This is a genomic window from Dysgonomonas sp. GY617, assembly GCF_015233815.1.
GTDB lineage: Bacteria > Bacteroidota > Bacteroidia > Bacteroidales > Dysgonomonadaceae > Dysgonomonas_A.
This window is the reverse complement of sequence record NZ_JADCLR010000024.1, coordinates 57,672-115,342: the sequence shown is the minus strand read 5'-3', so window position 1 is coordinate 115,342 and position 57,671 is coordinate 57,672. Positions and strand designations below refer to the sequence as shown.

General features: G+C 38.3%; 51 protein-coding genes and 3 pseudogenes (2 of these 54 cut by a window edge). 26 read left to right on the top strand and 28 right to left on the bottom strand.

Annotated elements, in window-relative coordinates; all coding sequences use genetic code 11:
* The 4 genes from IR022_RS14685 to IR022_RS14670 form a co-directional block, all read left to right on the top strand.
* Positions 1–721: the final stretch of an HSP90 family protein gene (locus tag IR022_RS14685; protein WP_050709748.1), read on the top strand. 1,085 nt of this gene lie to the left of the window's left edge; only the last 721 of its 1,806 coding nucleotides appear in the window; its start codon lies off the left edge, out of view; the stop codon is at positions 719–721.
* Positions 722–982: 261 nt separating this feature from the next.
* On the top strand, positions 983–3,241 hold the full coding sequence (locus IR022_RS14680; protein WP_194204291.1) for a beta-N-acetylhexosaminidase: 2,259 nt from the start codon (positions 983–985) through the stop codon (positions 3,239–3,241).
* A 77-nt stretch (positions 3,242–3,318) separates the two neighbouring features.
* Positions 3,319–5,538, top strand: coding sequence for a DUF4838 domain-containing protein (locus IR022_RS14675; protein ID WP_194204290.1), 2,220 nt, complete (start codon positions 3,319–3,321; stop codon positions 5,536–5,538).
* Positions 5,539–5,805: 267 nt separating this feature from the next.
* Positions 5,806–7,137 (top strand): glycoside hydrolase family 28 protein, encoded by a 1,332-nt coding sequence (locus IR022_RS14670; protein ID WP_194204289.1) that lies wholly within the window; start codon positions 5,806–5,808, stop codon positions 7,135–7,137.
* Between the two features lie 110 nt (positions 7,138–7,247).
* Here the strand turns inward: IR022_RS14670 and IR022_RS14665 are convergent, their stop codons facing one another.
* Positions 7,248–9,416, bottom strand: a complete 2,169-nt coding sequence (locus tag IR022_RS14665) for a polysaccharide lyase 8 family protein (RefSeq protein ID WP_194204288.1) — start codon at positions 9,414–9,416, stop codon at positions 7,248–7,250.
* Positions 9,417–9,751: 335 nt separating this feature from the next.
* Here IR022_RS14665 and dnaK point away from each other — a divergent pair, with 335 nt between their 5' ends.
* The 10 genes and pseudogenes from dnaK to IR022_RS14615 all read left to right on the top strand — a co-directional run bounded on the left by dnaK (position 9,752) and on the right by IR022_RS14615 (position 16,834).
* Positions 9,752–11,659, top strand: a complete 1,908-nt coding sequence (gene dnaK, locus IR022_RS14660; RefSeq protein ID WP_050709817.1) for a molecular chaperone DnaK — start codon at positions 9,752–9,754, stop codon at positions 11,657–11,659.
* Between the two features lie 218 nt (positions 11,660–11,877).
* Positions 11,878–12,450 (top strand): helix-turn-helix domain-containing protein, encoded by a 573-nt coding sequence (locus IR022_RS14655; protein ID WP_194204287.1) that lies wholly within the window; start codon positions 11,878–11,880, stop codon positions 12,448–12,450.
* Positions 12,451–12,456: 6 nt separating this feature from the next.
* On the top strand, positions 12,457–13,716 hold the full coding sequence (locus IR022_RS14650; RefSeq protein ID WP_194204286.1) for a site-specific integrase: 1,260 nt from the start codon (positions 12,457–12,459) through the stop codon (positions 13,714–13,716).
* On the top strand, positions 13,713–14,426 hold the full coding sequence (locus IR022_RS14645) for a mobilization protein (protein ID WP_194204285.1): 714 nt from the start codon (positions 13,713–13,715) through the stop codon (positions 14,424–14,426). Before IR022_RS14650 ends, IR022_RS14645 begins: the two co-directional genes overlap by 4 nt.
* A 38-nt stretch (positions 14,427–14,464) precedes the next feature.
* A complete protein-coding gene (locus IR022_RS14640; RefSeq protein ID WP_194204284.1) occupies positions 14,465–14,911 on the top strand; it encodes an ATP-binding protein in 447 nt (148 codons plus the stop codon).
* Between the two features lie 96 nt (positions 14,912–15,007).
* Positions 15,008–15,244, top strand: a complete 237-nt coding sequence (locus IR022_RS14635; RefSeq protein ID WP_194204283.1) for a hypothetical protein — start codon at positions 15,008–15,010, stop codon at positions 15,242–15,244.
* Between the two features lie 82 nt (positions 15,245–15,326).
* Entirely contained in the window at positions 15,327–15,743 is a 417-nt protein-coding gene (locus IR022_RS14630; protein ID WP_194204282.1) for a helix-turn-helix domain-containing protein, read from the top strand.
* Between the two features lie 180 nt (positions 15,744–15,923).
* Entirely contained in the window at positions 15,924–16,277 is a 354-nt protein-coding gene (locus IR022_RS14625; protein WP_194204281.1) for a helix-turn-helix domain-containing protein, read from the top strand.
* Positions 16,278–16,340: 63 nt separating this feature from the next.
* Positions 16,341–16,613 (top strand): annotated as a pseudogene (locus IR022_RS14620) (tyrosine-type recombinase/integrase); the annotation flags it as partial.
* Positions 16,610–16,834 (top strand): hypothetical protein, encoded by a 225-nt coding sequence (locus tag IR022_RS14615; protein WP_194204280.1) that lies wholly within the window; start codon positions 16,610–16,612, stop codon positions 16,832–16,834. The pseudogene IR022_RS14620 and the gene IR022_RS14615, both read left to right, overlap by 4 nt.
* Positions 16,835–17,039: 205 nt before the next feature.
* Here the strand turns inward: IR022_RS14615 and IR022_RS14610 are convergent, their stop codons facing one another.
* A complete protein-coding gene (locus IR022_RS14610) occupies positions 17,040–17,183 on the bottom strand; it encodes a hypothetical protein (RefSeq protein ID WP_242053273.1) in 144 nt (47 codons plus the stop codon).
* Positions 17,184–17,646: 463 nt separating this feature from the next.
* Here IR022_RS14610 and IR022_RS14605 point away from each other — a divergent pair, with 463 nt between their 5' ends.
* From IR022_RS14605 to IR022_RS14585, 5 genes and pseudogenes are all read left to right on the top strand, one after another.
* Positions 17,647–17,883 carry a hypothetical protein gene (locus tag IR022_RS14605; RefSeq protein WP_194204279.1) on the top strand — a complete coding sequence of 79 codons (237 nt, stop codon included), beginning with the start codon at positions 17,647–17,649 and terminating at the stop codon, positions 17,881–17,883.
* Between the two features lie 18 nt (positions 17,884–17,901).
* Positions 17,902–18,897: a fusion protein gene (locus IR022_RS14600; protein ID WP_194204278.1), complete on the top strand. Its 996-nt coding sequence runs from the start codon at positions 17,902–17,904 to the stop codon at positions 18,895–18,897.
* 48 nt (positions 18,898–18,945) lie between these two features.
* A complete protein-coding gene (locus tag IR022_RS14595) occupies positions 18,946–19,359 on the top strand; it encodes a PcfK-like family protein (protein WP_194204277.1) in 414 nt (137 codons plus the stop codon).
* Positions 19,360–19,370: 11 nt separating this feature from the next.
* Positions 19,371–20,665: pseudogene (locus tag IR022_RS20275) on the top strand (PcfJ domain-containing protein).
* A gap of 171 nt (positions 20,666–20,836) precedes the next feature.
* Positions 20,837–21,016 (top strand): NADH-quinone oxidoreductase subunit F, encoded by a 180-nt coding sequence (locus tag IR022_RS14585; RefSeq protein ID WP_194204276.1) that lies wholly within the window; start codon positions 20,837–20,839, stop codon positions 21,014–21,016.
* A gap of 177 nt (positions 21,017–21,193) precedes the next feature.
* Here the strand turns inward: IR022_RS14585 and IR022_RS14580 are convergent, their stop codons facing one another.
* The 23 genes and pseudogenes from IR022_RS14580 to IR022_RS14475 form a co-directional block, all read right to left on the bottom strand.
* Positions 21,194–21,592, bottom strand: coding sequence for a hypothetical protein (locus tag IR022_RS14580; protein ID WP_194204275.1), 399 nt, complete (start codon positions 21,590–21,592; stop codon positions 21,194–21,196).
* A gap of 295 nt (positions 21,593–21,887) precedes the next feature.
* On the bottom strand, positions 21,888–22,340 hold the full coding sequence (locus tag IR022_RS14575) for a PH domain-containing protein (RefSeq protein WP_194204274.1): 453 nt from the start codon (positions 22,338–22,340) through the stop codon (positions 21,888–21,890).
* A 3-nt stretch (positions 22,341–22,343) separates the two neighbouring features.
* On the bottom strand, positions 22,344–23,030 hold the full coding sequence (locus IR022_RS14570) for a M23 family metallopeptidase (protein ID WP_194204273.1): 687 nt from the start codon (positions 23,028–23,030) through the stop codon (positions 22,344–22,346).
* Between the two features lie 170 nt (positions 23,031–23,200).
* Positions 23,201–23,656, bottom strand: coding sequence for a DUF3872 domain-containing protein (locus IR022_RS14565; protein ID WP_194204272.1), 456 nt, complete (start codon positions 23,654–23,656; stop codon positions 23,201–23,203).
* A 13-nt stretch (positions 23,657–23,669) separates the two neighbouring features.
* The gene (locus tag IR022_RS14560; RefSeq protein WP_194204271.1) at positions 23,670–24,251 is read right to left on the bottom strand and encodes a conjugal transfer protein TraO; all 582 of its coding nucleotides are present in this window, start codon (positions 24,249–24,251) and stop codon (positions 23,670–23,672) included.
* 40 nt (positions 24,252–24,291) lie between these two features.
* A complete protein-coding gene (traN, locus tag IR022_RS14555) occupies positions 24,292–25,242 on the bottom strand; it encodes a conjugative transposon protein TraN (protein WP_194204270.1) in 951 nt (316 codons plus the stop codon).
* A 67-nt stretch (positions 25,243–25,309) separates the two neighbouring features.
* Positions 25,310–26,692, bottom strand: a complete 1,383-nt coding sequence (traM, locus tag IR022_RS14550) for a conjugative transposon protein TraM (protein WP_194204269.1) — start codon at positions 26,690–26,692, stop codon at positions 25,310–25,312.
* A complete protein-coding gene (locus IR022_RS14545) occupies positions 26,692–26,961 on the bottom strand; it encodes a TraL conjugative transposon family protein (RefSeq protein WP_194204268.1) in 270 nt (89 codons plus the stop codon). The genes traM and IR022_RS14545 overlap by 1 nt, the downstream gene beginning before the upstream one ends.
* Positions 26,962–26,969: 8 nt before the next feature.
* Positions 26,970–27,593: a conjugative transposon protein TraK gene (gene traK, locus IR022_RS14540; RefSeq protein WP_194204267.1), complete on the bottom strand. Its 624-nt coding sequence runs from the start codon at positions 27,591–27,593 to the stop codon at positions 26,970–26,972.
* A 38-nt stretch (positions 27,594–27,631) separates the two neighbouring features.
* Positions 27,632–28,630 carry a conjugative transposon protein TraJ gene (gene traJ / locus IR022_RS14535; protein ID WP_194204266.1) on the bottom strand — a complete coding sequence of 333 codons (999 nt, stop codon included), beginning with the start codon at positions 28,628–28,630 and terminating at the stop codon, positions 27,632–27,634.
* 2 nt (positions 28,631–28,632) lie between these two features.
* The gene (locus IR022_RS14530) at positions 28,633–29,253 is read right to left on the bottom strand and encodes a DUF4141 domain-containing protein (RefSeq protein ID WP_194204265.1); all 621 of its coding nucleotides are present in this window, start codon (positions 29,251–29,253) and stop codon (positions 28,633–28,635) included.
* A 124-nt stretch (positions 29,254–29,377) separates the two neighbouring features.
* Entirely contained in the window at positions 29,378–29,704 is a 327-nt protein-coding gene (locus IR022_RS14525) for a DUF3876 domain-containing protein (RefSeq protein ID WP_194204264.1), read from the bottom strand.
* Between the two features lie 14 nt (positions 29,705–29,718).
* Positions 29,719–30,297 (bottom strand): annotated as a pseudogene (locus tag IR022_RS14520) (TraG family conjugative transposon ATPase); the annotation flags it as partial.
* 109 nt (positions 30,298–30,406) lie between these two features.
* The gene (gene ltrA, locus IR022_RS14515; RefSeq protein WP_194204263.1) at positions 30,407–32,218 is read right to left on the bottom strand and encodes a group II intron reverse transcriptase/maturase; all 1,812 of its coding nucleotides are present in this window, start codon (positions 32,216–32,218) and stop codon (positions 30,407–30,409) included.
* Positions 32,219–32,841: 623 nt separating this feature from the next.
* Positions 32,842–34,722: a TraG family conjugative transposon ATPase gene (locus tag IR022_RS14510; RefSeq protein ID WP_317174081.1), complete on the bottom strand. Its 1,881-nt coding sequence runs from the start codon at positions 34,720–34,722 to the stop codon at positions 32,842–32,844.
* Positions 34,715–35,050, bottom strand: coding sequence for a DUF4133 domain-containing protein (locus IR022_RS14505; protein ID WP_194204296.1), 336 nt, complete (start codon positions 35,048–35,050; stop codon positions 34,715–34,717). The genes IR022_RS14510 and IR022_RS14505 overlap by 8 nt, the downstream gene beginning before the upstream one ends.
* Before the next feature lie 22 nt (positions 35,051–35,072).
* Positions 35,073–35,375, bottom strand: coding sequence for a DUF4134 domain-containing protein (locus IR022_RS14500; RefSeq protein ID WP_194204262.1), 303 nt, complete (start codon positions 35,373–35,375; stop codon positions 35,073–35,075).
* Between the two features lie 170 nt (positions 35,376–35,545).
* The gene (locus IR022_RS14495) at positions 35,546–36,142 is read right to left on the bottom strand and encodes a hypothetical protein (RefSeq protein ID WP_317174080.1); all 597 of its coding nucleotides are present in this window, start codon (positions 36,140–36,142) and stop codon (positions 35,546–35,548) included.
* Complete coding sequence (locus IR022_RS20070; protein ID WP_242053277.1) at positions 36,129–36,317, bottom strand: hypothetical protein; 189 nt, start codon at positions 36,315–36,317, stop codon at positions 36,129–36,131. Before IR022_RS20070 ends, IR022_RS14495 begins: the two co-directional genes overlap by 14 nt.
* Entirely contained in the window at positions 36,292–36,597 is a 306-nt protein-coding gene (locus tag IR022_RS14490; protein WP_194204260.1) for a DUF3408 domain-containing protein, read from the bottom strand. Before IR022_RS14490 ends, IR022_RS20070 begins: the two co-directional genes overlap by 26 nt.
* 17 nt (positions 36,598–36,614) lie before the next feature.
* Positions 36,615–37,070, bottom strand: coding sequence for a DUF3408 domain-containing protein (locus tag IR022_RS14485; protein ID WP_194204259.1), 456 nt, complete (start codon positions 37,068–37,070; stop codon positions 36,615–36,617).
* Positions 37,071–37,076: 6 nt separating this feature from the next.
* Positions 37,077–37,832, bottom strand: coding sequence for a ParA family protein (locus IR022_RS14480; protein WP_194204258.1), 756 nt, complete (start codon positions 37,830–37,832; stop codon positions 37,077–37,079).
* 227 nt (positions 37,833–38,059) lie between these two features.
* Positions 38,060–38,236 (bottom strand): hypothetical protein, encoded by a 177-nt coding sequence (locus tag IR022_RS14475; protein WP_194204257.1) that lies wholly within the window; start codon positions 38,234–38,236, stop codon positions 38,060–38,062.
* Positions 38,237–38,626: 390 nt separating this feature from the next.
* On the opposite strand from IR022_RS14475, the gene mobA reads away from it, so the two are divergent.
* The 3 genes from mobA to mobC are packed head-to-tail and all read left to right on the top strand — an operon-like array spanning position 38,627 to position 42,351.
* A complete protein-coding gene (mobA, locus tag IR022_RS14470; RefSeq protein WP_194204256.1) occupies positions 38,627–39,058 on the top strand; it encodes a conjugal transfer protein MobA in 432 nt (143 codons plus the stop codon).
* A 2-nt stretch (positions 39,059–39,060) separates the two neighbouring features.
* Positions 39,061–40,314, top strand: coding sequence for a conjugal transfer protein MobB (gene mobB / locus IR022_RS14465; protein ID WP_194204255.1), 1,254 nt, complete (start codon positions 39,061–39,063; stop codon positions 40,312–40,314).
* Positions 40,315–40,347: 33 nt separating this feature from the next.
* On the top strand, positions 40,348–42,351 hold the full coding sequence (gene mobC / locus IR022_RS14460) for a conjugal transfer protein MobC (RefSeq protein WP_194204254.1): 2,004 nt from the start codon (positions 40,348–40,350) through the stop codon (positions 42,349–42,351).
* Between the two features lie 87 nt (positions 42,352–42,438).
* Here the strand turns inward: mobC and IR022_RS14455 are convergent, their stop codons facing one another.
* From IR022_RS14455 to IR022_RS14445, 3 genes are all read right to left on the bottom strand, one after another.
* Complete coding sequence (locus tag IR022_RS14455) at positions 42,439–44,973, bottom strand: DEAD/DEAH box helicase family protein (RefSeq protein ID WP_194204253.1); 2,535 nt, start codon at positions 44,971–44,973, stop codon at positions 42,439–42,441.
* A gap of 597 nt (positions 44,974–45,570) precedes the next feature.
* On the bottom strand, positions 45,571–46,218 hold the full coding sequence (locus tag IR022_RS14450; protein WP_194204252.1) for a hypothetical protein: 648 nt from the start codon (positions 46,216–46,218) through the stop codon (positions 45,571–45,573).
* Entirely contained in the window at positions 46,215–49,289 is a 3,075-nt protein-coding gene (locus IR022_RS14445) for a class I SAM-dependent DNA methyltransferase (RefSeq protein WP_194204251.1), read from the bottom strand. The genes IR022_RS14450 and IR022_RS14445 overlap by 4 nt, the downstream gene beginning before the upstream one ends.
* A gap of 302 nt (positions 49,290–49,591) precedes the next feature.
* Here IR022_RS14445 and IR022_RS14440 point away from each other — a divergent pair, with 302 nt between their 5' ends.
* From IR022_RS14440 to IR022_RS14425, 4 genes are all read left to right on the top strand, one after another.
* Positions 49,592–51,142 carry a DUF3945 domain-containing protein gene (locus IR022_RS14440; protein WP_194204250.1) on the top strand — a complete coding sequence of 517 codons (1,551 nt, stop codon included), beginning with the start codon at positions 49,592–49,594 and terminating at the stop codon, positions 51,140–51,142.
* A gap of 51 nt (positions 51,143–51,193) precedes the next feature.
* On the top strand, positions 51,194–53,302 hold the full coding sequence (locus IR022_RS14435) for a type IA DNA topoisomerase (RefSeq protein ID WP_194204249.1): 2,109 nt from the start codon (positions 51,194–51,196) through the stop codon (positions 53,300–53,302).
* 183 nt (positions 53,303–53,485) lie between these two features.
* The gene (locus IR022_RS14430; protein ID WP_194204248.1) at positions 53,486–53,929 is read left to right on the top strand and encodes a DUF1896 family protein; all 444 of its coding nucleotides are present in this window, start codon (positions 53,486–53,488) and stop codon (positions 53,927–53,929) included.
* Positions 53,919–57,671 carry the 5' portion of an N-6 DNA methylase gene (locus IR022_RS14425; protein ID WP_194204247.1) on the top strand. It continues 1,869 nt past the right edge of the window, so the window shows 3,753 of its 5,622 coding nt (coding positions 1–3,753); the start codon lies at positions 53,919–53,921; the stop codon falls past the right edge of the window. The genes IR022_RS14430 and IR022_RS14425 overlap by 11 nt, the downstream gene beginning before the upstream one ends.

The following is a 57,671-nucleotide window of genomic DNA, read 5'->3' as shown; positions in this document are numbered from 1 at the left end:
ATTGAAAATGTTTATAGACTATATTCCATTCGAAACGAACAAAGGTCATATGACATTTTTGTCTATTAAAACATACAATGACATAGTTTACTATACCCCATCGTTGGACGATTTTCGCCAAATACGTCGTATCGCAGGTTCACAAGGAAAAACTGTGATCAACGCTGCATATTCGTTTGAAGTAGATTTGATTCAAAAAATAAAAATCTCTTTTCCCGATATTCGTTTAGAAAAAATTACACCGCAGGATATATTAGACACCCTTTCAGATGTAGTAATATCTGATGACGAGAGATATCAACAATTCGAGAAACGAGCAAATGATTTGCTTAAAAATCAATACTGCAAAGCTCAACTAAAACAATTCGATCCAATAGATACTCCTGCTATATATGTAGCAAATGATGAAGCAATGAGCAATAAGAATATCCAGAATTTATCGAATTCGGGTAATCCTTTTGCTGCTACATTACACAACTTCATCAAGAAGGAGGATAATATGCCAACCTTGTGCTTCAACAAAGACAATGAGATTGTACAAAATCTAATTGCCATTGAAGACGAAACATTATTCAACTCAGTAGTACATATTATGTATGTACAAGCTCTTATGTTGGGAGGTTATCCGGTTAATAAAAAGGAAATGACCGTCTTTAATGATGCCCTTTACCAGCTATTAATAATGGGTATGAGCAACTTTATCGGCAAATTCGATTTGTAAAGTCTCAGTCCTTTTATTACTGATGCTCTGAAAAATAATATAACAATAAATCTGTTCGCGAAAGAACTTTTATTAAGAAACACCATAATCTCCACCCTAATATGCAGAGTGGAGATTACAAGGTCGCAGACCTTTTTATTACTTTAGTTAGGCATAATAACTAGAGACAGTTATATTCATAAAATATCGCATTAAATATTTGACGCTACTTATATATAACAACAATCTAATAACCAATCGTTATACACAAAACAAAACCTTATGAGTAATACCAACCGTCTATTTAGTACACTTTGTTTATTACTTCTGGGATTTTCCTTTATCGGGAATGCTCAGAATAAAACCAACCCTATCCAAATTATACCTCAACCAAATAAAGTTGAAGTAGGCAAAGGTTCATTCCAATGGAATAAAAAGACAACTATTGTAGTCACCAATGACAATGAAGAAATTAAAGAACTTGCCGACTATTTAGCACAAGTATTAAGCAATGTAACCCATGCGAAAGTAGAGGTAAAAAAGGGGAATATTAATTCTTCTAATTCATTGATTCTTAATTTAGGAAAAGGCGAGAATAAAGAATCGTATCAATTAGATGTAAACAAGAACAAAATTATCATAGAAGCTCCTCAACCCGCAGGAATATTCTATGGAATACAAAGTTTATTACAGATGATTCCAATAGAAGGAGGTCAATTTGCATTACAATCGGTTAAGATTGCCGATAGCCCTCGTTTTGCATATAGAGGAATGCATCTTGATGTTTCAAGACATTTCTTCACAAAAGATGAAGTAAAGAAATACATTGACTTACTAGCCATGTACAAGTTCAATTACTTCCATTGGCATTTGACCGATGGCACAGGTTGGCGTATTGAGATAAAAAAATATCCATTATTGACTCAAAAAACAGCATTTCGAGCCCAAGCAACTTGGACAGAATTCGGGAAGGAAGGCAAAAAATTTGTAGATGAAGGCACACCCAATGCCTATGGCGGATATTACACACAAGATGACGTAAGAGAAGTAGTAGCATATGCTGCATCTAAATTCATAACCACTATTCCGGAAATAGAAATGCCTGGGCACTCCGAAGAAGTATTTGTTGCCTACCCTCAACTATCATGCTCTGGAGTACCTTATGTGGATAGTGATTTCTGTATAGGGAATGAAGAAACCTTTTCGTTTTTAGAAGATGTTTTAGATGAAGTAATATCATTATTCCCATCAAAAGAAATACATATAGGAGGAGATGAAGCAAGTAAAAAAGCTTGGAAAACCTGTCCTAAATGTCAAAAAAGAATGGTTGATAATAACTTGAAAGATGTAGATGAATTACAAAGTTATTTTATCAAACGCATATCAAATCACCTGACTTTGAGAGAACGTAATCTGGTTGGTTGGGATGAAATAATTGATGGAGGATTAGCAGCTGACGCAACAGTGATGGTATGGCGAGGTAAATCGAAAGGTAATGTTGCAGCACAACATGGCAACCGTGTGATTATGACTCCTGGTAGCCATTGTTATTTTGACAATTACCAAGGCAACCCTATGACTGAGCCCGAAGCAATAGGCGGATACTTACCTTTACGAAAGGTGTACTCTTTTGAGGTTGTCTCCCCTACCGATTCGCTCGCACATCTTTATTGGGGTGGACAAGCAAATCTCTGGGCTGAACATATTCCTACTTTCCAACATATAGAATACATGGCATTTCCTAGAGCAATAGCTTTAGCTGAAGCACTGTGGTCGAAGCCTGAAAATAGAAATTGGGACGATTTCAAATCTCGATTAAAAAATCAATTTCCAAGACTTGATAAGCTGAATGTGAATTACTACAAACCAGGATTCGAATTAGAAATGGAGGAAAAAGTAGACACTATACAGAAAACAGTCGAAATAAGATTCGAAAATGAGCAAAACAGCCCTCTTATCCGATACACTCTTGATGGAACAACTCCAACAAACGAATCTGCTATTTATACTGAGCCTTTTACTGTTGACAGAATGGTAAATATAAATGCTGCTATTATGGTAAATGGACAGCCTCAAGAACCAACATTCAAAAGAAAATCGGGTTATCATTTAGGTATAGGCAAAAAGGTAATCTACAACACAAAATGGCAATCGTATCCTGCAGGAGGAGAAACTGCCCTTGTAGATGGTTATAGTGGAAGCTTTACCTATAGCGACGATCATTGGCAAGGTTTCACCTCAGATATGGATGTAACGGTGGATATAGGTAGTGTTATGCCGTTAAACTCACTCAGCACTAATTTTATGCAACTCATTGGCCCCGGAGTTTTCTTACCTCAATACGTGGAAGTATCTCTTTCTTCTGATGGTGTAAACTTTGAGAAAGCTTTCAGAGTAGACAATGATCTACCTAAAGATTACAGCCGACTATTTATAAGAGATTTCTCAGGAAGTTTAGGTAATAAAGAAGCTCGCTATATCAGAGTTTTTGCCAAACATACCGAAGGGTTCTTGTTTCTTGATGAGCTGATTATTAACTAAGGTCTCAGACCTTTCGTTATAGCATTAAATATTTTGCACTATGTAAACAATATATAAATAACCTAATATCTAATACTATGAATCTGAAAAGTAAAGTTTTTCTGATTTTTCTGAGCTTTATTCCTTTTTGCATTATGGCTCAATTACCCATTGTAAAAGACGGTAAGACTCAGGCTCGTATTGTGGTCAATCAGGCAGATAGTACTGACTTACAAGCTGCCAACCTGATGCAAGATTTTGTAAAACGAATATCAGGTACGGAAATGTCTATTGTCTCGAATAACTCTAAACTTAAAAAAGGAGACATTCTTATAGGGAACTTTCAACTACCTCTTAAAGGCTTTGAACAATCTGCGATAAAAGAAGACGGCTTCTTTCTATCAACCGAAGACGGATATATACGTATAATAGCCGGAGAAGGAAAAGGTACGATTTATGGAGTAGTAACCCTATTGGAGGATTATTTAGGAGTTCGTTATTATGCTGAGAACCTACCTATGTTTGCTACCTCTAAAAATATAGTGATCCCCGAGATTATAAATAAAGTAGACAATCCCTCTTTTCGTTATCGCCAAACACAAGCATACAGCATTAAAGACCCCATATATAAATTATGGCACAGATTGGAAGAACCCAAAGAGGTTTTCGCCGGAAACCTTTGGGTACATACTTTCAATAGCATCTTACCTGCTGCTAAATATAGCAAATCCAATCCCGAATACTATGCTTTTATAAATGGTGAACGTCGCCCCGGAACTGCAAGTCAGTGGTGTCTGACCAATCCCGAAGTATTCGAAATAGTTTCCGTTCAAATAGATTCTATATTCAAGGCTAATCCTGATAAAAAGATTATCTCGGTCAGTCAAAATGATAGCCAAAATCACTGCCAATGCGATAACTGTAAAGCCATAGACGAAAGAGAAAGCAGCCCATCGGGCACTTTAATTTACTTCATCAATAAGCTAGCAGAACGTTTTCCTGATAAAGAGTTTTCAACATTAGCTTATCTTTATTCGGTAGCACCACCTAAGTATATAAAGCCATTGCCCAATGTAAATATTATGCTTTGTGATATAGATTGCTATCGGGAGGTTACCCTTACAGAAAACCCATCGGGACAAACTTTTGTGAGAGATATGCAGGGATGGTCTAAAATTTCCAATAATATCTTCGTTTGGGATTATGGTATCAATTTCGACAATTATGTTTCTCCATTTCCCAACTTTCATATATTGAAACCAAATATGAACCTCTTCAAAAAGAACAATGCAACTATGCACTTTTCTCAAATTGGAGGAGTTAAAGGCACTGATTTTTCGGAGCTCCGTTCCTATTTAGTAGCTAAACTTTTATGGAATACAGAAGCAGACACAGAAACAATAATTAAATCTTTTCTAAATGATTATTATGGAGAAGCCGCTGCACCTTATCTATATCAATACATCAAGTTACGCGAAGGAGCATTAATCGGAAGTAATAAACCTCTTTGGATTTACGATACTCCTATTACTCATAAGAATGGTATGTTAAATACACCGATGATGAAAAGGTATCAGATTCTTTTTGATGAAGCAGAAAAAGCAGTAGCAGATAGCCCTGAATTTCTTAATAGAGTTAGAGAAGCTCGTCTACCAATTCAATATGCCGAATTAGAAATAGCACGTACAGAGCCTATCGAAAATATAGAAGAACTTAAAAGCAAGCTAAATGCATTTAGAAAGACAGCGAAAGAGCTCAACGTAATATACCTCAACGAACGTAATAATACAATTGAGGATTATTGCGATCTTTATGAACAACGTAACTTACCCAAAGAAAAAAAGAGTTTAGCTCACAATGCAAAAATAACCTTTATAACTCCCCCATCGCCTCCTTATGATAAAATTGGAGATACTGCTCTAACCGATGGATTATATGGTGGTGCAACCTTTAACGAAAGTTGGGTGGGCTGGATTAGCAAAGATGCCGAATTTATTATAGATCTAGGACAAGTAAAGGAAATAGAAACCATAGAGTTTGACTTTCTCCATCAATTAGGCGCTTGGATATTACTACCTAAAAGCGTTACTTGCAAAACCTCTATTGACAACAAAGAGTTTGTATTGATGGGACATAAAGACATTCCCGAAGATCGAGATACAGAGGTTAAATTCGTAAATGTACCTATCAAATCTGATCAGAAGATAAAAGCACGTTATATACAAGTCAAGATAGAATCGCTTGGACTCTGCCCTCCCTGGCACTATGGAGTTGGATTTCCTGCATGGTTCTTCGTAGATGAAGTATCAGTGTATTGAAGTACAAATCTTCAAGAATCAAGAGTGGGCTGCTTATTTTATAAGCAGCCCACTCTCTATTTATAGGATAGCAGATATCATAGCACATTGATCACTTTCAATAGTCTTTTTACAAAAAACAATAGTGAAGCTACAAAAGTTAATTGATATGTTTGTAATTATAAAGACCTTGCAGTTGTAAGCAGATTTAATATTTCAGCGAACATAACAGCTATAAAACCTACTATAACTTGAAAACAGATCATTAAATACCTTCATTTACTAACTATGGAAAGAAATAATTTAAAGCTATTAGCATTTATATTTGCAATAATCTTTCATGTCCATGCACTTGCACAGAAACAAGATTTATTTCCCGATGGAACACCAATTCCTGACTGGTTTCGACAAGTTGAAGAAACAGATGTAAGGACATTGGGTAAAAAGTTTCCGATAACCGATTACGGAGTAGTTAATGACAGTACTATAATACAGACGCAGAAAATACAAGCAGTCATTGACAAAGCCTCCCAATCAGGAGGAGGTGTAGTAATTATACCTAAAGGAACTTTCTCAAGTGGCTCTCTTTTTTTCAAGCCTAATACGCATCTTCACCTAGTAGAGGGAGCAACACTAAAAGGCAGCGACGACATCAGTAATTTTGCAATTGTCAATACCCGTATGGAAGGGCAGACATTAAAATATTTTGCAGCGCTTGTTAATGCCGATAAAGTTGATGGATTTACAATATCAGGTAAAGGCACTATCAACGGAAATGGGTTACGTTATTGGGAATCCTTCTGGTTGAGAAGAGAGGTAAACCCTAAGTGCACAAATATGGATGAATTACGTCCCCGATTAGTATATATATCCAATAGTAAAGATGTTCAGCTTTCGGGAGTGAGATTGATAAACTCCCCTTTCTGGACTACGCATATCTACAAATGTGAAAACGTAAAGCTTCTAAACCTTTATATATTTTCTCCTTCCGAACCTGTAAAAGCTCCCAGCACAGATGCAGTTGACTTAGATGTATGCACAAATGTACTTATCAAGAACTGCTATATGTCGGTTAATGATGATGCAGTCGCTTTGAAAGGCGGCAAAGGTCCTCTAGCTGATAAAGACGAAAACAATGGCAGTAACAGAAACATTATTATTGAAGATTGCGTTTACGGATTTTGCCACGGAGCATTAACTCTAGGCAGCGAATCTATTCACAATCATAATATAATACTGAGACGAACTCGCGTAGATAATGCAAAGCGTTTGCTTTGGCTGAAAATGAGACCTGATACTCCTCAAAATTATGAGTACATTCTGGTTGAAGATATTACAGGAAATGCATCTAACTTCTTATTTATTCAACCTTGGACACAATTCTTCGATCTAAAAGGGCAAACAAATATACCCCTATCCTATTCTAGTAATGTTACTATGCGTAATATTAACTTTAAATGCAGTACCCTATTCAATGTAAGCAACTCGGATCAATATGAGTTATCAAACTTTACATTCGAAAACCTGAATATTGAAGCTACAAAAGATACAATTCACACCGACTATATAAAGGATTTTACTCTGAAAAATGTAATAATTAACGGGGAGAAAAAATATTAAGTTTACATAATTAGCTCCATATTAAGACATAGCTATTTTATAAAAAAACCACAGCTTTCGAGAGCGGCGGTTTTATGAGTATCACAAAATCTTATTTCGCTTATACTTCCTTATAAAGAAACCTCCAAATCAACAGAAGTTCCTCTTTTATCTCCTTGAGGAAGATTTACTAGGTACTTTTTCTTATTGATCTCGATCTTCATAGATTCCAATTGTTGAGTCGGATCTGAGATCGTTATTTTCAGTTTCTTTCCATTCTGCTTAATAAGAAACAATCCTGTATCACTACTTTTAAGATGAATATTTTTTGATATTTTCACATCGGCAGGGATATACGAGGCTACAAAACCTATACTTTCTTTAGCTAGCCATACTGCTTGAATCTCCTTCGTGTTATGAACAATCTTGATATCTTCTATATTAAACTGTTTTACTTCTTCTTCCGATTTTGCTGGTAGAATCAGATATTGATATGCCTCATTCCTAGGATTAATACCATGATCAATCCATAAAGAAACAACATCTTTATTTTCCACCATATCTTTAGGATACATGTTCATGATGTCACTCCATTTTCCGGTGCGAGATTCAACCAAAGCTTTCCCTTTAGATGGTTCTAAAATAATATATCCTTTTTTGCCACTAAAGAAGCGAATATCATTCTGCGGAGAAAATTCAGAAGAATTAATTTTCTCCCAAGCATTATTTTTCAATTGAAGTAAGTCACCTTTTTTCACTTGTTGTTCTATCGATGTAGTCACTACACAACCACTATCTGCAGAAATGCCAGCCCCCAGACAAAGAAGATAATCATCTGTAAATATCCATGCCTTGCGAGCTGTAATACCATCACGGTAAAAATCCATGCCAGTCAATCCAAACTGCCCATCGTTAACATTACCTACAAAATTGCTACTATTGTTATAACCTCCCCACGAAAGTTGTTTTAGAGGAGTATTGGTTTCATAACTAGTTATACCTGGTAGTTTTCGCCAATCCCAACAAGGGTAGATATCCAAATATTCATCGCCATCTACATAGGTGTAAGTCGCCCCGTCTGCCAGATAATAACCTTTAAGATTATCTCCATTTCCAGCCTCAGCACCTATTACTCTATCCGATGACATTTTAACAGAAGCCATCCACAAAGGGCGACGCTGAATAGTCATATCTGACATCCAGAAATGATACAGACCCGTTAAAGATGCGGGGGCATCTCTGGTCTCAAAATTATCTCTGATTAATTCTTTATATCGATTCTCGTTTACAGTATCAACTTCGGACAGCATAACCGACGAAAATCCAACACTAAATGCTTTATGAATCTGAGCTTTTCTGAAAAACTGTCTTCCTAAAGCATTAATATCCATGTAGCCATTCCAAAGGATGCGGCTATATCCATTGTTAATCAAATTACTAAGAATATTCAATTGTGACTGATCAAAGGCGATAGAAGTACCTCCAAACATCTGAGCCCAAAAGCTCATACTAGAAACATAAGCAGCTCCATAATTTCCAAACTGTTGTTGCGCTCCATGTTGATGAAAACTATTATCTAATTTTATTCCTTCGCTCTCTCCAATTCTGATCTCAGAAGCAATTGTATCTCTAGCCGATTTCACCAAATCCAGATTATTTTCCAACAATCCTCTGACCAAGACATTGCCTGCAAGCCAGACTTTATTTTGCCCTGTCATTCTAAACTTAGCTTCACTCATTATCACTAAAGCATCTTGTTTTTCTTGTGGACTCAGTTTTTCTTCAAATAATATTAAGGCTCCTCCCAAAGTTTTGGGTACACCTATTTGATTATGCCACCAATTGGGGCTCACCAATTTCTTATCAATCCAATATTTCAGTGATTTATGAATGGCATTCTCAACCTCTTTCGATTCAAAATATCCCGAAGAAGGAAGTCGGTATGCCTTAGCTAAAATAAGTATGCGCTCAACATGCAGTTTAGGCAACCACCCCGAACGGTTTTGACTTTCATAATCTACATCTTTCCATGAGCCGTCTAATTGCAAAGTACTTAACAATAGGGAAACATCATCAGGAGCAATACGGTAGCGATCCATCAATTCGACAACCATCTGATCCGAAACTGCCGATTCTTTGGGAAATACAATCAGTCTGTTGACTAATTGCTGCTCTCTTTCATTTTCTGACAAGAGCAAGCTAATATAGTTCTGCTTAATAGTTTCGATCTCATCTGCATATGAATAAGCAGGTGTGACTATAAGCAAGAACAGAAAAACTCTAAATAAGGTCTTTTTCACAATAGTATAGGTTTAATAGGTTAAGGATAACTCAAATCTCTCTGAACTACGAAAATATGAAAAATTTAAAGAATTAATCACATTCACCAATATTTCTGTGCTCTTTATCTTACAGATAATGTTAAAACCACTATTATTATGATTTACAACTATAAGCCCCTATTGTCATTATACTTACCTTTATAAACACGAGAAAGACGGGTTGGAAATAATTCTGTCACTTTGTCATATTTTGTTTTTTCGTATTTTTTGGCACAAGATTTGATTATTCTCTAGTGTCGTAGCAAAACGACAGATTAGACTAAAAAAATAACAAATAAATATATAATCAAGAAATGGGAAAAATAATAGGAATCGACTTAGGTACCACAAACTCTTGTGTTGCCGTATTAGAGGGTAACGAGCCAATCGTTATCGCAAACAACGAAGGAAAAAGAACTACACCTTCTATTGTTGCTTTTATTGAAGGTGGCGAACGTAAAGTAGGGGATCCTGCAAAACGTCAGGCTATCACAAACCCTGAAAAAACAGTTTCGTCAATCAAACGATTTATGGGTGAAACTTGGGATCAGGTTTCAAGCGAAATCGGACGTGTACCATATAAAGTAGTAAAAGGTGATAATAATACTCCACGTGTGGATATTGATGGTCGTCTTTATACTCCACAAGAAATTTCGGCTATGATACTTCAAAAAATGAAGAAAACAGCTGAAGATTATTTAGGACAAGAAGTAACAGGAGCTGTTATTACAGTACCTGCTTATTTCAACGACTCACAACGTCAAGCAACTAAAGAAGCCGGAGAAATCGCAGGTTTGAAAGTTGAGCGTATTGTGAACGAACCTACTGCAGCAGCGCTTGCTTATGGTTTGGACAAAAAACACTTGGATATGAAGATTGCAGTGTTCGACCTTGGAGGTGGTACATTCGATATTTCAATCCTTGAATTAGGTGATGGCGTTTTCGAAGTAAAATCTACAAACGGTGATACTCACCTAGGTGGAGACGACTTTGACCAAGTAATCATCGACTGGTTAGCAGAAGAATTCTTAAGAGAAGAAGGTCTTGACTTACGTAAAGATGCAATGGCTCTTCAACGTTTGAAAGAGGCTGCAGAGAAAGCTAAAATTGAACTTTCTAGCGCAACTTCAACAGAGATCAATTTACCATATATTATGCCTGTTAATGGAATGCCAAAACACTTGGTTAAAACATTAACTCGTGCTAAATTCGAGCAATTAGCAGATTCATTAATTCGTGCTTGTATCGAGCCTTGCCGTAACTCTCTAAGAGATGCAGGTCTTACTGCTGGAGACATTGATGAAGTAATTCTTGTAGGTGGATCAACTCGTATTCCTGCAATTCAAGCAGAGGTTGAGAAATTCTTCGGAAAAACTCCTTCTAAGGGTGTAAATCCTGATGAGGTTGTAGCAGTAGGTGCAGCTATTCAAGGTGCTGTATTGACTGGAGATATTAAAGATGTGTTGTTGCTTGATGTTACTCCACTTTCTTTAGGTATCGAAACTATGGGTGGTGTAATGACTAAATTGATTGAGTCTAACACAACAATACCAACTCGTAAGAGTGAAACATTCTCAACTGCGAGCGACAATCAACCATCAGTACAAATCAATGTATTGCAAGGTGAACGTCCAATGGCTAAAGACAATAAACAAATTGGAGTATTCAATTTGGATGGTTTACCACCTGCACAACGTGGTGTACCTCAAATCGAAGTAACTTTTGATATTGATGCTAATGGTATTCTGAAAGTATCTGCTAAAGATAAAGCAACAGGAAAAGAGCAATCTATCCGCATCGAAGCTTCTTCAGGATTAAGTGACGCTGAAATCCAAAGGATGAAAGACGAAGCTGCTGCTAATGCTGAAGCTGACCAAAAAGAAAAAGAAAAGATTGACAAGCTTAATCAAGCAGACTCTTTAATCTTCCAAACAGAAAAACAATTATCTGAACTGGGTGACAAGATTCCTGCTGACAAAAAAGCCCCAATCGAAGCAGCTTTAACTAAAGTAAAAGATGCTCATAAGGCTCAGGATATTCCAGCTCTTGATGCAGCAATGGAAGAATTGAATACTTTGTTCCAGGCATTAAGCCAAGAAATGTATAATGCTACAGGTGGAGCAGCAGATCCTAATCAACAAGCTAATCCTAATCAAGGAGGTGCACAACAACCAAACAACGATGGTGATGTAACTGATGTTGATTTTGAAGAAGTGAAGTAAAAGTCGATTAAAATCGATAATCAAAATAAGAAAACTGCAGTAAAATAGATACTTACTGCAGTTTTTCTTTTTATAAAGTTCTCAATTTTGATTGTTTTTAATTAATTATTATCATATATTTGTACCATATTTGTTCCGCGCGTTAATCGGCGATAATGTGCATCTTATTCATGCTTATTATGTCTTAATCATATTTAATTAGCAATAAAGTAAATGATATGGGAATTAGCAAACTGAAAATACCGAAGATTTGCGAATACTGCGAGAAGTCTTTTGAAGCGAAGACTGTAACCACTCGCTTTTGCAGTCCAGCTTGTGGAAATAAATCAGGTAAAGATAGGAAACAACAAGTAAAAAATACTGAACGAAAGCAAACGATATTGGAACAGTCGGCAAGTAAAATTGCAATACTGCAAACACGTCCTTTCCTTTCTATCTCGGAAGCAACAATGATGTTTGGGATTTCCAAAGATACTATCCGCCGTCTTATCAAAACTGGTAAAATTCCTGCGTTCAATTTAGGTACTCGCCTTACTCGTGTGAGCCGTCAACATATGGAAGCTATGTTTACTGCTATACCTCTGCCTGAAAAGCCTAAAGAGCAACCTGTAAAACTACAATATGAAACAAGTGAATGTTATACGATTGCTGAAGTGTCTGAGAAATTCGAGGTTTCACTTTCAACAGTCAGCAACACAATCCGTCGAAATAGTATTCCTAAACGGCAAGTCGGAAAATTTGTGTATGTTCCTAAAGAGCTAATTGATAAAATATTTTCGGATAGTAAATAATACCACATGAAAGAACTATCTAACACCAAAGTAACCGTGAGGCTTCGCAAAGTTGAAGACCGAAAGGAGTGGTATGTTTATATCGAAAGCTATCCTGTGCTTGTGCCAGGCAAAAAAGCACCTCAACGTATTAGAGAATACCTTAATCGTATTGTTACTACTGTGGAATGGGATAAAAAACGAACAGCTCGCACCGAAACTGATGGAACGAAAACCTATAAACTCAAACGTGATGATAATGGAATAATCGTTTGCCGAAGTGAAAAAGATCGTGAAATTATGCTTTATGCTGATGGTGTTCGTAAACTTCGACAACGAGAATATGACAATGCTGATTTATATAGCGATACAGAAAGCGCACAAGCCGAGCAAAAAGAACGTTTGCAGCAGAATTTCATAAAATATTTCAATAAAGTGGCAGCCAAACGTCATGCGAACAATTCAACATCTATTCAAACTAATTGGCAGCGTACCAGCGAATTTTTGAAACAATTTACAGAAGGCACATTGCTGTTTTCTCAAATCGACAACCACTTTGCCGAAGAATTTAAACGATTCTTATTATCTGCACCATGTGGGGGCAATCGAAGTGGAACTATCTCGCACAATACGGCAGCAACCTATTTTTCCATTTTTAAAGCTGCACTAAAACAAGCTTTTGTTGATGGTTATTTGACTGTAGATTTATCTGCTAAAATCAAAGGTATTCAGGAGCAAGAATCGAGAAGAGAATATTTGACTGTTGAAGAATTAAATACGCTTGCAGCGACACCTTGCGAACGGGATGTACTTAAACGGGCGGCTCTTTTCTCGGCACTCACAGGTCTACGACATTGCGATATTCAAAAACTTCGGTGGAAAGAAATTAGCATGGACAGCAAGCAAGCCAAATTGCATTTCACACAAAAGAAAACCAAAGGAGTTGAATATACACCTATTTCGCAGCAGGCTTTACAACTTTGCAGAGAACCCCGAAAACCTGAACAATTTGTATTTGAAGATCTTCCTGATCCGGCATGGATATCCAAGCCTTTAAAACGATGGGTAGAAACCGCTGGAATCACAAAGAAGATCACATTTCATTGCTTTCGTCATACGTATGCTACCCTTCAACTAAGCAGTGGCACAGATATTTACACCGTTAGTAAAATGCTTGGTCATACCAATGTGAAAACTACACAGATTTATGCAAAAGTGGTGGATGAGAAAAAAAGCAAAGCGGCACAAGCTATTCAATTGAATATCATTAAAGACACAGAAATATGAAACACAACCCACTGGAACAAATTATTCTCTATGTGCTTGTTGCGTGTGTAGCTACGACAATCGCAACATTGGCGCGAATATCTGCTATGTCATTGGGTGTTGACAGTTTTACGGCTTTCATTGTATTTGTTGTAGTATTAAGCATTGAGGTTGTAGTATATCTAAGTATTCATGTGATTTTACAAGGATTGATGTTGCCTTGGATTGAAAAACTTTTACTAAAAATCCCATACTTCAAAAACAAGTCAAAATTAGAACTTTCTGTTAAATCCTCATCTGAGACAATCACAGAACAACTTTCTCCACCTACTTTAGATGAAATTCGGAACGAACAGCAGCAAAACAAAACTAAGCGACAAGACGAAAAATTGAATATCGCTTTAGGCTATACCCGAAAAGCATTTGCTTTGTATGTTGCTGATCAGCATATCGAATTGCTCTGCAATAATGTAAAAGTATATGCCAATAAATTGGATTTGGAAAACCTGCAACCGATAAAAACTAATAAAGAATTAGCACAAATTGAAATTTTGCATTTCGGGTGGAATATTTGGAACCACTTCAAGGTTGGAAAACAAATTGAAGTCGCTCGTTTTCTGAAAACCGTATTTCCTGATATTCTTAGAGAAACCGAAGTTGATAGTATTAAAAGTCATTTGAAAGATGATGAATTAAAGGGACTAATAAAAATAAAAGAAAGTCTTATATAGCTTTAGAATAAAATACTTTTAACAACTTTAAATTATCGATGAATAAACAACATTTTATACAGAAATTATGTAAAGAAAACTCTACCTTTAATTCGTTAAAACAAGCTGATATGGTTGCCAATTTACTTAATACTGTTTCAAGCGATATTTATTCAGAAAGTCAACGATTTGTCTTTGAGTTAATTCAAAATGCAGATGATGCCGCAAAAGATGTAAACAATGTTATTCACTTTGACTTTCTACCAACTTGCTTAATTGTTTCTCACAACGGAAAACCTTTTGATGAGAATGATATAATTTCTCTGACAGGTGCGGGAGCAAGTACCAAACGAGCAAATCCAACAAAAACAGGTTACAAAGGAATTGGTTTCAAATCTGTTTTTGGAAAGTCAGAACGAGTTACAATCTTTTCGGACAGTTTTCAGTTTCGCTTTGATAAATCAGTTCATAAAATAAAACTTCCTTGGCAGATAATTCCCATTTAGACAGAGTTAAAAGATTTAGAAACTAAGATTCAAAATAGTTTAGTAACAAATAAGTATGCTGTTTCAACAATCATTGAAACCAAGAAGCCAGATACTTTGCTGACAGATTTGAATGAACTACTGAATAATGGGCAAATACTTTTATTTCTAAGACGAGTTTCAAAAATTTCTGTATCAAGCAATGGAAAGATAATTTCTTCCATTGAGAAAAAAGGAATCAGCCAGGACACTTCATTCAATGAAGTTACTTTGTATAAAGACGGAAAAGAAATTAGTTCATGGCTTACCAAGACATTTGAAAAGATTCCGATATATATTGCAGCTTTCCTTTAAAATATTGTGCCGTCAAATAAAGTATTACCCAAATAAAAATTGTATTTTTGTAGTTAGTAATATCATATACAATAGTTAAACTATGGAAGCAGCAGTAAAAAAAAGCAATCATGGAGCTAACGTTCGCCGTTGGAGAGAATGGCGCAATATCAATCAAGATGTACTTGCGGAACAGATAGGTGTATCGCAGGCTACACTTTCCAGTTATGAGAAAAAGGAAAAATTGGAACAGGAAATATTGGACAAGATTGCTAAAGCTTTAGAGATTCCGGTAGAAGCTATTACAGAAGTTGAACAAGGGACTTCAATCAATATTTTTTCTGGAACTTTTACTGATTTTAAAGACAATGCTGCCATTTTCAATTCATATCCAACATTCAACCTTATTGATAAAGTTGTAGAGTTATATGATGAAAAGATTGCTTTATACGAAAGGATGTTAAAAGAGAAAGACGAAGCTATTTCTTTAATGCATGATGTACTGAAAGATAAGATATAAGAAACATTCTAGTAAGATATACCAAAAGAAGCGCTATTCAGGGCTTCTTTTTTATTGATAGCAACGCTAACAATTACAATCGAATACCATTCTTAGTGTTTTCAACGTGTTTCTTCAGTGTTCTGAAACACAGCTGAAACACTTTTTTCATTTGCACCATAACCATTAAAAACAATTGTTATGAGTACGAATGAAATTACTTTTGAAAATCTGCCCAAGGCAGTAGCCCAATTAGCTAACGAAATAGCCGAAATCAAATCTTTAGTAGAAAAAGGACAAACAGCTGTCGTTTCTAAAAAACGAGTACCAATAGGCATTGATGAAGCTTGTCAAATAATAGGTAAAGCTAAACCAACCATTTATACACTTGTACGTAAACGACAACTCCCCTGTTATAAGAACGGCAAGAAACTATACTTCTTTGAAGATGAGTTGTTGGAATGGATTTCGAAAGGTAAAAAGAAAACCATGCAGGAAATAGAATCCGAAGTAGAAACCAATTTCAAAAAACGTACCAAAGATTTCGAATATTGAACCAGTTTGAGCTGCTAGCCAACTTTTAGCAATTGGATGAGCACCATAATTTCAGTAGCTACGGATCAGATCTGGTTTGAAGTTCATGAGATAGGCTTTACTTTAGGAATCAAGGAGAATCTCAGCTACGATACAGCCCGACACTCGTTCGGAACGCTTATGTTATCAGCTGGTATTCCGATTGAGAGTATTAGCAAAATGATGAGACATACCAATATTTCGAGTACACAAATCTACTCGAAAGTGACTGATGATAAAATCTCGGAAAATATGGACAAACTGATGGAACGAAGAAAAGCTATTAGTAATAAAGCAACTCAACTGATAGAGCTATGAAAAATACAAAAATAAAGATAAGTAATAATGGAGCAATACATGTTCCAAGAAATGTTAGAATGAATATTACAAACATTGCCGAATTTTTTGAAATCCTCTATCAAGCCACAAAGAAGAATATTCGTTCTATTGAGAAATTAAGTATTTGTGCTGGAGATCAGTCGATGAGTGGAACGACCCAAAACTATAAAAAACTGACTATTGATAATTTAATACAATAAGTACTATTGCTTTTAGGATGCCAGCCAAAGCGAATATTTTTCGTAAGTGGATCATTGATAGATCTAGCAGATCTGAAGCAACAACAATGTCTCTATTATTGACGCAAAATACAATACTTAACTAATGTAGGACGTAAACCATAAAAAAACAGGCTCTGTGTTCATTCCGAAGCCTGTTTCTAGTTGTAGCCGTATGAACATTATTTCAACTCTTGGATATAGGTTCTATCCAATATTCAAGCCCTTTACTTCTATGCCGTTCACATAGCTTGTTCACTTTATGGACAAACAGTCCAAACTGCGTCATCATCGCCTCGAATGTTCGGGCTTCAATATACATTATCTCCATAGTAATTTACTTTTTTTGTTTATACTATGATTACGGGGATAGCAAATACAAGTCATTAAAATACAGCATACATAATTAATTTACAGACTGATAGCTTTAGGCTGTACTTGTCTATACCCAAAACGTGTTTTTTACTCTTTAGATAGCTTCAAGAAAGAGTAAACGGTATTTTTCCTGCCTGTTTCATAATTTCTTCCCCATTGAGCGAAATGACATCGGAGCCTAATGAGTATTCGATTTCAGTCGCAAAGGTATTTCCGTGTTCTTCACTCTGCCGCAAGGTCAAGCCCTAAAGGGTTTGGCGAAAAATCTTCCTTTTTCCCTTCTTTGGTTCTATCCGGGCGAGCGTATTTATTCGTCAAAACCTTGCACAGCTAAACACTACCCTTTTTTAAGCTTCTGAAACTCGAATACTCCTCACCGGCTCCGATACGGCATAGCGTTAAAAAAAAGGTCAGAAATTATGAAACAAACGGCAGAAAAAAATAAGAAACAACGATCCTCCTACCTTCCAATTAGCATAGGTTGGGTTTTGAAAATAGTCTTAATTATCGTGGGTTACTCCTTATGGGGAGCAGGGTTTATTTGGGCTTTGGTGGGCTTGTATCTCTTCTATGATGTGATTCGGGGCATTCTCTCCTGCTTGCTGATGTTGGGTGCTGTAATCACTCTTATTTATCTCATGCTGACTTATTTGTAAACATTAAAACTTAGAATTATGAGCAAAGTATTTTTATTAGGTGCGAACAAAGAAATAGACAGAGCGGTGCAAGTAGTAGAAGTTAACCAAGTTATCCAAATGGAGGGGTATAGCTATCACAGCTATGTAGTGTACGACATTACAAAAAATCAATGGGGAATCACTTACAAATTGATAAACCTAACGACAAAGGATTTTCATACTGCCGACATTATCCGACCATTGAAGGAAAAATTTGGCATTGGGTTCTATTACGACAGCGACAACCCTCAATTTATGGACAGTTTTGAAGTAGCAATCCTTTTGCAAGAAGCACAAGCCAAAGCTAATGCAGAAGCAAACGAGGAAGAAAAAGAACGCATCCGAGTAGAGGAAGTTAAAGCAATCGGGAGCAAACGTTTCGCCGAGATACTCCCCGAAAATGCTTTGGGCGTTATTGTGGCACGACTCAAACGAGACGAGAGCGACAGCCAAACCGACTACTTCGCATCAAGAACAACACGAACTGTTATTCTTGGCTTTTCTACTCACAAAAGAGACATCTTTTCTGAAATGCGAAAACACGCATCCAACTTCGAGGGAACAGCCTATTTAGCAGAATATAATGCAGATTACGAACATCGGGAAAAATACTCAATGGGTGCAGGGTACTATTTAGGCGAAAGCAAATATAGCGGATGGATAATAGAGAAATGTCCTATCTACCAAAGAGAAAGTACAATCAAAGAATTTGCCTACACCGCAGGAGATGAAAATAATATCCGTATCAAGAAGAATGATGATGTGCCACCACCAAGCGGAAACAACGGCACAAGCAAAGCCAATTGTACATTGGTAGACTACTCAGCCAAAGCCGTAGCAGTATTTGGAGAAACAAGAGCCATCAAAGACGAACTCAAAGCAATGGGAGGAAAATTCAACAGCCGATTGACCTTCAATGGCAAAAGATTGGCAGGATGGATATTCTCAAAATCGCAGGAGCAACGCTTAGCATACTATTTCGGATTGAATTAATCATCAACTAACAAGGGGCGGTAACCCTGCCCCACAATATTCCAAATTATGAAATCAACAAATCATTTTCAAAATACGATAAAGGCATATTTAGACAAACGTGCCGAAATAGATTTACTTTTTTCGTTCCGTTATTCCTTACCCGAAAAGAAGTTAGAGGACTGCATAACCTACATTCTGAACCAAGTACAGAAAAGCGGTTGCAATGGTTTTCACGATGATGAGATATTTGGCATGGCGGTACATTTCTATGACGAAGATAACATCGAAATCGGTAAACTGATGCACAATGCACAAATTGCTGTCAACCATGTGGTGGTATTGACAGCCGAAGAAAAGGAGCAAGCACGACAAGATGCTATGCAAAAGGCACAGGACGAAGCCTACCGAAAGATGACACAACCAACTAAGAAAGCCAAAAAAGTAGCATTAACAATTCAACCAAGTCTGTTTGATTTTTAAATTATCGACCTATGAAACCAAAGAATAAACTTCAAAAACAAGTAGTAGAAGCAAGTCAAACACTACCCAACCTTACGAAAAAGCAAATCCAATGGGGATACGACCACGCTATCCAATATGTTGGACGAAGAACTGACAAAGGGATGATTACTTGTACCAAGTGTGGACATTCGTTTGAAGGGATGGGAGAACTGGCAATAACCTTATTGGGTTGCGAGTGCCCAAATTGTCAATCAAAACTAATCGTTAAAACGACCAAGAAACGCACGTTTGTCGATAGCTATTATCTGAATATCATCACAGCACATAAAGGTTATCAAGTCATACGCACCATCATGTTCAGTTACAAATCGAAGATAGGAGAATCCACAAAACTCAGCTATTCGGAGGTAATGCAACGTTGGATTGCTTCCGATGGGAAATATTACACTTTTGCCCGACTTCGCCAAACTATGGGAACATGCTGTATTGATTCATGGATATTTCATACTCCGATAGAGTTGAGAAACGAGAATAGCAACAATAAATTTTGTATAAATGTCTATGACAAAATAGGAAGTATGGGAGAAGTTTATCCACGTCAAAAAATTATACCCGAACTAAAAAGAGCAGGATATAAAAAAGCATTGTACGGACAAAAACAATTAGACCTATTCCGCACCCTATTGAGTGACAGCAGAGCAGAAACACTCATCAAAGCAGGATATACCAAGTTATTGGAACGTATTATGAATATGGGTTGGAAAAACATCGACAATTATTGGCAATCTATCAAAATAGCTATCCGAAATAAATATAAAATTAAAAATGCGGTTCTTTGGTGCGACTATATAGATATGCTCCGACTCTTTAAGAAAGACCTGCACAATGCAAAATATGTTTGCCCGACCAATCTTAAAGCAGAACATGACCGATATGTTATCAAGAGAACCAAAGCCGATGCACAAGCAGAAATCGAAAAACAGCTTGCAAAAGAAACCGATACAGAGAAGCCAAAGCAAGATTTTTTGGACTTGTATTTTCGGATGGTACTATCAGTATTCGTGTATTGGAAAGTGTAGCAGAAATAATTGCAGAAGGACAAGCTATGCACCATTGCGTAGCAGGCTATCACTCAAAAGCTGATTCGCTAATACTTTCGGCTTGTATTAATAGCAAACGTATTGAAACCATTGAAGTCTCAATATCTCAACTAAAAGTTATTCAAAGCCGTGGAGTATGTAACAAGAATACCAAGCACCACAACAAGATAATTCAACTTGTAGAACAAAATATATCATTGATAGAAGATAGATTAGCAGCATAATGAAAGAAATTATTTAATCCTTGTTTGTTGGCTTCCGAAAATTGGGAGAGTTCAAATCTATTTTGGAAGCCAACAAATTTGCTCAAAGTAGCAATCTGGCAGGAGCTTTTAATCTTATTGGTGAGAATTATAGAGATAGTTGGTATGTATTTAAATCAGAAATTAAAGACAATGAAAATTAAAGATATAACAGGGAAGATAATCGATGTGACAAATTTGAATAAGACCATCAAGCAATGCAAATTATGCCGTAGTAGTCCATTTCGGATGGATTCGGGGCATACAGTTGGAGAAAACTACATATTTATGCTCCGACAATTAGAAGGACTAAAACATAAATCAAAGACTTGACGGCGGAGAGAAATTTCCGCCGCTTCTTTTCTCTTGAGCCGCCAATCCCCTGCGGAAGAAAAGAAACAAAAGACCTGCCGATACCTGTTTGTCTAAAAATAAAAAGGCAGACAGGTATTTTTACTTTGAAAGCTTGATTATTCTAATAAAAACGGGTTTTCAACAGAAATTATTTCTTTAATTGGAGTCGACCTGAAACCCTGGCCTGTCTTTGGGAATAAATATCAGACAGGGTTCTTTACCGGAAATATGATTTATATCGCAATTTTGCAATGCCCAGCGGTTGTAACTCAAAGAACGGTAATTGAGATTACAGTATTTTACACAATCGTTAAGATCGTTATCGTCATTACAAAACATCGTACAGCAAATGCACACAAGATTTTCGTCGAGAGCACAACAGGTCGTAGCACGGTTGTTTTCTATTTCGGCCATCAATACATCATCAACAAGTAGCAGACGGAGGTTAAGGCAATACATTTTTTCAATCTCAAAGATACTTCGGTTAAGGACATCGAGCGCCTGAGTAAATTCTACGGCACACCCAAGTGTCATAGTGGTTCTAACATGGTTCATAGTTTAGCAATTTTACCCGGCTGCTGCCCCTGCAACCTTAATCAATAATGAAAAAACGCGGGACATCAACCTATCCACAACCGAGGTACTGGTATACCCTGCAACGAAATAAGTTAAGCCCGCGCCATATACATAGCACAGGCATTTAACCTTATTCCCGTTGCATTAAAAATTACCAGTTTTCGGTTGCACGGAAAAAGCTAAACGCTCTTTTCTAATATGTCTTACTATATATACCGTTTCTTACATACGGCATATCCTGTCACAAAATTATAAAAATTATCTATTCAAACAATTATCCTATCTGTGTATTTATCTCTCGCTTGAAGACCATTGGATCAGCTATATACGGATATGAACTGGAAATACCTCCTGTTGTGACTGTAATTGTACCAAAGTTGAATATCCTACCTAAAATACTCTGTTTTATGTGTAGACCCTCACATTTGGCTAATACAAGATCTACAGCTCTTCGGCTGATTACTCCCGTTTTGAGTACCACTCGTTTGTTAGTTACTGCATAGGAAGAACCTACTTTTATTAGTACTCTTGATAATAGAGACACAATTCCAAAGAACAAAATCAACAAGCCTGCATAATGAGTCATAGCTGATATTTCTTTAGGACTTGATGCTAAAAAAGCACCGATAAGCAACAATATAATTGGTTGTACGAATAGGAAAAAATGCAGTTTTGCAACATATTTAATTTCTTCCCCGGATTGTAGATTTTTCTGTATGTAGTTCATAAGCTATTGATTTATTCCAAAGGTAGTTATTTTTGTTAATTTTAGATATTCGGGCAGTAATATTTCATCTATAATTTTAGTGTTTTTATTCGATAAGGAAACATCATTCAAGTATTTAAACATCAAATAACACCAACCTATCGGATTCAAATAACGCTTGCCTTTCCTTATCTCATAATGCAAGTGGCTACCCGTTGTTACTCCCGTATTACCAACACAAGCTATCTGTTGAGTAATACTTACTTTATCCCCCACATTTACCAATATTCTACTTAAATGTGCATAAAATGAACGAAAACCTCCAGCGTGCTGAATCTCTATAAAATAGCCATAGCCTGAATCGTAACCTGTGGCGGTCACTATTCCGTTTCCAGTAGCATAAACCGGAGTTCCTTTAGCTTTCGGAATATCAATTCCAGTATGGAATTTTCGTTTTTTATAGCATGGGTGCTTCCGCATCCCGAACCCTGATGAGATATGTTGTACCTTTTTAATCGGAAATATTACAGGAAAGTCGGACAATTCTTCAATAGTCATCTGTAAGGAATCTGCTATCTTCCAAAATTCTGTTATGGAATAAATTGGCCTCATACATTTCTCTATTTGTGATTTTCTATTCGATGAATTGATCTGTTGTGCCGATACTGATAGATGAAGTAACGCTATCAATAGGGTTATTATATATTTCATTGTCAAGTCTTATATAGGACAAACGCCCAAAGAATCTTCGAGCGTTTATCTGGTTGTTAACTATTCAATTTCTTCACCCCACAGTTCCACATCTGTAGGAGCAGTTACATAGGTATAAATCATATTTATCCAAGTAACTATGTATGAAATTACCATCATCGTCATCATGGCTATTCTATATTAGTGGGTGGCTCTTCTTCATCTCCCCTGTCGTTCTGGAAAGAAAACGTCTTTTGAACCACCTGCCCGAAACTATCTTCGATATAGACATCTATCACTTGTTGGTCGGTGCAATGAGAAGTGTAATACATTCGAAACGTTTCCTTTTCCAAAAGATACAAGTCATTTGGTAGCAATATAGTTCCATTATCGAGTTGTAATAGACCTTTGCCATCTACCTGAAAATAGCGTATATAGAATTTAGAATCTTGAAAGTTACCTTCCTTTACAATCTGTGCACGGATTTCCGCCACCTCTCCCTGAACGATTTTTTTCTGAACTGGCATACAAACCAGATCAAATGCGTAAACCTTATTAATATCCATATCGCTACTACAGGCTGAGACCAGCAGCATTATCACTGCCAGCCACGCTGTTATTCCGAAGAAAGTTTTTATTTTTTTCATTTTGTATTGTCTCCTAATTAATTATAAATTTGACTCCTACACCAAACTGCCCATGAAAGTGTCCCGTAGAATTGCCCCACAAGATGCGTTCCCGCCCTGTAACAAGCAACACAACACGGTCAGTCAGGTATGTTTCAATCTCTAATGTGATAGCCCCACCATAGATGAAAGCATCCTTATGTTGGAGTGTAGAGCCATCATATAAAGTTTTTTCGCCCCAATTCGATGTTTCATAGCCAGCAAGGGCAGAAACACCCAAAGAAAGGAAAACTGTTTTGGACGGATCAGTCAGAAAATTGTAGTAATAACCTCCTTCTGCTGTGAACTGAGCTATTGGTAATCGTTTTTCCCGATAGGGATAATAGCGTTCCAGATACTCTGCTCCAAACACCCATTTGTTGCCGTTCTTGGCATAAGTCGCCATTGCTACACCAAAATAGGACCCCGCTTTATTATCGTTTTTGGACGAATAGATTCCATCCACCATACCACCTGTGAGTTGTATGCCCCGCATACCCGACAGTGAACGTTGAGCGTATGCTCCACCCGAGAAGGCGAAGCACAACACAACTATTAACATTATTGTTTTTCTCATAATTATATCGTCTATGTGTTAATAAAAAAGTCTGCGACTTTTATTTCACTTTAAGTTCGTTGATAACTTTCGCACCAATCAGATCGGCATTATCCAGAGTGAATCGCTGATGGCGTCCGCCTTCCTGTTCGTTCAATTCAACCACCAACATTTTGTCATCAGGAATTGTGAACTTCGCCAAAGTGAAAATCATGCGTTCTGTTTGTTGTCCACCTATCAGCATCAAATTATTGTAGGCACGAAGTGGCCAAATCACCTGCTCTTGAATAGCGGTACGTTTGGCTACTTTTTTATCTACAATCTTAAATGTGATAAAGTCCACATTGAATGGCACATTGGATGAGTTTTTCAGTTGCAAATGAAAATACAACAGTCCGTTATGGGTATAAATACCTTTTAGTGTGTGCTGTATTCCGAAACGCTTACTACCAATATGCTTTATCTCACGGTCGTTGTTCTTGTGTATAAACTGCATAATCAGTTTAACCAGCAAGGGAGATTCCTGTCCCAATTCCTGCATATAAACCGCAAGAGCATTGTTCGGACGATTGACAGCTTCGCCATCGTGCAAGAAGTCAGTCATCTCAACAGATAGTTTTACAGGTTCATCCGCATATTTTACGTTAAAAGTATAGTATGCACCATCTTCGGTAATAACAGACAGGTTGCTCTCTCGCGAAAAATCCCGCAAAGCAGCCTTCACTCTCAATACATTGTCCGTTCCGTCCGCTTTTGCTGCAAGAAGATCCGCCGACCCTAAATCGACGTATCTAATAGCTGATGGAAATATTACATGAACGGTTTTGTTGAAAGTGACCTCCAGAGCATAAGGTGGGATCATTCTATCAAAGGTCAGCGGACGGGTAAAACTCTCATAATAGTTACCCGTTGTCGGTTTGGTATGCACCGCAATGGTATCTTGGGATACTTCTTGTGCATGGACTGTAAGTACACTTACAGCAAGTGTTAATATAAAAAATATTCGTTTCATATTCTTGATTTTAAATTTGTTAAACATGGATTTTTTAGTGGGGGTCGCAGACCCATTTATTATTCTGTTATTCTGATTTTGGCAACAGAAGCAATTTATAATTCGCTTTAAGCGTAACTTTTACGACGCTCATCTTTTTACTGATATATTGTGAAGCTCCCTGTATCAAACCTTTGCCCATATCAGCAGCCAGTTGTGAGCCAGCATTATCCGAAATCATAATGCTTGTGCCTGCCGATGATGCCAATGTAGAGGCTACTTCTTTGGCTGCTTTCACTTCATCGTTGTTGGGAACAAAAATCCCGGATTGACCATCCATATCGTACACTTGCAGTTCAACCGGAATAATGTTTCCTGCATACTGAATGGAATTGATCATTACCTCCAGACGTTCGCCACCAATCCGACAAGCTCCTGTTACCAAAGTATTGGCAGGGATTAAAATATTTCCTGCCCGCATTGGCTCTAAAAGACGGAGTTGTACCTCTTTGCCATTGGTCAGGCTTACGGTTTGGTTTACACAAGCACGGATGCTGTTTTTATCCTGTATTCCCTCATTGCCTGCGGCAGTGAGAAATCCCATATTTCGGGGCTTGCTGTATGAAGCTATAAATTCATCATTAGACATTGGAGCAGCCAATAGAGATACAACATTGTGATGCACTTGTCTAACAGGTTGTACCTTGACCTTATCGCCTGTACGTGGGGCGTTCGTTTCTTCTAACTGTTGCTCTCCTGACTGAGTGGGCATATAGCGTGCTGCCATCTGGTAGGACTTTTCAAGCAAGGCGGTCTGTTCGTCCTCTTCTGCTTTTTTCGCTTCTGCTTCTTCTTGCTTTCGCTCCAATTCTTCTATCCGCTGTTCCATAGCCGACTGTGATTGCCTATCCGTTTCGGAAGGCTTTTCGTACCAATCGCCCAATTGCTTGTTGATGTCCTGATAAGCAGTTGCAGATGATTGTATTGCACGGGGAGTTGAACTTCGGGGCTGTTCCACTTGTAGCGAAGTATTGTAGGCATTGTCCTTTTGTTCATAATTGCTTTGCTCGGTATCGTTGAACATGGATGAGAAATCCTGTAAAGACTTCATTTTCTCCTGTTCCTTTTGTCGCATCGCTTCTCGCTCGTAGGCATCTCGCTTTCCTTCCACAATACCTTCGTTTTTGGGTACGGGTAGTTCGGCATTGAATCCCGTGAGTCCTACCGCTTGCTCTTTCCCATCATCCGACGGAGCAAAGATCAGCCACATCGCACCACCAAAGATTAAGAAGAATAGAGGCATGATCAGCAGCTTCTTTCTCTTCTGTCTCTCCGCCATTGAAAGTTCTTGTTTTGGTGGCTTATGAGGTTCTTTCTTCGCCTCCGATTTATTTTCCGGTACAGATGGCTGTTCTTCGGGAATAGTCTCCATTTCTGGTGGTATTCCTTTATTCAAATTTTTCTGTTCCATTATTCTACTGATTTTAGATTGTTAATACTATCTCGCTGTTGTTCCAATTGTAGTTTCAGCGATTCGATCTGCTCTATCTGCATCTTTTCTGCCTTGTTTTTACCAAAATTGTAAATAGAAGAAAAGGTCATGTAGATGGAAAGACCGCCAAAAACAAGGAACATTGCTATCACAAGGATAATCCGTCTGTCAGGGGTCAGCCTGCCGAGTATTCCTCGCAGACCGTCCTCCAACCATTCATTGATGTATTTCATTATTTTTCGTATCATAGCTTTATCTACCTTTCCGATATCCGAATATCCCGATTCTCCACAATTTCGAATTTCTCCATAGTGAAACCGTGAGGGTTATTGTCCGAGCGTACCGAGTTGATCAGATTGCAACGGGTTACTAAACTGCGTTCGGTGACGTTACTCTCCCGAATAATCATTTGTTTGGCATAGGTTACCGCTTTGTATGGGTAACTATCGAAATCACAGGCAATGCTATCTACCTGTACGATTTGATTGATATTCCCCGACACGATACGGTTGTAATACCCTTTTTCTGCCATATCCTGATAGTATTTGAAAGCACTCTTATCGACAAGGAATAATGCCCTGTTTACGTTGCTCTCGATGGCTTTCTTATCGGGTGAAAGGGTGAAAAACAATTCGTGGAAACGCTTGACGTGCTCTCGTGCCTCCACAGGTCTGTTTTGTGTCATATCCTGGGACAAGGCAAGCATTAAGGACTTACCGCCGTCTAATACATAAATACGCTGACGTTGTGCTTCGGAAAAGTTGTACGACGACCATACGGAATAACCCGTAATGGCGGCACACATACAGACAAAGACAATACCGAACAAGCGTATCTGTTTGAAGGATGTTTCTATGTTTTTTAATGATTTAAATTCCATATTTTCTATTTAAAGTGTAAATAATTGTCAGAAGTGACTCACTTCCCCATTAGACGACCAGCTACATTGCCTGCCGCAGCTCCGGCAACACCTCCTGCCATTGCAGCCCCTTTACTCGCCATTGTATTTACTCCACGTGTAGCACTACCGCCACCTGCCTGAATAACCCAACCTGCAACACTCGGAATAGAGAAATATCCTATAATTCCGATGATGAAGAATATGATATATATTCCGTTACTGGCATCCGGCACATAGGATGGATCTCTCAACATATCTATATCCATTTGCAGCATAAGTGCCTGAATTTTGGACAGCAGTGCTGAGAACAAGTCTGCAATCGGTAGCCACAAATAGATCGAAATGTAGCGGGAAATCCAATTGGTCAGCGTGGATTGAAAACCATCATAAACCGAGAGGGCAAATGCCAGCGGCCCTAAGATGGATAGCACCACTAAGAAAAAGGTTCGCAGGGTATCAATCGTAAGGGCTGCGGCATTAAATAGCAGTTCGAAGAAATCCCGAACCAAATCCCGAAAAAAGATTTTCATATCATACCAAAGCCGTTCGCCCCACATACTTACAATTTCGGCAGCATCGGTAATACCGAGTTCTTTCATCTTTTGGTCGTACACCTCATCATCGACCAGCCATGCCTTCCCTTCACGCAACCTAGCATCATACTCCAGTTGCTCTTTCTCAGCTTGCAGGGCATTTACATCTGTCATTTGTGTCTCCAATATCGTATGTGTTCCTTTTACTACAGGCGACATAACAGCGTTGATTGTACCGAGGACAAAAGTTGGAAAGAACATAATACAGAGTCCGATAACAAAAGGTCTTAGTAAGGGATATACGTCTATCGGCTCTGCCCGTGCTAAGGCTTGCCATACACGAGAAGCAACATAAAAGAGAGCACCGAGTCCGGCTATCCCTTTGGCGACACCTACCATGTCACCACAAAGGGGCATCATATCCTGATACAGATTCCGCAGAAGCTGATGCAGGTTATCAAAATCTATTGCAAGCAGTGTCATGATTACCAATATCTATCGGATGGATTACCATACAAACTTTGCACTCTCGCCAGATCGCCTTTCTCCTGACTGCGGATGAAGGAAACCGAGATGCTTTTCTTGGAAAAATAGCGGACAAGGTTGCGATGTTCGAGCATCTTGGCGTGTATATTATCTATGATTGACATACGCTCGGCATCGGTCATGGAAAGCCCATTAGAGATGGAAACGACATTCTTTATATCCGAAAGCAAATTGCCACTCTCGTTCAACAGCTTGGCATATCCGTTCGATATCGCTTCCAACTCGTTAACGCTAAAATTTTTATCGGATAACATCTTGTTGAAATTGGAAGAATAGATCTGTGATATTTCGCTGACCAATTCTACCGTTTCCTTCACTTTGCGTGCATCTTTGATCAGATTGTGTACTGATTCTAATTTGTCGTAATACTGTTTTCCCTGATCATAAATTTTCTGCATCTCTTTAAAAGAATTAATCACATTGCTGGCTGTTGTGGCTGTTTTGGAAACAGTCAATATATTTTGTGCCAGATTGGAGGGATCAATCACTGTCCACTGTGCTTTTGCCTGATAGGTACATAGCCCCATGAGTGCCATAAGACAGAAAAGTATCTTTTTCATATTCGTTATTTTTAATTGTTATTACTCGTTTACCGTCCGAAGGTCGGAGGTAGCCCCTAATGGACTATTGCCACTATAGGCTTCTTCCTTCGCACCTCGGTCATTCGAGCAAGCTCGATGACTCTCAGTTTGTCGTCAGTTCCTCCTCCCGGACATATTCTCCGAAAGCGGAAAGGTGTAAGACCTCTTGCTCCCGATTGTAAGTAATTGTGATACGCTCGTACAGTTCAATGTAATGCAAACCAAATACATTGTAGACCGTACAATCACAGACCACCAGCGGGTTGTTGTAAGTAATGCAAAGCCGGATACCACCTCCTTTTCGGGAGATATTGCGATATATTCTTATAGCAGGTGCACCTTCTCTACTTACCCAACGCCCCGTAATCTCCCGCATGGAAAAATCTGTAGAAGTGGAACAAGAATCGGTTATATTACATTGACTGAACATGGCTTTTCATCTTTTTACTTGCGTTTACTTTCTGCTATTTGTTTAATAGCCAATTCAATATTACCATCTAACTCTGCGGTTTTCTTAGCAACCTCCAGCTTCTCTGTCTCTTCCGTTGTGAACGTAAAATATTCTTCAAGCGAGACTTCTGTTGCATATACAGCCGACTGAACACCACCTAAACCAAACCATACTTCCTTATATTTCCGGTTCGGATTGTTGGACATATTGATGGACAGCACCTGACTTTTTTCTTTTTCGGTCAGCCCCAAGAGAGCTTGGATGCTGTCAAATTTGTTCATGTATTTACGCTGGTCTAAGAGAATTTTACAATCGGAGTTGTTGATGATGGACTCTTTAACGATAGGTGATGCGATAATATCGTCCACCTCCTGAGTGACGACAATTGCTTCTCCGAAGAATTTTCGAACAGTTTTAAAAAGGTACTTAATATACTCTGCCATACCCTCTTTAGCTATTGCCTTCCAAGCTTCCTCAATTAATATCATCTTTCTGATTCCCTGTAAACGACGCATCTTATTGATGAAAACTTCCATAACGATGATCGTTACAATCGGGAACAAAATTTTGTGATGTAGGCTAAGCACCCAGCGCCATACCATATTACTATGATTGGTTTCCAAGCACTCGCCTCCGAACCGTACGTACACCTTCCAGCGTATACGGCTCTCCGCCAAAGTATCAGTCTTTCTTTCCAATATCAGTCAGTTTGTGACAACTAGGACACAGTGCAATAGTTTTTCGACGTCTTGCAATCATGTGTCTTTCCCAAGGTTTCTTATTATCTAAACCTTTGAGTTTTCTCACATGATGCATATGTAATTTTATATCTGTTGCTCCGCATAACTCACATACATTTGCCTTTAGCCTATCAACCAAACTAGTTGTACTTATACTAAATGGTGCTGTGAGATTGTCCACCCATGAATGATAATTGGAGTTCTTTCGTTTAAAACCCTCATTGTAAAAGACTCTGATTTTATTTTCACCTTTCTTGTTTTTGAAGTCTACAGTAAATACATTGTTCTTCTTGTATTTACGACATATCTTTACAACAGATGTCCGATATTTACAAGCAAAAGTTTTATACATACTGTATTCCATAATGTACTTAAAGGCATTCATTACCGAACAGTTATTGGCTATTGAATAATAATTGTAGAGACCCCTGATTTCAGAGTTGTACCTATCTAAGATTTCTAAGTCGTCATTATTGATAAACTGAACACGGGCTTTCGGTTTCCATTGCTCTTTTCCATTGTGTATTTTGATTTCTAATACACCATATTCAAGCAACTTATTCTTCATAACATCCGTTGTCAGTTTTAGATACACTTTCTTGTTGAAAGCTCTCCTTATACGACCTGTTCTACTCCTTTTGGTAAGGTTGGACTTGCGAACATAGATTTCATATCCTAGAAATTTAGCAGACTTCTCGGTATGGGTAATCAGTGTTTTTTCGTCCGACAATTCAAGTTTCAGTTTGGATTGAAGAAAATTCTTTATATCCTCTTTGATTCTTGTTGCATCGTCTTTACTCCCGATTATTCCTATCAGAAAATCATCTGCGTATCTCACATATTTCATCCTTTTATAATCGCTGTCCATTTCGTCTCCACATGAGATTAAGGATCTTTCCTTGTCAAAAGCTTTGATCTGTTTGATAATGATTTTTCTATCATTTTTGTCTATTGTACTTTTTAGATTCACTACAGCGAGCCGTTTCCCATATTCATATTGAATGCGCTCTTTATTAGTTTTGCGGTTTTCCCCTTTATCGAACTTTTGGATATATTCCATCATGTATTTGTCTAACTTGTCTAAATAAATATTAGCCAATATTGGACTTACAATACCACCTTGCGGTGTACCACTATGGGTTTTATGAAACGTCCAATCTTCGATATACCCTGCATTCAGAAATTTCCTTATCAAGCGTATGAATCGTTCATCGGAGATGCGCTCTCTCAAAATATCAATCATGACATCATGGTCAATATTATCGAAGAACCCTTTAATATCCCCTTCAACAAACCATTTAGCTCCATTGAATGTCTTTTGTATATGAGCTAGTGCTGTATGGCAACTTCGTTTGGGTCTAAAACCATAAGAACAATTTTTAAATGCTCCTTCATAAATGGCTTCAAGAATCATTCTGATTACCTCTTGTACTAACTTATCGTCAAAAGCAGGTATTCCTAGCGGACGTACTTTTCCATTTTTCTTTGGTATGTACGTTCTTTTCGAGGGTTGGGGCTGATAACTCTCATCTTTCAATGATTGTATCAGTTTTTCAATTCGAGTAAGGTTCATTCCGTCAATGGTTTGATTATCAGAACCTGGTGTCATATTGCCTGGCTTTGCATAAATGCGTTGATAGGCAACATAATACATCTCTTCATTGAACAAAACACGATAGAGCCTTTCGTACTTATAGGTCGAAAGCTTGCTGTGTTTCGCAAGACTGTTTAATACTCTTTCTGAATTTCGCATAATGTCTCTCACATTTTTCGTTAATTGTATTAAAACTACTTTAGCTGCCTCCCTTCGCCATGTACAGGTCATTATCCTGCTCGGACTACTACGGAAGCTCCGTTACCACTCCAGATATTCAGGGGCAATCCCCATAGCCTTACAACTGGCACTCTGGTATAGGCAATCCCCGTTTGCATACATGAAGAACTATGAGACTATACATAGTCTCTGGCACGACAGAGTGTCGGATACGACTTTCATCCTTTACTACATATTGTAGTTGCGCTATGATTAGTTCTTGCACTTCCTCCTCAAAGACTGGAAAAAGTGAATCACAGTACGACGAGTATAGTTATCTTGACGTCGCAGGTACGCATAATACCGCTTGGATTATCGTTCAATCAATGCAGATTTTATCCTCATAACTGTCTTTTCATCTCCCCATTCAGTCGCAACCTGATAACTGGTTGACTTATGGTATTCTCGGCATGCTACACTCCCTGTCCGGTTAATTTCCCTTTCAGATAAGCCGAGTGATGATAGGTTTTTCAAAGAACACTTACCTAGTCCTTGCCAAAGGACATTTCTTATGCTGCCTTGACGGGCGCACCTTTTATGGCATCTATTTCGAAGACAATGAATCATTTAGATAATAGATCGAGCTGTTTTTCAGAGTTTAACAGGAAGTCATATTCGCCACCATTATAATAGGGCTCAAGCACATTGAGGAAGTTGGCTAAATCAAAATCTTTCTCCCTTACCCGTTTGGCATCAAGGATAGCGGCATAGTCCAATTTGACAAACTCGTAGAACGTATTGAACGATGGCAAAACCGATTCGTCTATTTTGATACGCTCTATATACAAGCTCACTGCATTGGACAGAGCTACCTCTTCCGAACGTGTTGGAGGTTCGTTATCTCGCTTCCACAAAGTCATTATCAGGGTTTTGATACTTTCTCTTTTCTCGATATCAAAGACCCCATCATCGGTATAAAATGGATTAAATGAGATGGGATTTTTTTCCGTATATGTAAAATACACCCCATCTTCCCCATTTGTACGACGATTAATGAAGTTGCAAAGCCCCTGATAGGAGTTCCCCGTATCCACAAGTACGATGTGCGTGCCCTGTTCCCAATATTGGCGACACATATGATTGGTAAAAAAGGATTTACCACTACCCGAAGGCCCCAAGATAAACTTGTTGCGGTTCGTGATAATTCCCTGCTTCATGGGTAAGTCGGAAATGTCCACATGGATGGGTTTTCCGCTTACCCGATCTGCCATCTTAATACCAAAAGGCGACGGAGAACTCTTGTAGTTCGTTTCCTCTGTAAAGAAACATAAGGCAGGTTCTATAAACGTGTAGAAACTTTCTTCACTCGGAAAATCACCCGCATTGCCCGGCATGGCTGCCCAATAGAGTGTAGCGACATCGACTGTATTGTGCCGTGGTTTACATTCCATAAGAGCTAATTGGCTACCCACATCGTTACGGATATTTTTGAGTTCTTCCGCATCGTCAGACCATGCCATCACATTGAAGTGAGCCCTGACAGAAGTAAGCCCGAAACTATGGGCTTCGTTCAGGTACTTGTCGATCCATTCTTTATTGATTTGGTTTCCTCGACTGTACTTCGATAGCGACTGCATATTGCGGGCAGATTTTTCAAACTGCCGCAGGTTCTCTGCCGAATCGTCCAGAAAAATGTATTGATTATATACATGGTTACAAGACAACAACAATCCCACGGGAGAGGCAAACGACAGACGGCAATCACTACGATCCGTAGATAGCTTTTCATATCGCATATCTGTTCCGATTGTACCGGGCAAGTCCTCCACATCCGAAATTGTATGCAGACATACTGTTTTATCGCCGATGCGTAATCCGTCTGCTCCTAACTCCAGATCCTCCAGACAAGTGGTATCTTCCAATGAGAGGGCAAAGTATTTTTCAATCAGCCCCGCCTCTTTTTCAGTTCCCGTTATCTCGTCCGAAACAATACGTGTAAGAGTGATAAATCCCGAATCGTTTAAGATCCGCTCGAACTGCCCGACTGCCTCCATAAATCGTAATGCTGTTTCCTTATTGACTTCTTTGGGGATGATGTTTCCCCGACAAAGCGATGAAAAATTGCTTTGCATACGCATCCTATCCTTTGTCGTTTTGGTCAAAAACAAAAAACAAGTATGGTTCAGAAAAGGACGTTCGTTAAAGTGACGTTCGAATGAACGGGACAGAAAACTCATATTCTCCTTATCGGTAGCAGGTTTATAGTTCTCTTTGACGAACCAATCTTGCTTATGGATAATTGAGTAATCGGGCAAAACCTTGATTGCTTTTGTCCAAGCCGAGTGTATAGCTTCGTATTCGGTATTTGTTACTGTGAACAGTTCCGGCAGATCCACACGGTAGGCTATCGTTATATCCGCATCTTTACTGATGATGCAGTCGTGTTCAACCGAAAGCAAAGGAAATTTACTTTCGATGGTAGCTGCTTTTAGTGTATTACGCATTCCAGACCTCCTTCTTTTTAGGGTATTGGAACAAGCGGCGGGAATTTTTGCGATTGATCAGAAAACGGGGATGTTGTCGTTTGGCTAGCAACTTCATGAGCCCATGTTCTCCGTATTTCGCATTCAGGTTGAAAGTCAGCCATACCAATGCGGAAGCAGCGATAACGCCAAAACCAATACATATCCACTGATCTACTCCGACCATATACATAACGACAAATACTATGAATACAGCCAGTAGACCACCTGCGAAGATGAAAAGATATTGTGCTTTCAAACCCTTAAATTCTACGCTCTTGCCAATGCTCTTGTTAATATTATACTCCATTCTGTATCGTTTTTGAAATAGATTACAGGAAGAAAGAGCGTAGAATAGTGGCAGCGACAATCAGGAAGATACACGCACCAAACCACGAAGCGGCTGTTTTAGAGGTGTCTGGGTCACCTGAGCTGAACTTATTATAGACTTTTATCCCTCCGATCAGCCCCACAACGGCTCCGATAGCATAGATGAGTTTTGTGCCCGGATCAAAGTAGGAAGTTACCATATTGGTAGCTTCGGTAATACCTCCGATACCATTACCTTGGGCAAAGGCAGTTGAAACGGCAGCCAAAACAAATGCTGCCGACAGAAGAAATTTTTTCTTTGTCATACGATTTTTTGATTAATAGTACAGGGGGTGGAATAGTCCCCTGTACTGAATGAATAATGTTGTTTAACTTTGATTTTTTAGTGGTGCGGTCATAGATCGTTTTGTTAGGCTGACGCACGCTAACCGTAATCTCTTTGCTTCATGTTCTTTTGTTTTTAGTTATTATTACTTTACGCAAATTTGCGTACATCAAATTCTTTAGGTGCTCTGACTGTTGGTTCTTCCAATTCTCCAGCTTCTTGTTGCTTTCGGTGGAAGGCGGCAAAATAGTCATCCATCAATGAGGATACGACTACTTTCTTTTTAGGTTCACCCGATACAACCTGTTCAAACATATCGGTCTTACGTATCTCGACTAATACCCGTCCGGCTTCTTCTTTTTCTTCGGATGTTGCATTATCGGGTGTTTCCACCGTCCGCACCATATTTGCCAGATTATTGAAGTCAAGCCCCGATGCCATTGCCCCCCCGGCTCTCCCTTCAGTATCTTCTTCGTCTGTTTCCTCTTCGTCTATTTCTTCTGAATCATTGTCAGGCTCAAATTCGGGGGGAGTGTTCTCAATCTCGAAATTGATTTCGTTTGAATCTTTATCTGATAAATCATCCTTAGAAAAGACTGCGTCCAGTTTATCCAAAGGGATTGCCGCCGGGGCCGTTTTTTCTGTTCCTTCGGCAAATATAGAAGCTTTTTCCGTCTCTTTTTCATTATTAATCAAGGTGGTAGCTTGTGGCAGCGAGTGGCGTAGGTCAAATTTACTTTTGCCCACGATGTCCTCTTTTGGCGCTGCACGAAACGGATTGAAAGAAGGCTTTTTTGCCGCGTTCTTTCTCCGCTTTATCATCCGCTCCCGAAACAGGTAAAGGACAAGGAAAAGCGCATACAGCAGGATGGCTGATATAATATAGTGTTTCATGGCTAAAATATATCCGTGTTTTTTTCACGGTACAGTTCGGTAATCTCATTCTGACAGGTATCAAAATGATGCTCCAATATATTGCTTAGATAGTCGAACAAGGTGTAATTATTCTCACCGATAACCTGTACAATACGCATAATACGTTCGTGAAATTCCTTTCGGATATAGACTACTTTTCGATCTCTGGTTCTACTTTGGACTTCTTTAAAAAAACAAGTTTCATATTGTTGAACAGCTGTTGGAGTCACAACATTAGAAGTCTCGCAAGGAGTCGTTCTTTTATTAATTTTCTTTCTCTTCTTCATTTTTCATTGTTTTTTGATTAAAATATTTTTTCGATATTATTATCATACAGTTCGGTTATATCTTCTTGATAGCTACTGAAATGATGCTCTAAAACATTGTAGATATAACTGAACAGGGAAACATCATTTTTGGCTATCACGTGCAATATCTTAATGATCCTTTCGTGATGCTCCTTGCAGATATAAACCGTTTTTCCACTACGTGCCGCGATAGCCGACTCATGTATAAAAAGGCTCTGATAATCAGTTTCTATCTGTACTTTCGCCTTTCGTTTCCGAGATTCCTCACGTGGAATATCTTGTTTTATTTTTGTTGCAGGAACTTGTATTGGTTCATCGATTTGCTCTTTTTGCTTAGTTACTTCTATTGGTGCAGATTCAGGAGAATAAGCCTGTAACTTGCGTTCCCTTCTGCCTGTACGTGCGATGATGTCCTGAGCGTTCAGGCTTGTATCGGTTTTCTTTTCGTCCATAGCGTGTTACTTTAAAATTTCAAGCAATTCATCTGAAAGAGCATCTATATTACTGCCTTTTACAAGAGTCTTATCCACAGGGAATAGCGTAGATCGGAACAAAGCTTTATGACTGACGGATTGTTCACGTCGGAATCGCAGGCTATTGGGTATAAATGTATTCAGGGTTGTAAATTGCAACTCGTTAATGACGGCCTCATACACTTCGTAGAGTTCGGACTTCTCCCGTCCGTCCACCAGATTCCAAAGCAGGTAGATCTCCTTAATATCAGATTTGCCACTGCCAATAATATCATCACGCACAGTTACCATGTAATCAAGTGTACTTTCCATCACTACACGATCAGCAGCGATGGGAGCAATAATATAATCCATTCGTGCAAGGGTATGGATTAAATCAACATTGTTGAGCGTTCCCGGCAAATCAAAAAATATAAAATCAAAATCACCTTGCGGGATCATATGCTCGGCATCAGCAATAGCCTCTTTGGTATTGCTCTCAATAATGGGATAGGCTTTTTTGTTTTCCAAGCGGGTAAACTGTTCGTAGAGCATCCCTTTGTAATACTCGTCACTTTCGCACATCTTAAAATCCCGCTCCCGCATATCTGCAATGGAATACTGAGGATAATCGCAATCAATCACTGCGATATTCTTTCCTTTTACATAGTGTAAAAAGGAAGCCGCTAATACAGTAAGGGTTGTCTTTCCGGCTCCACCCTTTTGGGTTGAGAATGCCACATAAATAGGTTTCTTTTTCATTTCAATTAATTTTTAAATGGTACAATCGTTTTTTCGTATAGCCGTACCCAAGGGGATACGTATATTTTTATGTCTCAACTTTCGTTCGGTGGTATATCTGTTTCCAGGTAACAACCTTTGTATAGCGGTACATACAACCAACCGTATATTGGGATATTCCTCTGTTGGGAGGTTGCAACAGGCTTACATTCTTAGGTTGGTTGCTTCGTAAATTGGTTTGTTTGATATTACTTACGATACACACTACTTATGTATCTGAAAATGTACGATCCAACCATCCTTTCATTGTACGTTTTTACCTCTGTATAATCGCACATAGATTCCTCCTTTGGTACGACTGACTGTAGGGCTCTATATCCTGCTGTACAATCAATTATCCGACAAATAAAATCTATCTTTTTCATACTTGCACTATGTTTTCTAGGGGTGGCAGCTTGTGTCTACACTTGTCTATACTTATTGATTTTCAGGTGATTGTTTCAGGATATAACTTTGCTGCATGAAACGTTATGGAGTATTCATGTCTCTTTCAAATAGAGTTCCGACACTCATAAAATGCCTGACAGAGATCAGGCTTATATCCCGAATCTTTCGGGATAGGATGATGCCCTTTACGGGCAAAAAGTATTTGCATTTGGGCAAATAGCAAGGTATGTTGAGTGCATCACAAAATGAATTTTGCAGCACACAACCCTTGCTCTTCCAGAGGGGTATTTTCCTCTCCGAAGTCGGGAAAAATGAAGACGGCATGAACCGTCCATAGCGTTCATAAACCACTAAAAAAAATCAATGTTATGAACGAAGAGAAAACAGTACCCCATAATCGGGGAAAAGGGGGCAGACCCCCGAAGAACGATCCGGCAAAGCATCGACTGACTGTGAATTTGACAGATCAGCAACATGTCGATTTTTTAGCCTTGTATGAACAGTCAGGTGTACAATCCTTATCCGGTTTTATCGCTGCCCGCATATTTGGAGATGAATTTCGTGTAGTGAAAACCGATGCTTCGGCAGTAGAATTTATTGCAAAGCTCACTGCTTTACACTCACAAATACGAAGTATCGGAGTCAATTACAATCAAGTTGTAAAGGAATTACATTCCAATTTCGGAGAGAAAAAAGCATTGGCATTGCTCTATAAATTGGAAAATGCAACCATTGAACTGGCAGGGATTGGACGGGAAGTGATGCAATTGTGCGAACAATTTAAGGCTAAACATCTTTAAAAATGGTTGCCAAATTTAGCCACGGAAGCAGTTTATATGGTGCACTTACCTACAATCAGGAGAAAGTAGACGAAGGTTTAGGTAAAGTTTTGGCTACTAATTTAGTCATCGAACCCACCGATGGAATCTTCAATGTATCCGATTGTATGCAAGATTTCGAACGGTTTATGCCTTCACATATCCGAACATCGAAACCTGTTATTCACATCTCACTCAATCCACACCCAGACGATAAACTGACCGATAATCAGCTTGCCGACATCGGGCGTGAGTATATGGAACGGTTCGGATATGGCGGACAACCCTACATGATTTTCAAACATGAGGACATTGGCAGGGAACATATACACATCGTTTCGACCCGTGTACGCACCGATGGTTCGATAATCAGCGACAGCAAAAATTATGAACGCAGCAGAAAGATTACAGACCTTTTGGAGCAAAAATACGGTCTACACTCCAAAGAGAAAAATCAAGGCGAGGCATGGCAACTTACTCCGATAGACGTTAGCCAAGGGAACTTGAAGAAACAGGTGGCAAACGTCATTAAACCGCTCTCGGAGATGTATTGCTTTCAGACTTTGGGAGAATATCGTGCTTTGCTCTTCCTATATAATATAGGTGTAGAGGAAATCAAAGGAGATAACAAGGGCAAGATGTATCGGGGATTGGTTTATTCAGCGTTGGATGATGAAGGTAAGCGTATCGGAGCACCGTTGAAATCTTCTTTATTTGGTAAGGATCACGGTTTAGATAAATTAGAAAAACGATTTGAGAAGTCAAAAGAAACAATCAAAACTACAGGCATAGCCAAACAAACCCGTGCTAATGTTTCTGCGTCCTTTGCAAATACCCGTACAGAGAGCGAGTTCCGAGCGGCTTTGCGGGAAAAAGGTATTGATCTTGTATTACGTCGCAACGATGAAGGACGCATCTACGGGGCTACATTTATCGATCATAACCAACGGGCAGTTCTTAATAGTTCTCGTTTGGGTAAAGAGTTTTCGGCAAATGTTCTCAACGAACGCTTTGCGGATAATTCACCTCATGAATATATACAAACAACAGTACCGAAACATTCCGATAATCAGCAAACAACTACCAATCAGCAACTACAATCAGCTCCTTCCGAAACGAACGATGCGGTAGGGAGCTTATTCTCTGTCTTTACTCCCGAAGTTGCGGGAACAGACAACAAACAGCCGACCTTGAAGCGTAAGAAAAAGAAGAAACGCAGGTACGGAAGGCAACAGTAAATTTAGAATTCTAACAATTAAAAAATAACAATTATGTCACAAGAAGATGATTTAAGAGGACTTGCTAAAGTCATGGAATTTATGAGAGCGATCAGTATTTTATTCGTACTGATGAATGTTTATTGGTTCTGCTATCAGGCAATACACGAGTGGGGAATCAATATTGGAGTGGTAGATAAAATTCTGATGAATTTTAATCGTACCGCAGGATTATTCAATTCTATATTGTGGACGAAAATATTTTCTGTGATTTTTCTTGCTCTGTCCTGTCTAGGTACAAAGGGTGTAAAGGAGGAAAAAATTACATGGAATCATATTTATGTATGCCTTGTATTGGGATTTGTGTTTTTCTTTTTGAACGGGTGGCTTCTTTATCTACCTCTACCTAAAATAGCTAATGCTGGTTTTTACATTTTTACTATTTCAGTTGGCTATATTTTATTATTGATGGCGGGTACATGGATGAGCCGTTTACTTAAAAATAATCTGATGGATGATCCGTTCAATTACGAAAACGAATCATTTATGCAGGAAACCAAACTGATGGTAAATGATTATTCGATAAATCTGCCAACGAAATTCTGGTACAAAAAGAAGCAATGGAAAGGATGGATAAATGTAGTGAATCCGTTTCGTGCGGCGATTGTGTTGGGTACGCCCGGTTCGGGTAAATCCTATGCCGTTGTAAACCAATTCATAAAACAGCAGATTGAGAAAGGCTACACAGGCTATATTTACGACTTCAAGTTTCCTGACCTCTCGACTATTGCCTATAACCATTTGTTAAACAACAGAGAAGGTTATGAGAAAGTACCTACTTTTTATGTGATAAATTTTGATGATCCTTCCCGTTCGCATCGTTGCAATCCAATTAACCCTTCTTTCATGGACGATATTTCAGATGCCTATGAATCAGCATATACCATTATGCTAAATTTGAATCGGACTTGGGTGCAAAAACAAGGTGACTTCTTTGTGGAATCTCCGATTATTCTTTTTGCTGCTATTATTTGGTATTTACGCATTTACAAGGATGGTAAATATTGCACCTTTCCCCACGCCATAGAGTTTTTGAATAAAAGTTACGAAGATATTTTTCCAATTTTGACTTCATATCCCGACCTCGAAAATTACCTTTCTCCCTTTATGGATGCTTGGAAATCCGGTGCTGCCGATCAGCTTCAGGGGCAGATAGCATCGGCTAAAATACCTCTGTCTCGTATGATTAGTCCGCAATTATATTGGGTAATGTCGGGTGATGAGTTTACACTGGATATTAATAACCCCGATGATCCTAAAATATTGGTAGTTGGTAACAATCCTGACCGTCAGAATATTTACGGAGCGGCACTCGGATTATATAATAGTCGTATTGTGAAACTGATCAATAAAAAGGAACAGCTCAAATCATCGGTTATCATTGATGAATTACCGACAATATATTTCAAAGGGCTGGACAATCTGATAGCTACTGCCCGAAGCAATAAGGTTGCAGTCCTACTTGGTTTTCAAGACTTTTCTCAACTAAAGCGAGATTATGGTGATAAAGAAGCTGCCGTAGTAATAAATACCGTCGGTAATATCTTTTCGGGTCAAGTGGTTGGCGACACAGCGAAAACTTTATCTGAGCGTTTTGGGAAAGTGTTGCAGAAACGCCAGTCCATGACCATAAACAGAAATGATAAATCAACTTCCATTTCTACGCAATTGGATAGTTTGATTCCTGCGTCGAAAATCTCCAATTTAACACAGGGGATGTTTGTCAGGGCGATAGCAGATAACTTTGATGAGCGAATAGAACAAAAGATCTTTCACAGTGAAATCGTTGTTGATAATGAGCGGGTAGCCACTGAAGCGAAAGCGTACAAGAAAATACCCATTATCACCAACTTTGTAGATAAGAATGGTTTAAACCGCATGAAGGAACTGATTAAGGAGAATTACGACCGTATCAAAGCTGAAGCCAAACAGATTGTTATTGAAGAATTGGAGCGGATAAAAGGTGACCCAGAACTTTGCCATTTGTTGCCGAAATAGGAATAGTTTCCACACTAAAAAACATATAAAGAAAGGTGAGACAGCCTTTCCTTATATGTTACTTTACGGTAAAATACAAACTAAAAATTATTTTCTTTCTTTTTTATAATAATCTTCAGTATAGTTATTCATTAAACTATTCATGTCTAATTTGTGGACATCAATAAACTGTTGTATTTTCTCTTCACCAAGTTCATTAATATTATATGCCGCAAACTCTTTTATAAAAGATCTAATTGAATCTTTAAGTGTTTTTAGTTTTCCTTTTCTCATTATGTCTACTTTATGGGTAAAGTCAGCTTCATATGATAGATTTTTAGTTGGAATAATTAATATTCGTTTTACTTTTGCTTCTTTCCCATATTCACTTTCAAACCATCCACAATGAGAACACATTTGTGCCGCTTCGTGCTTATTTATATTTTCTCTTGAATCGCTAACTTCACTTTTACATTCAATAAGAAAGAATCGCTCTTCAACTCCGCCCCATAAATTGTCGGGACCTTTTCTTATTTCTTTATCTGGCCTTTGGCTAATGAAACCTAACAAAGAACCGATCTCCTTTACAGCATTTTCAAACTTCTCCGAATTAACACCAAATGTAAAATCGTTAAGTATTCCATCAACAGCTAATATCAATTCTCCATAATTGGCGTATTGAGAAATCCATTCTTTAATTCGTTTTATTCGATTTTCATTAATGTATCCGATTTTTTTATATGTAATCCCGTCTTTAGGTTTTAGTAACTGCAGATTACTATCGAAAGCACTCCTTTGTATTTTATTAGATTCAATTTTACTAATAGCATATTTATACCTAGCTAAAATCTGCAAATACCACCCTCGTTCAAAATCGTCATTTATATAATTGTCTATTATTCTTTGAATTTTTTCGCATGCCAATTCATTGTTTCCACTATAACTTGCGACCTCGGCTTCCTTTTCCAACTGCAGAAGATCATAAATACGAGAGTCTTTTTCAGCTATAGTTATTTTATCCATTTCTTCTTTATAGAATTCTTTCCACCCTTCATCTCTTTGTAGGGACTGATTGATCAATGATATTAGAACTTTCTGCGCAGAATCATCGGACTTTAATTCTTCTTTAGCCATTGATACTATTTCAAACCCTAAATCAATTTGCTTTTTGGTCTGCTGAGAAAAATATTTATTGGTTTTAACACTTTTGATGAATTTAACTAGATCAGCTCCAATCAGCATTATTGCACTATAATCTTTTTCTCCTCGTACGCTTCGCCCTAACCCTTGCTCTACTTTTTGAGCTAACCGAATATTGATGACATCGCTATTAACTCTACATTGTTCTTCATATCTATCAATTAATGAGTTAAAATATGGCATTGAATCTATTATCAGAATCCGACAAGTTTCATCAGGCAAATCTATGCCATCATACCGGTTTACGACAACTAAAGTATTTTTAAATTCGCCATTTTTCAAAGAAGATATACTTGAAAATATATTTTTTGCCTGAGCAATATCAGCACCTAAATGATGGTATTGTTCGGATCTTTTATTACTAGGAACTAGAGCAACCCTGCCAAAATTCAATTTTTCATTTGGTTTACCAAAAATTGACACAATCAGATCTTTATCAAGAGAATCATCTATAAGTGAAGGAATAAGAATCATCTTCTCTCCAGACCATCTTTGTTCTGAATTTATTAATGGATTCTTTACAGCCTCAACTTTAAACCCTAACCCCTTAATAAAAAAAGAGTCATCTTGAGTTGTCGCAGACATAAGGATACGTTGATCTGCATTTGAAAAAGAGCCAAAATTTCTTATAGGAATATGATAAGGAACTATCTCAATTCCATTCCCTGTTACAAATGCTTGGCATTTTAGTATATCATTCTTAATTACAGGCCAAGTAAAAGCTAGTGCATCATCGTCTTTATACTTTGACAATAATGCAATAACCTCACTACTTTTATCAATCCATGCCCAATAAGGTATCGGCAATAGTGTGTCGTAATCACCATTAATTATATCAAGGAAACTGCCTTCTCCTTGATCTTTAAGATCTTCTTCAAATAAACTAATTATTGAAGGATATAAATCATGATCTCGTTTTAGTCGGATAGTGAAAGAATCTTTTATTGAATCAATACAAGCATGAGAATCATCAAGAATAATACAACCAACTTGAACAAAGCTATTATCTATACCAAATTTTGATTTCCCATTAAAAAGTTTCTGGATGTGTGTTATGAGAATCTTTTTACCTTCTATAAAATCATTTGGGAGTTCATTGTCACTTTGGATTTGACAAAATGGGATGCCAAATTTAGTAGCCTCTTCTGCTACTTGTTGAGATAAATATATATTAGGACAAATGAACACACTGGGACCTTGATTTTGATTGATCTTAGATTGTAAAATAAGCAATCCGATTAAAGTTTTACCCTCTCCTGTATGCAGTTTAATAATTAAATCTTTTTCTTGTTGTTTGGATTTATACCAATCTTCCAAGATTTTGTTTTGGGCTGGACGTAGTGGCCCAGTAACACTTCTTCTATCAAGATTGTTATAAATGTCTATTGGTACTATTTTTTTCTCAATATCTCCCTTACTAAGTCTTTTCTTAAAATCAACCATAATACAATGTGTGTTTTTGATATAAAATCTAAAAGTGACTAATGCTCAAAGATATATAAATTCATTCATCTGCTGAAAAAAAACTTCGACCTTTTTACTCAAAAGAGTCTCAGACAACCCCTGTCACAAGATTCCACATCTTTAAGCCTTTGCAATCAAGTTATTACTTCATTTTACCTTAGCCCTGCATTAATAGTAATGCAGAATAAAAATATCATTTATTATGGATCAAAACAAAGTGAAATCTGAAGATCCTAAAGTTTTACTGATCCTAGCCAAAGATGGTAAGCTCAGAGTACCAGGTTGCTGTGTTGCTGGGCTTTCAGTACTTTTTACAGCTAAGGTGAGTTATGCCGATAAGGAGACGACGTTGAGATGAACACGGTATGTAATATCTTTTTCGGTCAGGTCCGTCGGTAATACAGCGAAAACATTTTCCGACCATACCAAAGTAAAACAGATTAATGCTGATGAATTGAAGTGCCTTTGTTATGATGAAAATCTACGTCATTTATTGCCAAAAGAAGAATAAATATTACCACTAATTTTAGTGGAGTTCACCGAATTACTTCGGAAATATATTTTAGTGTAGGTCAATTAATTAGAAGTATAATTCAGCATTAAGTGTTTAATCCTATGATTATTATCATGAATTGAAACATAACAAGAATCAACCACATCTATTCCCAAGCATTGTTGTCTTAGTATTTCAGATACTCTATTTGCATTACATAAGCAATCATTTAAACAAGAAATGATATTGTCGATTTTTCCTTGTAATATATATCCAATTAAGCAGCCATTTGAAGGATATTTATCTGAAACATAATTATCAATACCTGTTTCTATATATCGTTTATGAAGTTTGATAGCTGAAACTTTTGTTTCTCTTCCAACTTTGAAAGAGTCAACTTCAATTAAGTTTTTTGCTTCCGCAAAATATTCCCACTGATTTCTGGTCCAATCAGAGAAACGAAAATCAATTCTTGATGCACATTTAGCCGCAATACCATTATTTTTATAAATTCTATATTCGGGAATAATATCTATTTGCCATTCCAATCTTTTTCTATTTGTATTTAGAGATAATAGCAACTCCTTCGATATATCTTCTTCCTCCCAATCAATAGAAATATTTCCTTTGGATTTAGTTACACAATACCCCTCGCTCAATAAAGTCAAACAGCGTCTTTCCAATATTTGCAATGTGCTATTTATATACTCAGATTTAAAATTCCCACTCATTTTGTTTCCATATTTGCAATTTCAACAATAAGAGAATGAGCATCATCAATAGCCTGTGAACGTGTCCAAAAACGTTTTTGATTTGGTTTAATCAAATATATTTTATCCCTATCATAGTACCTGAATTGCTTTTGTATATACAGATTTTTCCCTTTTTCTTGAATAGAATACTTATCTAATTCTTTAAGCAAGGAAGATAGTTCCTTCGTTTGATTTACATCAATGGGTTTTTCCGTATTACAAAAATGCAATACCACCAAGTTTAAAGGATTATGTCGCTGTACATCATATATAGTTAGATTAATTTTATGACTGGTTTCGGAGAAGAAATTATTTAATTCTTGATGAAGAATCTTCGCATAAGACCTATTCTCGTCAGATAGAACTCTATGAAATGCTTTTGACTTCACTCCTTCTATTAGCATAGAAAATGAATATTCAAATGCATCTGAAATTAAGAATTTCTCTTTTTGTGAAATATGGCATAATGAGAAAATAAAATCATCAATTTCATTCTCAAAAATATCTTTTTGGTTATTCTGTTCAAAAATATCAAGACTCAAATATTTGTCTAAAATCTCTGAAAGGTGGTACATATCATCATCCTTAAAAGAGAAAGGTAATTGATAGTATTCATTGGGTTTCAGCTCTTCTCTTTCAATCCCAATAGAAGCGGATATCATAAACAGAAAGTAAGCTGCTAGTTTTGAGTTTAAATAACAAGTAAGTCCTTTCAGTATTTTTTCGTCATCGTGATGAAGTCCTAATACCTTACTATTAAATGAACATTCTTCTTGCACAAAAGAAGCACAGACTCGCCACTCTTTTAAGCCTTCTTTTATTAAAATATGGGGCGCTTTATATGTCTCTATCGCTCCCAATCGTCTAAAATCATCTATCCTATCCAAGTGACTAGCACTAATTCCATAATGTTCTGAATATATTTTTTTCGACTTATCCGATAATCCGTCTATTAGTTTTGAAAAACAGTCAGTATAATATCTATCAATGTGTTTTGGCAAAATATATTTTTGCGGAATAGTTTTATCCTCCGTTATTTTCTTCGTGGAGTTATCCAAAAATTGTAATCCTAAACCCTTTTTTATCTTTTTTCGTTCTATATATTGCTTAAGAATAGAGCTATTCGATAATGATTTTAAAAAATAGTAGTCTGCAATATTTCCCCACATAGCTATTTTCCATATTTTGGAATCAGGTATTTGACACTCTGCTCGGGGAAGAAATTTGATGTCTGTACTATCAATTAATACCCCATCTATTAAGTTAGATTTAAGATAAGTTTTAGGTGCCCAATATTCAATTGTATTGGATGTTTTTGAGGGTGTGTTTTTTTGAAAATAAGCAATGCAAATTGGTCCTACTGCAGATGTAAACAATTGACCTCCAAAATTTTTCGGGATTTTTCGGAATATGGATAAATTATATACTTTTTCTACATAGTTCTCATTTAATAGCCACTTTCTAAAGTTTTGGAAAGGTTTTTCTGTATTAGTAAGTACTTTTGCATTGAATATTAAGGCAATATTCCCATCAGGACAAAAGTCAATAGATTTATGCAGAAAGGGTAAAACCATTTCTTTACCAAAATTATGCTTGACACAGTAATCCATTATTGATTTTGTCAATTTTTTGGTTCCAAACGGTGGGTTTCCTACTACTAAGTCTACCTTTTCAAAATCATCAGGATTCACTTCCCCAATGGTGTCCCGACACCACAAATTCTTTCCTTCTTTACCTTTAATCGAAATATCTTTGGGATTGTCTATGAGATACGGAAATTTATTTGTTTTATCTATCCATAGTTTTTTGGGATTAAGGCGTTCTACTATCGCCAAATACAAGCTGAAGGCTGTTACTTTAATAGCCAATGGGTCTATTTCTATTCCAAAGATATTTTGTACAAGTATGTCATGAAGTTCCTTGAAAGTTATAACCTTCGAGGGATTTTTATTTTCCCATCTCCTAATCAGCCTTTTATAACTTTCAACCAAGAAAATTCCAGAACCACATGCAGGATCTAAAATCTTTATATTGTGGTTTGTTTCATTCTTAATTGGTAACTTATCATTAAGGATTAACTCTACCAAAGTATATGGTGTATAGAATTGCCCTTTTTCTCTTTTGGCATCAAGTTCCCCAAGAAAGTTTTCATATACTTCGCTCAATAATTCTATTTGGATAAAATCGAATTTGAATATTCTCCAACTCTCGAATAATTTAGGTTGTTCCGAAATATCTCCATCAATAAAACAGTTTTTTATTTTTTCTAAATGTTCCTTCTTTACTTTTAATTGTTCACCCTCAATAATTGGGAAAACGTTACCATTAAAATGCTCTTGCAACTTTGCAAATAACTGATATGTAGCACCAACATCATCTAAAATGTCGAAATAACTTTCCGCGTCTTTCTTGATTTCTTTGTATAATCCAGCTTCTTGCGCAGCCCCTTTATCCTCAAGATACAAGATGAAAAGGGAACGCATGAGCAAACCATGAATAATATTAGTATCTGTAATATCTTTTTTTAGCGCATCAGCCGTTTTTAATAGGCTCTCCACTAAATATCGATCTATCCTTTTTTGAACATTAATGCTTTCGCGAAGATTGTAGTCGCTCGTCCATAACAAGCCGCTATCGACACCTATGCGAGAAAAAATTTCATTTAAAATTTTTAAATTCGTTTCATCATCTTTCGTACTACTAAAAATTTGATATGAACTTAATTCTTTATCGTAGTTAGAATCAGGCTTTATGTATTTGGGCTTTTCGTGGCAATTATAAATCCGAATCTCGGTATCCGATACAACAAAAAGGAACATAATTTTTCGATAGTTCCATGCTTTGTGTTGTATTTCGGCAATTTGCTTTAAAGCATCAATATCGAATGCCTTAACTTCTTTGAACAGAATTGCGGGGAAATCTCCTGAAAAATAAACTGTATCAGCACCGATCTCTCCCAATTCCTGATATTCAGGATTAGAAACAGGTATATCGGAGCATTTTGACAAATGCTCATAACCTAATTTCTCATAGAAAAAACTTGTGCTCATTTATACTTATTTAATATGTAAATCAACAATTTAAATACAGTAAGTCTAATCTACAAAGATACGAATAAGACTGTAAAATCCAAAATACAGAGAGCTATTCCTCGTATCTTCTTTTTCAGAAGCCGAATTATGTATCTTTTCTATTTACTTGTAGATTTATAGAAACAAGAACCTTTCTAAAACCATCCCTAGACAACCCAAGCCACAAGCTACCACTTGTTTATATCCTTGCAATCAGTCCATTACTTCGTTTTATATTCGCTCTGCATTAATAGTAATGCAGAATAAAAACATCATTTATTATGGATCAAAACAAAGTAAAATCCGAAGAGCCTAAAGTCTTACTGACCCAAGGCGAAGATGGCAAACTAAAAGTCATCACAGGGGAGCAGGGCGGTAAACTCAAAACCGTCGAACCCACCAAAGAAAATGCCGACCAGTTTTTGAAGGTTGACACCAACAGCAACTTTCTGGAAAATTTCTTCAAAAAGATGTCGGCACAGTTCAATCATCCCTCACACACCGGCGTTTATGCCGTCGGGGTGTCAGCCGTAGATAAAATAGCGGCTTTCTTAGACAAACTTATCCGTATCGATCACACTGACAAAGCCCTCGGTCCGTATCGCCTTAAATTTGATGGTAAGGTAAAGATACATATTGAGCTCACGGGCAAGTTTCAACCTTTGGATCTCAATAAGATCGATTGGAAAGAAAGTGAAAAGCTGGGACTCTCCGGTGAGAAATTGCAGGATGCCCTCAAAGCAATGGTCTACGGACACAAGTCTCCCGGTCTGGTGGATATCAAACCTACCATTGATGGAAATGAGTTTCCGATGCAAGCTCGTTTGTCATTAGAACCACAGAAAGATGGCAGTATCAAGTTGGTGACGCATCCTAAGCAGGAACAGCCCGATTTTGATAAACCTTTTATGGGTGTAGCTTTTTCCGAACAAGATAAAGAGCAACTCCAAAAGACAGGTCATGGGGCACGTGTATTTGAGCTTGAGGTTAATGGAGAGAAAATACCCTCAGTTATCTCTCTTGACAAACTAACGAACCGCCTTGAAGCTGTTTCACTTTCCGAAATCAATATTCCGCAGACGTTAAAAAATGCTCCTCTTTCCCCTGAACAACAGCAGGGCTTGAAAGAAGGTAAAGCTGTATGGGTTGAAGGAATGGATAAAAAGGTAAAGGCGGGAGAAGAACCTCAAAAGATAGACCGCTTTGTACAATTCAATGCAGTTAACAGAAACTTCGATTTTAAATTTAGTGACGAACAACGCCAGCAACATAAAGAGCAGCAACAAACCAAACAAGCTGAGAGGCAAGAAAAACCACTTCCCAAAGCCCGCAAGATGGATGAGGTCTGGGTTTATTCCAAACAAGGATGTGTACAACTCAGTAAAGAAGAATTTACCAAGTTATGCAACAAGGAACCGATTTTTGTTGAAGGTATGCAATCCCGTCCCAAACAACCACAACCCGATGCTTCAGGAGCACAAAAGGTAGAAGCTACCGATCAGAAAGGGCAGAAATACAATGCATGGGTATGGATTGATGAAGACAAAGGTAAAGTTCGCCATACCTCCAAGCATCCCGACCAGATACGAGCTATCGAAGCAAAACAAGCGGCAAAAGATTCTCAGAAAGTTACTCTTGCAGGCGAGAGTAAAACACAGGTGGCTGTCAATAACGAAGGTAAGACCAACGAAGCGACCAAACATTCTAAAGAGCCGCTAAAGCAAGGTCAGACACAGCCCACTTCCAAACAAATCGAGAAGAAAGAGCAGAAACAACAGGAGCAAAGACAATCTCCTGCTGCTCCTAAAAAAAGCAAAGGACGTAAGATGTAGGAATATAAAATAATAAAAGGGAGACCCCACCACTAAAAAATCAATGTTAAAATGAAAATAATAATAGCAGAAAAACCATCTGTGGCTAAGAGTATAGCAGCCATAGTTGGAGCGAACAATAAGAAAGACGGCTATATGGAGGGTAACGGATATGCCGTTACGTGGGCATTCGGGCATCTGGTAGGACTAGCCATGCCAGAGCATTACGGTATCACAGGATTTCAGAAAGAGAACCTACCGATACTTCCACAAGAATTTAAATTATTGCCCCGACAAGTCAAAGAGGGCAAAGAATATAAGAACGATCTGGGCGTGATGAAACAACTCAAAGTAATCAAGGAGTTGTTTTCTCAGGCTGATGGGCTAATTAATTGTGCTGATGCCGGACGTGAAGGGGAACTCATATTCCGCTATATATACCAATATATAGGATGCACCCTTCCATTCGAAAGGCTTTGGATTAGTTCTCTTACCGACAGAGCCATCAAAGATGGTTTCAAAACGCTTCGTCCCGGAGCAGATTATGACAATCTGTATGCTTCTGCAAAAGCCCGAAGTCAGGCAGACTGGCTCGTAGGTATCAATAGCAGTCAGGCTCTCTCGATCTCCGCAGGCTATGGCGTTTGGTCACTAGGCAGAGTACAGACCCCAACACTGGCGATAATTTGTAGTAGATATTTAGAAAACAAAGATTTCAAGCCACAAACTTATTTTCGTTTGAAACTCCATACTGCTAAGGAATCTACAACATTTGCTGTTCATTCGACAGATAAATACGATACTCGTAGTGACGTAGAAGATGTGAAATCAAAGGTCAAAGCTATTGGAGCAATAGAGGTTACAGGGGTAGAACGTAAAGAAGTTAAGCAAGAACCACCATTATTGTATGACCTGACTACACTTCAAAAGGAAGCCAACAGCAAACATGGTTTTTCAGCAGATAAAACGCTGACGATAGCTCAAAGTCTGTATGAAGCTAAGAAAATTTCCTATCCCCGAACAGGTAGCCGTTATATTTCCGAAGATGTACTGGAGAAAATACCACACCTGATCGCTACACTTCGCTCACATGCTTATTTTAGAGATTATATCAATGGGCGATTTGATACCAAGCTCAATATCCGTTCGGTCAATGATGCAAAAGTTACCGACCATCATGCCCTCATTATTACAGAAGAATCTGCAAGCAATTTATCCAAAGATGAACAACTTATCTACGATATGGTTGCCGGGCGTATGTTGGAAGCCTTTGGCGAACCATGCATGAAAGAGAACACCAGCGTGTCATTTGATGCCGATGGCGTACACTTTTCATGCAAAGGAAGTGTTACACTCGTCCCCGGCTGGAGAGCGGTATTTGAAGCTAAAGACGAGTCAAACGATGAAGAGGATTCTATTGCTTTACCTGTTCTTTTGGAAGGAGATATGTTGACAATCCAGAATTGTGAGATTCAGGAAAAGCAAACCAAACCTCGTCCACTACACACCGAAGCTAGCTTATTGAGTTCGATGGAGTCTGCAGGCAAAGAAGTAGAGGATGAACAACAGCGTGAAGCGATGAAAGAATGTGGTATAGGTACACCTGCTACCCGTGCATCCATTATTGAAACACTCTTTTCCCGTGAGTATATTGTCCGTGAGAAAAAGTCTCTAGTCCCGACCAATAAAGGATTGGTGGTTTATCTGGCGGTCAAGGATAAGAAAATTGCCGATGTCGCCATGACGGGACAATGGGAAGAAGCCCTTAATAAAGTTGCTTTGGGTAAGATGGATGCCGCTACATTCCATAAGGGAATAGAAGTTTATGCTTCACAGATCACTACGGAGCTACTTTCTACCGCTATCGAACGCACGGATAACCGTAATACTTGTTCCTGCCCCAAATGTAAGAACAGGCAGATGGTATTTTACCCGAAGGTTGTAAAATGCAAAGATGAAAGTTGCGGACTGACAGTTTTCCGTAGCATTGCTAAAAAAGAACTAACGGACGGACAACTGACTGACCTTTTAATGAATGGCAAAACCTCATTGATAAAAGGGTTCGTAAGTTCCAAGACCGGAAATACGTTCGATGCAGTTATTAAATTCGATGCCGACTACAAAACTGTATTTGAGTTTCCACCACGCAAAGGCGACAGCAAAAAACGACGATCTAAGTAAAATAACTATCTTTACCACTGAAAGGTCTTTGTTTTACGATTCGGAATAGTCGTTTAACATTGATTTTTTAGTGGTGGCATCCGGGGCTAAGCTCCGGATGCTTTTTTCTTTTCCGATTGTAAGCTTCATCCTTACAAAAGCAATAACAAAAGGGTCTTCGACCTCCACTAAAAAATCAATGATATGGCAATAAAACCAAATACATCAGCCGTAGAATTATCCTATTTTCGGCTATCCCTATTATCCTATCTCCGTGATACACACCCCGACAAAGCAACCGACCATGACTTTATTGCTGAACGTGGCGATACAGCAGCAGAGGCGTATAGTCAAGCCATAAAATCAGGTTATACCCACGACCAAGCAGAAGTCATCTCTTCGCAAGTCCTATATGAAGGCTTGTACTTCTCTACCTACCGAACCCTTGTGACTATTCTTTGGGAAGAATTTTCTGAAGAAGTAAATCCGACTGGGGCCGAAGGCATAGCCATAGAGCTATTGCCCCGACTTACGAGTACGATTCAAAAACACACCTTGTCTGATGATTTTGCCGATACCCCGGAGTACAACCAGTTTTACACGGAACTGACAGGCGAAATACAAATCCTGCTCGAAAATGGCTTATAACAAGAAAGCCCATCTTCGGGACAATATCGAAGCCATCCGCATTGCATTCGCTCTCGATAGAGAAAAAAGACAGGCTACCGATGCCGAAAAAGAGAAGCTGGCCGCCTATTCAGGTTTTGGAGGGATAAAAGCCGTGTTGAATCCCGCCGCCAAACCGGAAGATATAGCCCATTGGAAAACTTCTGAACATGATCTGTTCCCTCTGGTAACTGAATTACATCAAGTGTTACGGGATGGAGCAAAGGACGATGCCGAATATAAACGCTATGTCAGCTCCCTTAAAAATTCGGTGTTGACTGCTTTTTATACTCCTAAGCCTGTTGTAGATGCTTTGTCACTTGCTTTGAACAACAGTGGTATCAAACCCATACGTTTTCTTGAACCCAGTGCAGGAGCAGGAGCATTTATATCCTCATTTAAAGAAACCGTGCCGGATGCTGAGGTTACAGCCTTTGAAAAAGACCTGTTGACAGGGAAGATTCTCTCACACCTCCACCCACAAGATAAAATACGGATTGAGGGTTACGAGAAAATGGAAGGACGATACGCACAACATTATGATGTGATAGCCTCCAACATTCCTTTCGGGGATGTCGCTGTATTTGATCCTTTGCTCTCCAAACATGAGATACCCGCAGTCAGCCAATCGACAAAGGCAATCCATAATTATTTTTTCACAAAAAGTGTGATGGCTGCCCGCGAGGGTGGATTAATAGCCTTTATCACTTCACAGGGCGTTCTCAACTCGGAGCACAACAAACCGATTCGTGAACACCTGATGAATAGTTGCAATGTCGTATCGGCTATTCGTTTGCCCAACAACCTGTTTACAGAAGAAGCAGGAACGGAGGTCGGAAGCGTTTTAATTATCCTGCAACGCAAGAATTCAACTATTCTGCCGACTCAAAGGCAGCAGGATTTTATCGAATCACGTAAATTGTCCAATGGTATATCTGTAAACAATCTTTTCAAAGATTTTGACAGGGTGATACAAACGGATGTAAAAGTGGGTACAGATCCTTACGGCAAACCTGCAATGGAATTTACCCATTCTGGCGGAACGGAAGCTATTGCAGCAACACTATACCGGATGCTGAATGAAGATTTTTCCAGGCACCTCGATCTGGAGCATTACTTATCTCATGCTCCCCAAAAGCAAGAACAACAGCCAATTGTAACTCCGATAGAGAAAATCTCTGTTTCGGATATGGTGGAGCTAAGCCCCAAATCGGCTTATGAACCGACCCTCGAAGATTTAGTCCATTTCTATCCTTTTGCAGAAGCCAGAAACCGCAAAGCATGGGCGGAATTATCCGAACAGGGGATAAAAGCAGCTGTGGAGCCACGTATTAACCAAACAAAAGAAGAAAAAGATACAATCATCAAGGATGAAGCTAGTGGATTGTTTGTAAATATGAACACGGGAGAAGTAATAGAACAAAAGAAAGTATCGTCACCTGATATCCAGCAACAGCCGATTGTAACCTTATACGACCTGTTTGGTTTTTCTGCCGAAGAACGTTCACAAATTAAACAGCCCAAACATTCCCGTCGTCGTATGCCTATGCCACAGCAAAAGGGAGTACAAGCTAAAAGTCCGTCAACAACTAAGCCGACTGAAACACCTGAACAACGCAGCGAGCGGTTGGAAAAGGAAAGAGTAGAACGATTGAAGCCTATTCCGATGCCTATACCCGAAAACGGATTGCCAAAACACTATAAAAATGGCTCATTGGTAACCGATACAGATAATCGTATAGGCTACTTGCGGGATATGGACGGACACCAGCCCATGTTCCATCCATTGGAACTGTCATCCAACCAGCAAAAACAGGCATCGCTCTATATTGAAATACGCGATACCTATAATCATTTGTATAATAACGAAGCCGATACACTCAAAGAGAATCCGGCATTACGGCAGATGCTTAATCGCTTATACGACGATTTTACACAAAAGTTCGGTAATCTGAACGATGCAAAGAATCTCGACCTCATCAAGATGGATGCAACAGGACGGGAAATACTCTCTTTGGAACGTTACCGAGAAGGTAAAGCGATCAAGGCTGATATTTTCGAACGTCCCGTAGCTTTTAACCCCGATGAAATTTCTAAAGTGGATAATGCCTATGAAGCTCTTGTCTCCAGTCTGAATAAATACGGAACGGTGAATTTAGATCACATGGTCTCTCTGACAAACAATACGCAAGAGGGCATACTTGATGAACTGAAAGGTAAGATCTATTTCAATCCGCTTGTCGGGGGCTATGAGGTAGCAGACAAGTTTGTATCGGGTAACGTTATTTCAAAAGCTGACGAAGTACAAAATTTTATTGACCGCAATCCTGACCATGAAGCTGCCAAAGAATCTTTGACCGCTCTACACGACGCTATACCCAAACCGATAGCTTTCGACGATCTGGATTTCAATTTTGGGGAACGGTGGATACCTTCGGGTATCTATGCTGCTTTTGCATCCTACCTTTTTGAAACGGATGTAAATATACATTATGCCCCCAGTAGGGATGAGTTTAGTATAAATTCTGATACTAAAAATGCTAAGATCAAAGACCAATATGCTGTTAAAGGGGAGAGCCGTACCTTCGACGGTGTTGCCCTGATGCGTCATGCCTTGCACGACACCACTCCCGATATTACAAAAACAATTCGGGTAGATGGTAAAGAGACAAAGGTACGTGATGGAGAAGCTATTCAGCTTGCCAACACCAAGATTGATGAAATGCGTAACGGCTTTTCGGAATGGCTCAGAGAGCAGACTCCCGAATTTAAAGACAGGCTTGCCGATATGTATAATCGCACATTCAACTGTTTTGTGCGACCCGAATACGATGGATCGCACCAAACTTTTCCCGGACTCGATCTGAAAGGTTTGGGTATTCCTGACTTATATAATAGCCAGAAAGATGCTATCTGGATGCTTAAATTGAATGGTGGGGGCATAATCGACCATGAGGTGGGAGGCGGTAAAACGCTGATTATGTGTTGCGGGGCAATGGAAATGAAACGGCTCGGATTAGTGAACAAACCGCTTATCACAGGGCTGAAAGCCAATGTTCACGAGATTGCACAAACCTTCTGTACTGCATACCCTGATGCAAAGGTACTCTATCCGGGTAAGGAGGATTTTACACCACAGAACCGCAATCGTATTTTCAACGAAATGAAAAACAACAATTGGGATGCAGTGATTTTAACACATGAGCAGTTCGGGATGATACCTCAATCTCCGGAGATACAGCGAAGTATTTTACAGGCAGAACTTGACAGTGTGGAAGAGAACCTCGATGTGCTGCGTTCGCAGGGCAAAGAGGTATCAAGAGGTATGCTGAAAGGTTGTGAGAAACGCAAAGCTAACCTTGAAACGAAATTGGAAGGTATAGCCCACCAGATCGAAAACCGCAAAGATAATATGTCGGATTTTCGAATGATCGGTATAGACCATTTGTTCGTAGATGAAAGCCATAAATTTAAAAACCTGACTTTTACCACCCGCCACGACCGTGTAGCAGGCTTAGGAAATACCGAAGGTTCACAGCGGGCACTCAATATGCTTTTTGCCCTGCGTACCATACAAGAACGCACAGGTAAAGATTTAGGGGCTACTTATTCTTCGGGAACAACGATTTCCAATTCATTGACCGAACTGTATCTGTTATTCAAATACCTGCGTCCCAAAGAATTGGAAAGACAGGGTATCAATACCTTCGATGCATGGGCGGCT

Bases quoted from the DNA above. Each gene is read 5' to 3' on its own strand.
- traK (WP_194204267.1), bottom strand. From the start codon at position 27,593: ATGGAATTTAAATCATTAAAAAACATAGAAACATCCTTCAAACAGATA.
- IR022_RS14570 (WP_194204273.1), bottom strand. From the start codon at position 23,030: ATGAAATATATAATAACCCTATTGATAGCGTTACTTCATCTATCAGTA.
- IR022_RS14610 (WP_242053273.1), bottom strand. From the start codon at position 17,183: ATGGAGATAATGTATATTGAAGCCCGAACATTCGAGGCGATGATGACG.
- mobC (WP_194204254.1), top strand. From the start codon at position 40,348: ATGTCACAAGAAGATGATTTAAGAGGACTTGCTAAAGTCATGGAATTT.
- IR022_RS14530 (WP_194204265.1), bottom strand. From the start codon at position 29,253: ATGAAAAAGATACTTTTCTGTCTTATGGCACTCATGGGGCTATGTACC.
- IR022_RS14505 (WP_194204296.1), bottom strand. From the start codon at position 35,050: ATGGAGTATAATATTAACAAGAGCATTGGCAAGAGCGTAGAATTTAAG.
- IR022_RS14645 (WP_194204285.1), top strand. From the start codon at position 13,713: ATGAAACACAACCCACTGGAACAAATTATTCTCTATGTGCTTGTTGCG.
- IR022_RS14435 (WP_194204249.1), top strand. From the start codon at position 51,194: ATGAAAATAATAATAGCAGAAAAACCATCTGTGGCTAAGAGTATAGCA.
- IR022_RS14450 (WP_194204252.1), bottom strand. From the start codon at position 46,218: ATGAGTGGGAATTTTAAATCTGAGTATATAAATAGCACATTGCAAATA.
- IR022_RS14485 (WP_194204259.1), bottom strand. From the start codon at position 37,070: ATGGACGAAAAGAAAACCGATACAAGCCTGAACGCTCAGGACATCATC.
- IR022_RS14525 (WP_194204264.1), bottom strand. From the start codon at position 29,704: ATGTTCAGTCAATGTAATATAACCGATTCTTGTTCCACTTCTACAGAT.
- IR022_RS14630 (WP_194204282.1), top strand. From the start codon at position 15,327: ATGGAAGCAGCAGTAAAAAAAAGCAATCATGGAGCTAACGTTCGCCGT.
- IR022_RS14430 (WP_194204248.1), top strand. From the start codon at position 53,486: ATGGCAATAAAACCAAATACATCAGCCGTAGAATTATCCTATTTTCGG.
- traN (WP_194204270.1), bottom strand. From the start codon at position 25,242: ATGAAACGAATATTTTTTATATTAACACTTGCTGTAAGTGTACTTACA.
- IR022_RS14655 (WP_194204287.1), top strand. From the start codon at position 11,878: ATGGGAATTAGCAAACTGAAAATACCGAAGATTTGCGAATACTGCGAG.
- IR022_RS14510 (WP_317174081.1), bottom strand. From the start codon at position 34,722: ATGCGTAATACACTAAAAGCAGCTACCATCGAAAGTAAATTTCCTTTG.
- IR022_RS14675 (WP_194204290.1), top strand. From the start codon at position 3,319: ATGAATCTGAAAAGTAAAGTTTTTCTGATTTTTCTGAGCTTTATTCCT.
- IR022_RS14445 (WP_194204251.1), bottom strand. From the start codon at position 49,289: ATGAGCACAAGTTTTTTCTATGAGAAATTAGGTTATGAGCATTTGTCA.
- traJ (WP_194204266.1), bottom strand. From the start codon at position 28,630: ATGACACTGCTTGCAATAGATTTTGATAACCTGCATCAGCTTCTGCGG.
- IR022_RS14600 (WP_194204278.1), top strand. From the start codon at position 17,902: ATGAGCAAAGTATTTTTATTAGGTGCGAACAAAGAAATAGACAGAGCG.
- ltrA (WP_194204263.1), bottom strand. From the start codon at position 32,218: ATGCGAAATTCAGAAAGAGTATTAAACAGTCTTGCGAAACACAGCAAG.
- dnaK (WP_050709817.1), top strand. From the start codon at position 9,752: ATGGGAAAAATAATAGGAATCGACTTAGGTACCACAAACTCTTGTGTT.
- IR022_RS14560 (WP_194204271.1), bottom strand. From the start codon at position 24,251: ATGAGAAAAACAATAATGTTAATAGTTGTGTTGTGCTTCGCCTTCTCG.
- IR022_RS14615 (WP_194204280.1), top strand. From the start codon at position 16,610: ATGAAAAATACAAAAATAAAGATAAGTAATAATGGAGCAATACATGTT.
- IR022_RS14640 (WP_194204284.1), top strand. From the start codon at position 14,465: ATGAATAAACAACATTTTATACAGAAATTATGTAAAGAAAACTCTACC.
- IR022_RS14475 (WP_194204257.1), bottom strand. From the start codon at position 38,236: ATGAAAAAGATAGATTTTATTTGTCGGATAATTGATTGTACAGCAGGA.
- IR022_RS14650 (WP_194204286.1), top strand. From the start codon at position 12,457: ATGAAAGAACTATCTAACACCAAAGTAACCGTGAGGCTTCGCAAAGTT.
- IR022_RS14565 (WP_194204272.1), bottom strand. From the start codon at position 23,656: ATGAAAAAAATAAAAACTTTCTTCGGAATAACAGCGTGGCTGGCAGTG.
- mobB (WP_194204255.1), top strand. From the start codon at position 39,061: ATGGTTGCCAAATTTAGCCACGGAAGCAGTTTATATGGTGCACTTACC.
- IR022_RS14680 (WP_194204291.1), top strand. From the start codon at position 983: ATGAGTAATACCAACCGTCTATTTAGTACACTTTGTTTATTACTTCTG.
- mobA (WP_194204256.1), top strand. From the start codon at position 38,627: ATGAACGAAGAGAAAACAGTACCCCATAATCGGGGAAAAGGGGGCAGA.
- IR022_RS14545 (WP_194204268.1), bottom strand. From the start codon at position 26,961: ATGATACGAAAAATAATGAAATACATCAATGAATGGTTGGAGGACGGT.
- IR022_RS14440 (WP_194204250.1), top strand. From the start codon at position 49,592: ATGGATCAAAACAAAGTAAAATCCGAAGAGCCTAAAGTCTTACTGACC.
- IR022_RS14575 (WP_194204274.1), bottom strand. From the start codon at position 22,340: ATGAACTACATACAGAAAAATCTACAATCCGGGGAAGAAATTAAATAT.
- IR022_RS14595 (WP_194204277.1), top strand. From the start codon at position 18,946: ATGAAATCAACAAATCATTTTCAAAATACGATAAAGGCATATTTAGAC.
- IR022_RS14580 (WP_194204275.1), bottom strand. From the start codon at position 21,592: ATGAACCATGTTAGAACCACTATGACACTTGGGTGTGCCGTAGAATTT.
- IR022_RS14480 (WP_194204258.1), bottom strand. From the start codon at position 37,832: ATGAAAAAGAAACCTATTTATGTGGCATTCTCAACCCAAAAGGGTGGA.
- IR022_RS14455 (WP_194204253.1), bottom strand. From the start codon at position 44,973: ATGGTTGATTTTAAGAAAAGACTTAGTAAGGGAGATATTGAGAAAAAA.
- IR022_RS14490 (WP_194204260.1), bottom strand. From the start codon at position 36,597: ATGAAGAAGAGAAAGAAAATTAATAAAAGAACGACTCCTTGCGAGACT.
- IR022_RS14670 (WP_194204289.1), top strand. From the start codon at position 5,806: ATGGAAAGAAATAATTTAAAGCTATTAGCATTTATATTTGCAATAATC.
- IR022_RS14625 (WP_194204281.1), top strand. From the start codon at position 15,924: ATGAGTACGAATGAAATTACTTTTGAAAATCTGCCCAAGGCAGTAGCC.
- IR022_RS14605 (WP_194204279.1), top strand. From the start codon at position 17,647: ATGAAACAAACGGCAGAAAAAAATAAGAAACAACGATCCTCCTACCTT.
- IR022_RS14500 (WP_194204262.1), bottom strand. From the start codon at position 35,375: ATGACAAAGAAAAAATTTCTTCTGTCGGCAGCATTTGTTTTGGCTGCC.
- traM (WP_194204269.1), bottom strand. From the start codon at position 26,692: ATGGAACAGAAAAATTTGAATAAAGGAATACCACCAGAAATGGAGACT.
- IR022_RS14585 (WP_194204276.1), top strand. From the start codon at position 20,837: ATGAAAATTAAAGATATAACAGGGAAGATAATCGATGTGACAAATTTG.